Genomic DNA, 57,671 nt, shown 5'->3' with positions numbered 1-57,671 from the left:
GATCATCGGTACCAGCTGCTCTGCATGGCCACGCCCGAGTATCCGGTGTTCTCCAGCCAACAGAGCACCATCTTCGAAGAGCGCCACCGAGCAAGCTTCAGTCGCCGTTTCGATTGCCAGAATCCGCATTGGCGAGGGCGATGCCTTTTCGAACGCGCCGCTTCAAGTCAGACGATGACGTTGAACCGATCGAAGTCGGGCCGGGGGCTGCGATCGAAGATCGACGACGGATCGCCATATCCGATCGAACAGATGAAATTGGACGTTACGCGGGGATCGTCAGCAAAAAATTCCTTGTCGACTGCGGCATTGTCGAAGCCTGACATCGGGCCGGTGTCCAATCCAAGGGCGCGAGCAGCAAGTATGAAGTAGCCGCCTTGCAGCGAAGAGTTGCGAAATGCACCGACTTTGCGTCCCGTTTCATCGCCCTCGAACCAGCTTTTCGCGTCGGTATGGGGGAAGAGCCAGGGAAGTTCTTCGTGAAAATCGATGTCGTAACCGATGATTGCGGTGACCGGAGCAGTCAGAATTTTTTCGCGGTTTCCCTCTGAAGACAAGTCGGCCAGGCGCCGTTTCGCATCGTCCGATTTGCACCAGACAATCCGGCTAGGCTGCATATTGGCCGAAGTCGGCCCCATCTTCACCAGATCCCAGATCGCGCGCATCTGCTCGTCGCTGACGGATTTATCCAGCCATCCATTATAGGTTCGACCTTCAAAAAACAGTTGGTCGAGGACAGCGGAAGACAGGACGTTATCGTGATATTGCTTGGTCATTTAATGATCCTTACGCGGCGCGAACTTCACGAACTTCCGGCACGTAATGCTTGAGAAGCCCTTCGATGCCATGTTTCAGCGTTGCGGTGGAGCTGGGACAGCCTGAGCAGGCACCTTGCATTTGCAGGTGGACGATACCGTCCCGATACCCGCGGTAAACGATATCGCCGCCGTCACCGGCGACAGCCGGGCGCACGCGGGTTTCGAGCAGTTCGTTTATCTGAGCGACGATATCGACATCAGCCGGGTCTTCTTCGACGATCAGGTCGCTTTCGGCAGGAACAGCAAAGTCCGCTGCGCCGTTCGCTGTAAACAGAGGGGCGTTGGACACGAAATGGTCGAGCAGGATCGCCACGACCTGCGGTTTCAATTGCGACCAGTCCACACCCGGCGCGGCAGTGACAGCGATGAAATCGCCGCCGAAAAAGACATTCACCACTTCGCCGGTATCGAACAGCGCCTGTGCCAGCGGGCTGGCTTCGGCCGCTTCCGGGCTGGCAAATTCGCGGGTTCCGGCTGTCATGACAGGTTTGCCCGGAAGGAATTTGAGCGAAGCGGGGTTGGGCGTGGTTTCAGTCTCGATAAACATGCCCGCGATGTAGGAGCGCTATGGCAAGGCAGCAAGGGCATTGGGCGGCGAGACATTCTTTGTGCCTATTCACTATCCCTTCAGGCGCGGCCTCATTATAGGTAAATTCATGAATCTGCTTTCGCGTGCCGCACGGCCTCTCGCGCTTCTCCTCCCGTTTGCTCTCGTTGCCACGCCGCTTCCGGCGCAGGAGGCACCGGTTCCGGTGGTGCCCGCGCCGAAGTATCTCCAGACCGGGGATCAAACGCCGTGGATTTACCGGGGCAGCGATGTCCCGCGAGACAAGGAGTGGCTGTTCGGGGAGCTGCCGAATGGCGTGCGCTATGCAGTTCGCCACAATGGGGTGCCACCCGATCAGATTTCGATTCGCGTTCGGATCGATGCCGGTTCGCTTTACGAAACGGATGCCGAGCAGGGTTACGCCCACTTACTGGAACATATGACGTTCCGGCAGTCGAAGTATCTTGGCGATGGCGAGGCGATCCCCAAGTTCCAGAGCCTCGGCGCGACATTCGGCAGCGATACCAACGCACAGACCACGCCGACACAAACGGTGTACGAGCTGGATGTCCCCAACGCCGACAACGCCAAAATCGCAGAAGTGATGAAGCTGCTGTCGGGCATGATTCAGGAACCGACACTTTCCGCAAAAGGATTGAGCGAAGACTTGCCGATCGTGCTGGCGGAAAAGCGGGAGCGTGGGTCGCAAGCCGAACGCGTATCGCAGGCGACCCGCGAAACGCTGTTTCATGGACAACCTCTTGCCAATCGCTTGCCGATTGGAACGGAAAAGACGCTCAACGCCGCAACGCCGGCAACTATTCGCGCATTCCATGACCGGTGGTATCGCCCGGACAATACAGTGGTGGTGATCGCAGGCGATGCCGATCCGCAGATGCTGGCTGGTCTGGTGGAAAAGTGGTTCGGCAACTGGAAGGGTAAAGGGCCGAAAGTTCCAGCCCCCAGTTTTGGCGAGCCTGTGGCTCCATCGGGCGCCAACCCGGATCGTCCGGTGGGTGAAACCCGCGTACTGGTGGAACCCGATCTGCCGCGTACCCTGACTTATGCTGTGCTGCGCCCCTGGCATCAGGTGAACGATACGATCGTTTATAATCAGGGGATATTGCTGGATGCAGTTGCTCAGGCAATCATCAATCGGCGGTTGGAGGCGCGCGCGCGCGCCGGCGGATCGTATCTTTACGCGCAGGTTCAGGACGACAAGCCCAGTCGTTCGGCCGATGCGACTTTCGTCAGCTTTGCTCCGCTGACCGAAGACTGGCAGACCGCACTGACCGATGTGCGCGCGGTGATTGCCGATGCACTGGCAGAGCCGCCGACACAGGAAGAGATCGACCGCGAAGCAGCGGAACTCGACGTTGCATTTTCGAGCCAGGTCGAACAGCGCAGCGTGCTGGCAGGATCCAAGCTGGCGGACGATGTCGTCAACGCAGTCGATATTCGTGAAGCGGTCGCTGCACCGGAAACAGTGTTGCAGGTGTTTCGCGGAATGAAGGACCAGCTTACGCCATCCAATGTGCTGAAGCACACCCGCGAACTGTTCAAAGGCCGTGTGGAACGGGGGATTTACCTCACTCCGAAAGAGGGAGAGGCCACCGCGGAGGTATTGCGTGACGCTTTGCTCAAGCCGGTGCAGGCCGACAGCAGTTCGCGACTGGCCGCCAAGACGATTTCGTTTTCCGAACTACCGCCCGTGGGCAAGCCCGGTACTGTCACCGCGCAGGCCCCTATTGGTGTGCTGGATATCGAGAAGGTCAGTTTCGCCAACGGCGTGAATGCCTTGATGTGGGCTAACGATGCCGAACCGGGCCGCGTTACCGTGAAGGTGCGTTTCGGGTCGGGCTATCGCGCGTTCGACGCGAAAGATGCTGTCTATGCCTCGCTTGGGCAGAAGGCGCTGGTGCCATCGGGCGTAGGCCCGCTCGATATCGAAGACCTCGACCGGATCAGCAATGGCCGCAAGATGGGGTTCGATTTCAAAATCGACGACGCGGTATTCACTTTCACCGCGCAGACCCGTGAAGCCGATCTGGCCGATCAGCTTTACCTGTTTGCAGCGAAGCTGGCCAATCCGCGCTGGGATGCCAATCCGGTCAAACGCGCAATCGCAGCGGACAAGCTGGCATACGAAACATATTCGACCAGCCCGGAAGGAGTGATTCAGCGCGATCTGGCGTATTATCAGCGGAACAAGGACGCGCGCTTCGCTACGCCCACTCCGGCGCAGCTCGATGTCGCGACGCCCGAAGGGTTCCGCAAGACATGGGAACCGCTGCTGAAACAAGGGCCGGTCGAAATCCTGATCTTCGGCGATTACGACAAAGCCAAGGCAATCGAAGCGCTCACCAGAACATTCGGTGCCTTGCCTGCGCGCGAAGCGATCCCCGCTGCGGCGCTGGCCCGAACGGAAGAATTCCCTCCATCCAGCCAGCCTACCACTGTTCTGCATCATCGCGGCGATGCCGATCAGGCTGCGGCGGTGATTTCATGGTCGACGGGCGGCGGTGTTGCCAACTTGCCTGAATCGCGCCAGCTTCAGATTCTGGCGAACCTGTTCAACAACCGTCTGCTGGACGAAATGCGCGAACGGACCGGAGCGAGCTATTCCCCGCAAGTCGTGTCCGACTGGCCCGAAGATCTCAAACAGGGTGGTACGATCACCGCACTTGGTCAGTTGAAGCCGGGCGATGTGCCCACATTCTTCGCTGCTGCGGACAAGATCGTGCACGATCTGCAAACAACGCCCGCTTCGGCGGAGGAGCTGGAGCGCGTGACCGAACCGCTCAAGCAGATGATTACCCGCGCATCGACCGGAAACACGTTCTGGCTGTGGCAACTCGAAGGGGCCACGACCGATCCGCGCCGGATCGCCATGCTTCGTTCGCTGCTGACCGATTATTCGCGTACCACGCCGCAAGCGATGCAGGCGCTGGCACGGAAGTACTTCGGCGCAGAGCCGGGCTGGAAACTGGCAGTGATCCCCGAAGGGCAGAAACTGGCCACGCGTAAGGGCGGGGCGGACGACGACGGGAACGTCGCTTCGCGGTAAGCCCGATCGCTTGTCGCAGCCACCCTTGGGCAGCCACACTAGGGCTGCCTCAAGATTATCCTGCTTGCGGGGCAGCGTACTTTGCGTTCTTGAACCGGGGCGCGTAAAGCGCGCTTCCCTACAAACCGACGGATATAAATACAGTGGCACAAGAATGGACCCCCGATAGCTGGCAGTCGCACGAAGCGCGGCACTTGCCCGCCTACGAAGATGCGGCCGCACTGGCCGATGCCGAGGCGACGCTGGCCGGTTATCCGCCGCTGGTATTCGCCGGCGAAGCGCGTGCGCTGAAGGCCGATCTTGCCGATGTGGCGGAAGGCCGTGCATTTCTGTTGCAGGGCGGCGATTGCGCGGAAAGCTTCGCTGAATTCCACCCCAACAATATTCGCGACACGTTCCGGGTGCTGTTGCAGATGGCGGTCGTGCTGACATTCGCCAGCAAGCGCCCCGTGGTGAAGGTCGGCCGTATGGCCGGCCAGTTTGCCAAACCGCGCAGTTCGGATATCGAAACGCAGGGCGATACCTCTCTGCCCAGCTACTTCGGCGATATCGTCAACGGGATCGAATTCGATGGCGATACCCGCCGCAACGATCCGCAGCGGATGGTTCGCGCTTATTCGCAGGCAGCGGCGACGCTCAACCTGCTGCGCGCATTCGCGGGCGGTGGCTACGCCAATCTGCGGCAGGTTCACCAGTGGACGCTCGATTTCATGGGCCGCAGCCCGTGGGCCGACAAGTTCTCGCAAACGGCGGACCGGATCGGTGAAGCGCTCGATTTCATGGAAGCGTGCGGCATCGATCCGCAGACGGTGCCTCAGTTGCAGGGCACCAGCTTCTTCACCAGCCACGAAGCTTTGCTGCTGCCTTACGAACAGGCGCTGACCCGGCGGGATTCGCTGACGGGTGAATGGTATGACTGTTCGGCGCACATGGTGTGGATCGGGGATCGCACCCGCTTCCCCGGCAGCGCGCACATCGAATTCTGTCGCGGTATCGGCAATCCGCTGGGCATGAAGTGCGGCCCGAGCCTTGAGCCCGACGATCTGCTGCGGCTGCTCGATACGCTCAACCCTGCGCGCGAAGCGGGGCGGATCACGCTGATCAGCCGTTTCGGCCATGACAAGGTCGAGGCCGGTCTGCCGCGTCTGGTACGTGCCGTGAAGCAGGAAGGGCATCCGGTTGTCTGGAGCTGCGATCCGATGCATGGCAACGTCATCAAGTCCGACAGCGGATACAAGACCCGCCCGTTCGACCGTATCCTCAATGAAGTGAAGGGCTTCTTCGCAGTCCATCGGGCGGAGGGGACACATGCGGGCGGCATCCATATCGAAATGACCGGGCAGGATGTGACCGAATGCGTCGGCGGTGCTGTGGCGATTACCGATGCTGCTTTGGGCGATCGGTATCACACCCATTGCGACCCGCGCCTGAATGCGGCGCAGTCGCTCGAACTGGCTTTCCTGCTGGCAGAAATGCTCAACATGGAAGCGGGCGAGCGACAGGCGGACGCGGCCTGATCTGAGAGTGACCGGGGACGAGCTGTCTCTCCGGTCACTCTGCCCCCTTCAGTGGCGATAGAGAAGGTAAACCTCGGAATTTGCGCGAATTTGCGGAACCGGGGGTTTCGTTCTACGTTCGGGAGGCATGGGAGGAGAGCCTGCCCGCATTGTCACCGGGACCGGTAATACGCTGACGCAGCGCTTCGCTGCAACGCGCGCTTTGACCGAAGCGCTGGCTGCGCCGTTGAGCGAGGCGGATGCAACTATCCAGTCGATGGAAGATGCCTCCCCTGCCAAATGGCATCTGGCGCACACCACATGGTTCTGGGAAACGTTCCTCCTGCGCGACCACTTGCCCGGCTATCGATTGTGGAACGACGACTGGCCGTTCCTGTTCAATTCTTACTACGAGGCGGAAGGGGCGCGGATTGCTCGCGTGCGCCGAGGTATGCTTTCGCGACCGACCGTCTCTGAAATTGTCGAATGGCGCCGCGCAGTCACCGATGCGATGGCGCAGCTGATAGACGATCCTGCGCTGACGCCGTTGATCGAACTGGGCGTCGCGCATGAGCAGCAGCATCAGGAACTTCTGCTGACCGATGTCAAACACGCCCTGTTCCAGAACCCGCTTGGCCCGCCGATGTGGGAGAGAGGTGCAGCTGTTTCCACTTCCAGCGCCGCGGGGGACGTTGGCTGGCACAGCTTCCCCGGCGGCATCGCGATGATCGGGCATGACGGACGGGGCTTCGCGTTCGATAACGAAGGGCCGCGCCATCGGGTACTGATCGAACCGTTCGCGCTGGCGGACAGGCTTGTGACGAACGGCGAATGGCAGGCGTTCATTGCCGACGGTGGCTATCGGAACGCGGCTTTATGGCTGTCCGATGGCTGGGCGTGGGTAAACGCCGAGGGCATCGACGCGCCGCTGTATTGGCAGGGCGATCAGCACTTCACCCATTGCGGGTGGCAGGACCGCGACCCGGCGGCACCCGTTACGCATATTTCCTATTACGAGGCAGACGCTTACGCGACATGGGCTGGCCTGCGTCTGCCCACCGAATTCGAATGGGAGGCGATCGCGCGTGGCCAGCATACCGGCGCAGAGCTTGCACATGACCCGGCAGCAGGCAACCAGCTCGACCGCGCGGCCCCCCTGCTTCCGCGTGGCGGAACGGATCTGTTTGGCGATTGCTGGCAATTCACCCGTTCGGGCTATCTCCCCTATCCCCGTTTCGCGCCGGTGACGGGCGCGGTGGGGGAATACAACGGCAAATTCATGTCGGGGCAGGTCGTGCTCCGCGGCGCAAGTTGCGCCACCGTGCGGGGCCATTCGCGGGCGAGTTATCGCAACTTCTTCTATCCGCACCAACGCTGGCAATTCACTGGCCTGCGACTAGCGAAGGACATTTGATGCCGACGCAACAGGGACTTACCCTTGTCGATAAAGACGATAGCGGCGTGGATACCGCCTTCCGCGGGGATGTGCTGGCCGGGCTGGCGCAGCCGCAAAAGGCGATCCCTGCGCGATGGCTCTACGACGATGCGGGCTCTCGCCTGTTCGAAGAGATTACGCAGGTTCCCGAATACTATCCCACCCGTGCTGAGACGGAAATTCTGTCTGCCGAGGCGGGTGAATTTGCCCGGCTGATCGGGGAGGGCAGAGCCGTGGTCGAATTCGGTTCGGGCAGCTCAGTCAAAACGCCGCTACTACTTTCTGCTGTCGATCCGGCGGCTTACGTCCCGCTTGACATATCCGGCGACTTTCTGAGAGCTGCCGCCGAACGGCTCTCGGCGCAATTCCCCGACTTGCCGGTTTATCCGGTCGAGGCTGATTTCATGCGGCAGGTCGAATTGCCCGCCGAAGTATCCGTATTGCCGAAACTTGGATTTTTCCCTGGGTCGACAATCGGTAATATGGTGCCGCGCACCGCAGTCGACCTGTTGCGGGCCATGCGCGCGACACTGGGCAGCAACAGCCTGCTGTTGATCGGGATGGACCTGATCAAAGATATTGGTGTGCTGGAAGCAGCTTACGACGATGCGGCAGGGGTAACTGCCGCATTCAACCGTAATCTGGCACGCCGGATCAATAGCGAACTTGGCGGGACCATTCCAGTCGAACGCTTGCGGCACGAAGCGCGCTGGAACGATGAATTCGCGCGGATCGAAATGCATCTGGTGGCGCAGGAACCGCTGGAATTCATTGTGGCCGATCAGCCGTTCGCGATGGCGCGAGGTGAGACTATCCACACGGAAAACAGCCACAAATTCTCCCGCCGCAGCGCCAATGCGCTGTTGCTGGCTGGGGGATGGACGCCGGTGGCACGGTGGACTGACAGCGAGGATCTGTTCTCGCTCATCCTCGCGGAAGCCAGCGTGCCACGGAACGCGCCCTAGCGACGCCTAAACCATAGCGCAGCGTATTGGTTCGGTGTAAGCTGACTGCGATGGACCTTCACGCGCTCTGGACTGCATTTTCGCAAATCATCCTCGCTATCCCACGGTCGGGGCTACTTATTTTTACGCTGTGCGCGATTGTCGGCAGTGTGCTGGGCGGGATGCTGGCGCGGCGGGGCAGTGGGGTCGGCAGGCTGGTGAACACGCTCAGCTCGTTCGCGCTGGCGGGGGTGCTGGTCGTGGTGGTGTTGCAAGTGGCGCGGTTCGATCCCCGGCTGGATATCGCGGTGCCCGAACTTGGCCTTCCCCCTCAGACAGTTGCAGGCGGTGAGACGCGCATTCCGATGGCGCCTGACGGGCATTTCTGGGTGCGGGCGACGGTGAACGGGGTGACGGCTCCGTTTCTCGTGGACACCGGCGCGACACTGACCGCGGTGTCGGACACGGTGGCGGAAAAGGCGGGGATTTCAGCGCGTAAGGGTAGCTTGCCGGTGCGGATCGAAACCGCCAACGGATCGGTCACCGCGCAACTGGCCACTGTCGACACGATTGGCTTCGGCAATGTCGAGGCTCGCGGCTTAGATGCTGTAATTGCGCCCAATTTTGGCGAAACCAACGTGATCGGGATGAACCTTCTCTCGCGCCTCGCATCGTGGCGGGTGGAAGGGAACACGCTGATTATGGTCCCGAAAAACCCACGCCCGATAGCAGAGTGAACCAGCGGGTTTGACCGTTATGCTGCACTTGCTAAGAAAGGGGTAATGACGTCACCTTTCACCTCCTTATCTCCGCCCGCAATTGACGCTATCGCCGGGGGTAAGCCATTGGCATTGTTTCTCGATTTTGACGGAACACTGGTCGAACTGGCGGCGACTCCCGATGGAATAGAGGTCGAAAGCGGCCTTTTTGACAGACTGCACGCATTATTTGACAGGTTGGACGGCAAATTGGCGCTCATAAGCGGTCGCGCGCTCGATAACCTCGAAATGCACCTCGGGCCGATGACGATCTGGCGCGCCGGATCGCATGGCAGCGATTGCCGCGATCCCACCGGGGCCGCGATGGGAAGCGCCGCACAGGCGTTGCCGCCAGCAGCGATTGCAGAACTGGGCGCTTATGCCGAACAGGCCGGTATCGATTACGAACCCAAGCAACATGGCGGCGCACTGCATTTCCGCGCGCATCCCGATGCCGGCGCGGATGCGCTGGCCTTTGCCGAGACGCTGGCGGCCGAACATGGCCTGGCTGTGAAGACCGGCAAGGCAGTAGTGGAGGTGGTGCGACCCGGCGCAGACAAGGGCGCTGCTGTGCGAACATTTATGGCCCGGCCCGAATTCGCTGGGGCCTGCCCGGTTTTCATCGGCGATGACGTGACCGACGAAGACGGGTTCGCCGCCGCGCAGGAACTGGGCGGCCATGCAATCATTGTCGGCACTCGCAGCGATACGCTTGCCGAATATCGCCTGCCCGGTGTCAAGGAGGTCCATGAATGGCTGAACCTGTGAAGTCTTCCCCTTCGCTCAATCTCTGGCCGATTGGCAATTGTCAGGTCAGTGCGCTGGTGGACGAGCAGGGCAGCTTTGTCTGGGGCTGCGTGCCGCGAGTCGATGGCGATCCGGTGTTCTGCGCCTTGCTCAACGGCGACAGCCAGGATGTCGGCGTGTGGCGGTTCGAGCTGGAGGGGCAGGTCCGCTCCAGCCAGGAATATATCCGCAACACGCCCAACCTTGTCACCCGGCTGGAGGCGGAAGATGGCAGTGTGGTCGAAGTGCTCGACTTCTGCCCGCGCTTCGAACGCGATGGGCGGATGTACCGTCCGGTCGCGTTCACCCGCATCGTGCGCCCGATTGCCGGAAATCCCCGGATCAGGGTCGTGCTCAAACCGATGACCGGATATGGTGCCAGCACGGTCGAAACGACCAATGGCACCAACCATATCCGCTATCTCACCGGGCGACAGGCGCTGCGCCTCTCCACCGATGCGCCGGTCGGATATATCCTTGAAGGGCGGACGTTCCGAATAGAGGACGATACCCATTTCTTCCTCGGCCCGGACGAGCCGTTTTCGGGCAATCTGCGCGAAGAAGTGCGGCACATGGAACAGATGACCCGCAAGTACTGGCAACTGTGGGTACGCGGGCTGCACACCCCGCTGGAATGGCAGGACGAAGTGATCCGCTGCGCGATCACGTTGAAGCTGTGCCAGCATGAAGAAACCGGTGCGATCGTTGCTGCGCTGACCACTTCGATACCTGAAGCACCGGGAAGCCAGCGCAACTGGGATTATCGATACTGCTGGCTGCGCGATTCCTATTACACAGTGCAGGCGCTCAATCGGCTGGGCGCGCTCGATGTGCTGGAGAAGTATCTCGGATACCTCCGCAATATCGTCGATCAGGCGAAAGGCGGGCAGATACAGCCGCTCTATTCGGTGATGGGCGAGGGCGAGCTGGACGAAACCACCGCCGGCTGGCTGGCCGGGTATCGCGGGATGGGCCCGGTGCGGGTGGGCAATGCCGCCTACAAGCAAGTGCAATACGACTGCTTTGGCCAGATCGTGCTGCCCACGGTCCACGGTTTTTTCGACCGGCGTATGTTGCGCGAAGCGGACGTGCGCGATTTCGAAAATCTGGAAGAAGTGGGCGAAATGGCGTGGCGGATGCACGATCAGCCCGATGCCGGGTTGTGGGAATTTCGCACCCGACAGGAAGTGCACACTTATTCGGTGGTGATGAACTGGGCCGCATGCGACCGGCTGGCCAATGTCGCCGCGCATCTGGGGCTGGAAGATCGCCACCAGTACTGGCGCGAGCGGGCCGACGCGATCCGCGACAAGATCGAAGCCGAGGCATGGGTCGAAAATGGCGATGGCGGGCATTACAAGGCCAGTTTCGAAAGCGATTATCTCGACGCCAGCCTGCTGCAACTGGTCGAGCTGCGCTATATCCAGCCTGACGATCCCCGCTTCGTGGCGACGTTCGAACAGATCGAGCGCGATCTGCGGCGCGGCGAACACATGCTGCGCTATGCCGCGGAGGACGATTTTGGAACCCCGGAAACCGCCTTCAACGTCTGCACATTCTGGCTGATTGAAGCCCTGCAGATGGTGGGCCGCAAGGAAGAGGCGCGTGACCTGTTCGAAGCGATGCTGGGCCATACCACTCCATCGGGCCTGTTATCGGAAGATCTCGACTTCGAATCCGGTGAGCTGTGGGGGAACTTTCCTCAGACATATTCGCTAGTTGGAGTAATCAACTGTGCGGGGCTGCTATCCAGAAACTGGAACACCATAAGATAGGGGAATCATGGCGCGACTGGTCGTAATCTCGAACCGGGTCGCAGTGCCCAAGGCCCGCGGCGCTGCCGGGGCGCAAGGCGGACTGGCAGGCGCGCTGAATGCCGCGCTCAAGAAACACAACGGTATCTGGTTCGGCTGGTCCGGGCAGGAATGCGCCAGCTTCACCGGCGATATTTCGATGCAAACCAGCGACGGCGTCACCACTGCCACGGTGGACCTGCCGCATCAGGATGTTGAAGAGTATTACAACGGTTATGCCAATGCGACGTTGTGGCCGCTGTTCCACTATCGCCTCGACCTGACCGAATACGAACGGACGACGGCCAAGGGATACGAACGGGTCAACGAACAGTTCGCGGAAAGTGTCGCGCCGCTGATCGAGAAAGACGATCTGGTGTGGGTGCACGATTACCACCTGATGCCACTGGGCGACCGGCTGCGTCAGCGGGGGCTGAAAAACCGGATCGGCTTTTTCCTGCACATTCCTTGGCCACCGACGCGGCTGTTCGTTTCGCTGCCTTATCACGAACGGCTGGTGAAAACGTTGTTGTCGTATGACCTGATCGGTTTCCAGACCGAAGAATGGCTCGACAGCTTTATGCATTACTGCCGCAAGGAACTGGGCGCCGATGTGGACGAGGCGACGGGCCGGATCGCCTACGACGGCACCGAGACTGTCGCGCGGGCCTATCCCATCGGCGTCGATTTCGATCACCTGATGGATCAGCTCGATACCGGCGAGGCGCGTCAGGCGGCGCAGCGGCTGTCATCGAGCACCCGGCACCGTACAGCGATGATTGGCGTCGACCGGCTCGATTATTCGAAAGGTCTGCCCGAGAGGATCGACGGCATCGGGCGTTTCTTCGACCGCAATCCCGATGCGGTGCGTCAACTGGTCTATATCCAGATCGCACCGCCCAGCCGCGAAGATGTGGAAAGCTATCAGCAGATTCGCACAGTGCTGGAACAGAAGACCGGGCAGATCAACGGCGCGCGTTCGGAAGTGGACATCGTGCCAATCCGTTATGTAAACCGGGGGCATTCTCTGGCCGAGCTGTGCGGTTTCTATCGCGTGTCGAAGATCGGGCTGGTCACTCCCTTGCGCGACGGGATGAACCTCGTGGCCAAGGAATACGTCGCGGTGCAGGATCCGGACGATCCCGGTGTGCTGGTGCTGTCCCGCTTTGCCGGGGCGGCGCAGCAGCTCGACGGGGCGGTGATGGTCAACCCGCACAGCCCGGACGACCTGGCCCATGCCATCGAGACGGCGCTGGACATGCCGCTGGCCGAACGCAAGGCGCGGTGGGAAAGCATGATCGGCACTGTGCGCGACGACAATGTTCATCAATGGACCGAACGCTTCACTCACGATCTCGAACGGGTGCCTTGCCCCTGACACCTGCCGATGGCAGGGCAGGGGGCATGAGCGACGAAACCACTGAAATGCCCGGCGAAGCGAGCAATTCTGCCGATGATCGTGTCATGATTTTCGATGGGATCCACAATTTCCGCGATTATGGCGGCTATGCCGCCGATGGCGGGCGTTTGCGGCGCGGCGTGTTGTGGCGCTCAGGGCACCACCGCGACGCGACCGAAGGCGATCTGGCGCGGCTCGACGAAATCGGCCTGAAGACGGTGTTCGATCTGCGCGGCAATTCCGAGCGGGAGAAACATCCTTGCCGCCGGTCGCCTTCTTTCGATGCGGAAGTGATCCTGTTCGACGGGGAAACCGCATCGGGTGTCGCACCGCATGAAGAGGCTGCCCAGGGGGAAGGGCCGGAGGAGAACGCGCACCGCCGGATGCGCTGGGTCTATCGCTCGATCCCGTTCCGCCCGACGCTCAACACCGTGCTGCGCCAGTATTACGATGTCCTCGCCACGCGCGATGCGCCCAGTCTGGTACACTGCTTCGCGGGGAAGGATCGCACGGGGATCGCTGTGTGGGTGCTCCACCGCCTGCTGGGCGTGCACCCCGACGATGCGATGGAAGATTACCTGCTGACTAACACCGCCGGAAACAACGAAGCGCGCATCAATGCCGCCATCGCCGCGATGCGGGCCACCGGACAGGAGGTCGACGAGAGACGAATGCGCGTGGTGATGGGCGTTGCGCCCGAATACCTCGACGTGGCGACAGGCCTCCTGATCGAACGCTATGGCTCTGTCGAAGCCTATGCCGAGGCGGAATTGGGTGTGGACAAGGCCAAGGTCGAACGCTTGCGCGCCATGCTGGTGGCGTGACAACGGGCGTTCCGCCCCCCATATGCGCCAGACACCGGCCCAATAGCTGAGAGAAGACCTGCGATGACCGTTCACAAAACCCGTATGCTGATTATCGGTTCCGGCCCGGCGGGCCTGTCTGCCGCGATATACGGGGCGCGGGCGATGATGGAGCCGATCGTGGTGCAGGGGCTGCAACCCGGCGGGCAGCTAACCATCACTACCGATGTCGAAAACTATCCCGGATTCAAGGATGTGATTCAGGGCCCGTGGCTGATGCAGGAAATGCAGGCACAGGCCGAACACGTCGGCACGCGGATGATGTGGGACACCATCGTCGATATCGACCTCGCCAACGGTTCGCCTTTCCGTGCAACGGGCGACAGCGGCGATATCTACGAAGGCGAAACGCTGGTGATCGCGACCGGCGCGCAGGCCCGCTGGCTGGGTGTTCCGGGCGAACAGGAACTGGGCGGCAAAGGCGTGAGCGCCTGCGCCACGTGCGACGGGTTCTTCTATCGCGGCAAGAAAGTCGCTGTGATCGGCGGCGGCAATACCGCTGTGGAAGAGGCGCTGTACCTCACCAATCATTCGGACGATGTCACGCTGATCCATCGGCGCGACGAACTGCGTTCGGAACGCATCCTGCAGGAACGCCTGTTCAAGAATCCCAAGATCAAGGTTCTGTGGAACAAGGTTGTCGAGAGCTTCGAAGGCGATCCGCTGGCAGGCGGGCTGACGCATCTGTCGCTGAAGGATACCGTCACCGGCGAAACCAGCGACTTCGCGGCCGACGGGGCGTTTGTCGCCATCGGCCATGCGCCTTCGACCGAACTGTTCAAGGGCAAGCTGGAACTCGATGCCGGTGGTTATATCGTGGTCGAACCGGGAACGCCCAAGACCGCGATCCCCGGCGTGTTCGCGTGCGGCGATGTGATGGACCACACGTATCGTCAGGCAGTGACGGCGGCGGGCACAGGCTGTATGGCTGCGCTCGACGCGGAACGGTTCCTCGCCACGCTGGAATTCGCCAAGGGTGAAACGCAAGCGGCGGAATAGGCCCGCTTGTCAGGCGATTGCGCTACGTCGCTCTGTGGCAAATGAAAGGCGCGGTCCGCACGGGGCCGCGCCTTTCGCTTGTCGGTGTCAGGTGCAGGACTTCGCCTCTACCTTGACGTCTTCCGAGAGGTTGGAAATACCCTGTTCGACAATGTCCTTGGCGGGCACGGGAATTGTCTGTGTGGCCACTTCACTGCCGTCTGCGCGCCGGATGACAAGCTCCACCAGCTTCTGTTCGTCGGTGGTGTTGGTGACTTTCACGCCGGAGAACAGCCCGTATTTCGGCTCTACACTTATTCCAGAACATCCGCCGGACGATCCACATCCTGCCAGCATTGCGAAAGGTACGATACCGGCTGCGATCAATGCGAGTTTCTTCAATTGATTACTCCATGCTGTGTTGAAACCGTCAGGGCCGGGCACACACGGTGGCCGGGAAACAATGGCTGGTGGTGGGGGAAAACGCGGCCAGAGCGGAAACAGTCCGGCGGTATTCGCGCAGGGTCTTTGCAATCGCCCGTATGGCAGTCGGATTGCCGGTCATGCCTGCAAGCGCATTGTTTGCAGGCATCAGCGTAGCAGGCGCGAGCTTCGCGCGAAGCGGTTTACGCATAGTCCCCCCGTTTCGTCTGGCCCGATACCCCGGACAGGGTTTGGGCGTGGTTGACGTCGGTTAGCTCAGCTTATCGGCTGAGAGACACAATTCAACCGTTTCTTCCTACGGGGCGCGTTCCGCCATCGTCAGACGAGGCCGAACACCGCTATCCCGGCGTGCAGGATCAGCGCGATCAGCGCCAGCGTCGACAGCGTGAACAGAGCGAAGCGCACCATCACGCGATTGACCGTCGCCTGCCAGATCGAATGCGCCACCCGCAGCCCGACATAGGTCCAAGCGATCGTGGCGTTCACGCCCGACCCCTGACCGATCACCGCCAGCACCAGACAGACAGCGTAAAACAGCGTCGGCGCTTCGTGCAGATGGTTGTAGTTGTGCGCTTTCCATTGAACAGAGGGCGGCAGCGCGCCTTCCAGTTTCGCCCCGGTCCAGCCCACATCGGCACCGGGGGCGTTCTGCCCTTCCATCTTACCGATGGCCGGGATGCGGGTGACATACATCCACACCCACATGACCATCGTCCACGCCATCAGCGCGACCATCGGCTTGAGAATATCCATTCCGATCATACAGCAACTCCCGACTGAGCAAATAGAGTCAGCATCACCGCGCGGATCGCAAGAGTGAGCAGAACGAGGGTAGAGGCGAAGAAGATCACGAACCGCACCGCCACGACATTGACCATCGCCTGCCACAGCGAGTGTGCGATACGCAGTGCGACGTAGATCCACGCCAGCGTCACATCCAGCCCGGTGGCACCCATCATCGCCAGGATCACGACCGTGGGATAGAACACTGTCGGCTGTTCCACGAGGTGGCTGTAGTTATGCGATTTCCAGTTGATCTTCGGGTCGAGCACCCCTTCCAGATCCTGGCCCCGGCCACCGGGCGGCGCCTTGGCCAGTCCGCCGATTTTCTTCAGCGCCGGTATCCGCAACATCGCGGCCCATCCGAGCATTATCAGCGTCCACACCACCAGTACGGCGGCGGGCGCGAGCATCTGTGCCTGCATATCACTCCCCCCTTTATCGATCCCCGTAGTGGAGACTGCGCGAGGGTAATGCCGTTGTCAATTGCAACCGAACCGTCTGGCCGGGGGCAGGACGAGGGGACGATCAGCGCGGCTGGAGGCGCACTGTCCGGTAATAGCCCAGCGGCCCGTCGCCAATCGTGCATTCGAGGCCGTTGCGCTGCGCGATGGCTTGCGCGACTTCGGGCAGTTCTTCCCGCGGCGCGACATGGAACCGCTTCAGCCATCCGCGCAGGCCTGCCGCAGCAATCGCAGGCATCCGCTCCAGACTGCCGAAATCGACGATGTGAAGCGATCCTGTCGGGGAAAGCGCTGCCGCAGCCTGCGCCAGCGCGCCTTGCCAGTCAGGGATCATCGATAACGAGTAAGACACGATCACCCGCTCGAACCCATCCTGCCCGAACAGCGCCATCGGGGTGAAGTGGCAGGCGTCGCCTTGCGCCAGTTGCACATGGTGGGGCAGGCGGGCCGATGCGTTCTTGAGCATTTCGCCAGAAATATCGAACCCGTGCAGCCGCACACCGGGCCATCGCCGCTGGATCAGCGCCAGATTGCGTCCGGTGCCGCAGGCCACCTCCAGCACACGATCGCCCAGCGCGCAGTCCAGCCCGTCGATCAGTCGGTCGCGCCCGAACAGGTAGTACTTGCGGGTGAGGTCGTAGATATGCCGTTGCCCGCGATAGACCGAGTCCATCAGCGCCGCGTGGTCGCCCCCGTGTGGCTGTGCCGATGCCATCAGTCGCGCAACACGTAGAGATGCACCCCGCCATAGATGGAGGAGCGATCACGGCGGGTGAGGTCGGCGGACTGGTCTGCGCGGTAATCCCACTGCGACAGCAACGCCTCATCCACCCGACCCGGCAGCAGGTCCGGCTCGGCAGAGGTGCGGAACAGCACCCGCGCGCCGGGGCGGGCTGTCCGGGTGATTTCGCGCCACAGCTCGGTCAGTTGCGCCGGGTTCATCCAGTCCTGCGCGTCGAGCAGGATATAACGGTCGAGGCTGCTGTCCGGCTCCCCCTTCAGGAAATCGGTGTAACTGGTGCGGCGCAGGCTGACCCGGTCGGCCCGGTCGCGCACCGCGGCATAGTTCCGCCGTTCGAGATAGGGCGGCACCGGCGCATCTTCGCCTTTGCCGTATCCGCGCCCGAACGCTTGCCATGCGAAGTAGTTGTCCGACACCGCGAAGTCGCAGGCCAGCTTTTCCAACCGCCGCCGCAGCACTTCGGCCATGCGTTCGTCGCCTGCCAGGTGCGTGAACTGCGCGGGCGGAATGCCCAGGCCGAACAGCGATGCGGGCTGATCGGTCAGCCAGCGGATGAACTTGCGGTCGAACACCGGGGCCAGTGTGGCCTCGAACGCGGACCGCTGATCTTCCAGCGTGGGCGCATCGAGGATCGCCTCCAGATCGATGCGATAGAGCTTCGCCATCAGGTGCGACAGGCCGATGAACCGGCCCAGCAAACCTTGCCGGTAAATCCCCCGGCTGAAATGCGCGATCCGCTTGCGGCCCGAAATGTCGCGCCGTTCCCAGTATTTGCGGCTCTCGCTATCGAGATGCGGCGCGATATGCGCGTGATAGAGGGCGACGTTTTCCTTGTGATCGGCATCGCCGCAGAACCGGCGGAACCGGTCGTAGCCGGGCAGATGCTTCGCCGCAGCCAGCTTCAGATGCCCCAGCGCGATATGCCCGCGGTTGAGATCGAGCGCGACGATCTGCGCCGGGTTCGCCGTGAGGTAGGACAGCACATTGCAACTGCCGCTGGCGATGGTTACCACCCGGCTGTCGGGCCGGATGTCCAGCCCCTCCATATCGACCACCGGGTCTTCCCAGATCTGGGCATAGACCAACCCTTTGAATGCGAAGGCAAATGCCCGGTCGAGCAGTTTGTCCTTCGCGCCCGCTTCATGGCGGACGACGGCTTCGTCGATGACCCGTTTCGGCTTGCTTGCCATATCGTGTTCCCGTTGGTTGACGGTCTCGTCGATACGGCGCTCAGGTGACTGGCGTGTGACGGTTCGCGCGTGATCAGTCGCTCTCGCCCTCCTGCAACACTCTGGCGAAGGCGGCGCGGTCGGTGTTGCCGCCGCTCAGCAGGATCACGGTGTCTTCATCGACCGGCACCGTTCCCGCCAGCGCCGCCGCCAGCGCCACCGCGCCGCCGGGTTCGATCACCAGCCGCAGCCGTTCGAAAGCGAAACGCTGTGCCGCGCGCACTTGCGCCGGGGTGGCGACAGAGCCGGGTTGCGCGCGCTGTTGCAGGATCGCGAAGTTGATCGGGGCGGTCCACGGGGTTTGCAGCGCGTCGCAGGCAGTCGGCGGGGCATCCGCAGGCACCCGCACGATCTCGCCCGCGGCAAGGCTGAGGCGGACATCGTCCCACCCCTCCGGCTCCACCGGGTAGATTTCTGCATCGAGACATGCCAGCGCCAGCCCGGCAGTCAGCCCGCCACCGCCGCACGGCATAATGAGGCGCGACGGCGCGCGGCCCAGTTGGGCGGCGATTTCGATCCCGGCGCTGCCTTGCCCTTCGATCACCCACGGATCGGCATAGGCGTGCACCAGCACACAGCCACGCTCTGCCGCCAGTGCCCCGGCAATCGCATCGCGATCTTCCCCGCCGGGGCGGTCGTAAAGCACCACTTCGGCGCCCAGCGCGCGGGTTGCGTCCAGCTTGGTTTGCGGGGCATCGACCGGCATCACGATAGTTGCGGCCATGCCCAGCTCGCGCGCGGCCCATGCTACGCCTTGCGCGTGATTGCCGCTCGACAGAGCGATAACCCCACGCGCCCGTTCTTCCGCGCTCAGATCGCTGAGCCGGTGCCAGGCACCGCGAATCTTGAACGCGCCCACCGGTTGCAGGCTTTCCGCCTTCACGTGCAGCCGGACACCGTTGATTTCCACCGGAAGCAACGGAGTGGCCGGCAGGATCTGCGCGATTTTCGCGGCGGCGCGCAGGACACCCGAACGGTTAGGTGCACGGTCGGCATCGCGATTCGGCACGGGGGTGGCAAGTGTCGATTGCTGGTCTGGCCGGTCGGTCAATTCATCGCTCCTGAGTGAGACATGGACCACATGTTACACAGTCCTGACTCAAAAAAATCGCACCTCTCCCAATGCCGAAACAGGCCCGTGCGATCGGGCGTATGCAGGAGGCGGTGGAGGAGGGCAGGCGGCTCATCTGCCGCATGGATACCGATGGCGGCGCTGTAGGAAAGCGTTTTCGGATCATATTGTCTCTCTCCTGCATTCCACTATGGAGCGGATCATTCGAAAGAGCGGGGCAAATGCTACCGCCACACCGGTAAAGAGATTGGAGCATTCATGTCGAAAGTCCTGGTAATCGGCGCGGGCGGGGTCAGCTCGGTCTGCGTGCACAAAATGGCGATGAACGCCGGTATTTTCACTGAGATACATCTGGCCAGCCGGACAAAGGCGAAATGCGATGCCATCGCCGCCAGCGTGAAGGAACGCACGGGGCAGGATATCGCGACTTATGAAATCGACGCCGAAGAAGTCCCGGCGATGACCAACCTGATCCACCAGATCGAACCGAGTCTGGTGATCAATCTGGCGCTGCCGTATCAGGATCTGCCGATCATGGACGCCTGCCTCGCCGCCGGGGTCAGCTATCTCGACACCGCGAACTACGAACCGAAGGACGAAGCGAAGTTCGAATACAAGTGGCAGTGGGCCTACCACGACCGGTTCAGGGATGCCGGGCTGATGGCGCTGCTGGGTAGCGGGTTCGATCCGGGCGTGACCAGCGTGTTCACCATGTGGCTGAAGAAGCATAAGCTGAAAACCATACGCCAGCTCGACATTCTCGATTGCAACGGTGGCGATCATGGTCAGGCCTTTGCCACCAACTTCAACCCGGAAATCAACATCCGCGAAGTGACCGCACCTGCTCGCCACTGGGAAAACGGCGAATTCGTCGAGACTCCGGCGATGGGCAAGAAGGTCGAATTCGACTTTGAGGCCGTCGGCCCCAAGAACATGTACATGATGTACCATGAAGAACTGGAGAGCCTCGCCCGCTTCAACCCGGAGCTGGAGCGTGCGCGCTTCTGGATGACTTTCGGGGACGAATACATCAAACACCTCACGGTGTTGCAGAATGTCGGGATGACCCGGATCGATCCGGTGAAATATCAGGGCAAGGATATCATCCCGCTGCAATTCCTCGCTGCTGTGCTGCCCAAACCCGAAACGCTGGGCGAGACGACCAAGGGCAACACCAACATCGGTGTGATCGCCACTGGTGAGGCGCTTGACGGATCGGGTGAAAAGACGTTCTACATCAAGAATATCTGCAGCCACGAGGCCGCTTATGAGGAAACCGGCAATCAGGCTGTCAGCTACACCACCGGCGTGCCGGCGATGATCGGCAGTGCAATGGTGGTGCAGGGCAAGTGGAGCGGGCAGGGCGTGTTCAACATGGAACAGATGGACCCCGATCCCTTCATGGATATGCTCAACACGCAGGGCCTGCCCTGGACGGTCGAGGAACTGGACGGGCCGGTTTCCTTTTAAGGGTGGTTCTGCTTTTGGTGCGTGGAAAGGGCAACAATGGAAACCAGGGCAGGCGATCCCGGCGCATTCGCGCAGTTTGACCTCAATCGGGTGGATACCCCGGCGTTTGTGGTCGATGCGGCAAAACTGCGCGCCAATCTGCAAATACTGGCCGATATTCGCGATGCCGCCGATATCAAGGTGTTGTCTGCGCTCAAGGCATTCAGCATGTGGTCGGTTGCGCCTATCATCGGGGAATATCTCGATGGGGTGTGCGCCAGCGGCCTGTGGGAAGCGCGGCTCGCCAGCGAGTTCTACGATGGCGAAATCACTACTTATTCGCCTGCGTATAAGCCCAATGAGCTGGAAGAAATCTGCCGCCTGTCGGACCACGTGCTCTTCAACAACCCGGCTCAGATAGAGCGGGCACGGCTGATTCTGGAGCAGGCACGGCTCACTTCCGGGGATTTCGAAATCGGTCTGCGGGTCAATCCCAGGGTGCCGACCGGCGAAGTGCCGCGTTACGATCCCTCCAGCCCCGGCAGTCGGCTTGGCTTTCCTATCGATCAATTGACGCCGGAGATGATGGAAGGGATTGACGGCATCCATTTCCACAATCTGTGCGAACAGGATTTGCAGCCGTTGCAGGCCACGTGGGACAAAGTGTTCGACGCGATAGAGCCGTGGTTCGGGCAGCTCAAATGGATCAACATGGGCGGCGGGCATCATATCACCCGCGCCGATTATCAGCGTGAAGAACTGATCGAATTCCTGCGCGATGCGAAGGAAGACACCGGCGCGGAAATCTATCTCGAACCGGGCGAAGCCGTAGCGCTGGACGCAGGGATACTGGTTGGGACGATCCTCGATTCAGGGGTGAACGATGTGCCCTTCGCGATCACCGACATATCCGCCACCTGCCACATGCCCGATGTGATCGAAGCACCCTATCGCCCGGCGATGCTGCACGAACGCGCCGGGGAAGGGGAACCGATCCGGCTGGGCGGGCCCTCGTGCCTGGCGGGGGACGTGATTGGCGATTATTCGCTGCCGGTTCCGGCAGAGCCGGGGCAGAGGATCGCATTCCTCGATCAGGCGCATTATTCGATGGTAAAGACCAACACTTTCAATGGTGTGCAATTACCGTCGATATGGCTGTGGGACAGCGAGAGCGATCAGCTCGATCTGGTGAAAAGCTTCGATTACGAGGATTTCCGCAACCGGCTGAGCTGATTGCCGTCAGGCCGCGGCGCGGGGGCGGGGGAAGATCGTCGCCATCGTATGGCTGCCGACATCGTAACATAGCCGGTCGCGGCCGCTGGCCTTGGCGTGGTACAATGCGGCATCGGCTGTGCGATAGGCCTGCCGCATCCCTTCCTTGCCGATAGAGGCCATTCCTGCGCTGGCGGTGATGGTTTCCTGCACTTGCGGAACGGCGGATCGCGCCTCCGCAGCGATCCGTTCGCGCACAACGTTGAGCGCGATCGCAGCGGCATCGATGGATGCCGCATCGATCGCGACAGCGAATTCTTCGCCTCCCAGACGCCAGGCGCGCAGAATCTGACCTGCTGAGACGCAATCCGCCAGTGCCTTGCCCACTGCGCGCAATACTTCGTCACCCACCAGGTGGCCGTGGCGGTCGTTGATCGTCTTGAACCGATCCAGATCGACGATGGCCAGCACATCCGATTTGCGCCAGCGCCGCGAATCGAAATCGCGGCGGTTGAACAGGCCGGTCAGCGAATCTCTTGACGCGACTTCGGCCAGTTCGGAGCCCCTTCGCAACGCCTCGTCGCGTTCGTGTTTCACGCTGTTGAAACGCCACGCAATCGCTATCGACATGGCGATTCCTTCGCCGGCCATTGCGATATAGAACGCGGTATCGGCGGTATAATCGAGCGGCGAGAGATTGAAGGCGCGGGCAATGCGTTCGACAGCGACAAGGGTCGGCACGATCCACGCATATGTGAATGCCCGCGCCATCACACTGCCTTTGCGCCACGCCTCGCGGATAGCGATAGTGCCGATTACTATGCCCGGTACGAACAACAGGTGATAAATTCCGCGCAGCGACCAGCCGGTCAGCCACGCAAGCGGTGCGATCAGACTGGCGGCAAAGGCGATAGAAGCCGTCAACACGATCAGGCGCCGCATGCTGGGGGTAATCATTCCCGGTTCGAGAAAGTTCAGCAGGAACGGTCCCAGCATACTGATCGAAATGGCCACCGCAGCGTATGAAATTGTCGTGCGGGGCCATAATTCCAGATTGGGAAATATAAGAAATATCAATGAGCTGGACGAGATCGTGTAGATCATCAGCATGCCCAGTCCGGTAAAGTTGTAGAATGCAAATCTGCTCTGCATGGCAATCGACATCACCAGGCTGTGAATCGCGACGATTGCTAGCATGCCAGTCAGAAAAGCCAGCATGACCGACAGCACAAGCCGTTCCGGTGCGACACTGTCGTGGGGGGCAACGGACATACTGGTGGCCACTTGCGGACCGATGGGATTGTCGATTCGCATGTAAATCGAATCGATATCTTTCGTTTCCAGCGGCAGGGGGATCGAAAACCGGGTTCCCGCAGTCCAGTGGTGAGCGATTGCAGTGGGGGTGTAATGGGTTGCGTGAACTTTGCCGTCGCGCCCGATTGTGGCGATGGTCATCCCGTCCGACGCCATCGAATCGCTTTGTAAATCGACCGTGCCAGGCGGCATTTCGGCTGGTGGAATACGTACCCAAGCATGCCGGGTTTTCATGTCGCTACGCTGCGCCGGACAATGCCAATCGCCGCTGGCACGCGCTTCTGCGAGGGTAAGGGGCGTGTCGGATGCCAGACTGCACGATTGATCGAACAGCGAATGCGCGCTGGCTGGCGAGACGACAGCCAGTGTGGCGAGAAACGCCAGTATGACTGCTGTCAGGGTTGCTATGCGTCTCACCATGGCGGCCTGATACGCCCAAACTATTGAATAGTCTTTAATGTCAGTGGCCTCCACACCGCCCAGGCTGATGCACGCTTCGTCTCATCGCGGGTTGTGCAATTCAATCTCCATTTTCACTTGCGATTCATCGCTGGCCGATTATATGCGCCCTCCGCTGCCCCAAGGGGACTTCCTAACCGCAAGGCAGCCTCGTTCAAACTTACCGTTTGGGGGTCCCTTGAATTGCACATCTATCCTGACGCTCGGTCTGTAGTTCGCGACATCTCGCCGGACGAGCCGGTTATCCTTAACCGTCCGCACGCTGCTGCGCGCGCTGCCCACTTCTTTGCGGAGAAGTTTCCGGGCAAGTCGCTCTATGCGGTGAAGGCGAATCCTTCGCCCGATCTGCTGCGCGTGCTGTGGGCCAACGGTATCAGCCATTTCGACGTCGCTTCTATCGCTGAAGTGCGGTTGGTGCGGCAGACTCTGCCCGATGCGACTCTGTGCTTCATGCACCCGGTCAAAACGGCGAAGGCGATTGCCGAAGCATACAATGTGCACGGTGTTCGCACTTTCAGCCTCGATACGGTCGAGGAACTGGAGAAGATCGTTTCGGCCTGTTCCGATGCCGATGGCATTCCGCCAAGCGACCTGCGTCTGCTGGTCCGTTTGCGTGTGTCGAGCGAATATTCGGAACTGAGCCTGGCTTCGAAATTCGGAGTGGATCTGGCCGATGCCGCGGCGCTGTTGCAGCAGACCCGCCAGCACTGCGACTGGCTGGGCGTGTGTTTCCATGTCGGCAGTCAGGCGATGACCCCGTTCGCCTATGTGCAGGCGCTGGAACGTGTGCGTGCTGCAGTGGCCGAAGCATCGGTGGTAATCGACGTGGTCGATGTCGGCGGCGGTTTTCCCAGCGAATATCCGGGCATGGAACCGCCTCCGCTGGAAGATTTCTTCTCGGTGATTTTCCGCCACTTCGAAGCGTTGCCGATTGCTTATAACGCAGAGCTGTGGTGCGAACCCGGCCGCGCGCTGTGCGCCGAATATTCATCGCTGGTCGTCCGCGTGGAAAAACGCCGGGGCGAAGAGCTGTTCATCAACGACGGTGCCTATGGCGCGTTGTTCGATGCCGCGCATATCGAGTGGCGTTTCCCGGTCAATGCGCTGGAAGACGACCTGACTCAGCCGGTCTCCGAATTCTCGTTCTATGGCCCGACCTGCGACGATGCCGATTTCATGAAGGGCCCCTTCATGTTGCCGGAAGATATTCAGGCGGGCGACTATATCGAAATCGGTATGCTCGGTGCCTATGGCGCTGCGATGAAGACCGGGTTCAACGGTTTCGGCAATGCCGAGCAATATGTTGTCGAAGACGAGCCGATGAGCAGCCTCTATCGCGGCGACCGCGTCGACCCGCGCGCGAGCGACAACGTTGTGAGCTTGCGATAAGGGAAAGCGCCCCGGCTAACTGCCGGGGCTCTCTTCCTGCATCGCGAGTTGGTCAGAAACCGATGAACCGCGCGGCTTCCTCCACGCTCTTGCGTTCGCTGACCACCGCGTTGGCGGGGAAGCTTTCGTCGGGCCAGCCAAGCGCGACCGCTTTCATAATGACCTGATCGTCGGGGATGGCGGCGTGTTCGCGCACCACCGGGCTTTGCATGATACCCTGACTGTTGATGACGCAGCCGAGCCCGCGGCTCCACGCTGCGTTGACCAGCGCTGTGGTGACGGCACCGCAATCGAAGGCACTGTCGTCGCTGTCAGCCAGTTCGCGATCATAAGCGACGATTATGCACACCGGCGCGTCGAACTGGCGGAAACCGCGCAGAACCCAGTCCTGCCGTTGTTCCTTGTTGTCGCGTTCGATCCCCATTGCGCTGAATAACTGTTTGGCAACGCCCACCTGTCGCTCACGGTGAACTCCGGTGAAAGGCTGGCCACGGCGGAATTCGCGGCTGTCGGGCACCCCGGCAAGAATGTTGTCGGTATTGCCCTTGCGAATGCGATCGAGCGGTTCGCCGGTGATGACATGGAAGTGCCAGGGTTGCGAATTCATCGACGATGGCGAACGCATCGCCAGCGCCAATATCTCCGCGATCAGTTCGCGGGGAACGGGTTTATCGAGGTATCCACGGATAGAGCGACGGCCGAGTACGACATCGTCGTAGGGCGGAGACTGGGGTATTTCTGGCATGGGGCGCACAGTTAGCGCGCTTTACGTGCAAGTAAAGTGTGCAGGTAAGACAGGTGGTTGCCGGCACTCTCCGAATTGCGGCGAACGCGCGCCATTAGCATTCGACCGCGCCGATCGGTCAGAAGATTGTCTTGCCGACCTGGACCTGCATGAACTGCGGTTGCCCTTTGGGTGCCCCATGCAACTGTTCCAATGGATAGCTGCCTTGCGGCAACGCACCCAGCGGCATCCCGGCGGCGGCAAGTGCGTAGGGGCTGGCGCGGTGCCGAGTACACAAGCCACCGGCACCATCGTTGACCAGCGGGGTTTCGAATTCCACCCCGATCTGCGCCCCTTCGGACCGCGCTACTTCGCAAACCACCAGTTGCCCGGCACCGAGATCGAGCACCAGAGGGGTGCCGACGGGCACACCGACCAGTCCTTCGATGAAGGCACCCGTCGCGGACAAGTCGCGGATGACCGCTTCGTAGCGATAGTCTTCATGGATCAGACCGATCCGGCGGAACATTGCGCGCCGATCCGGGCGGTGCTTGTCCGGCCCGCTCGGTTCGATCCTGAATTCGCCCGAATTGATATGATCCAGCACAACCGCCTGCGGCATCGCCCTGGCATAGAGCCAGCCCTGAACCAGCGTGGCGCCTTTCTGTTTCACCACATTGAGCTGATCGAACGCCTCTACCCCTTCGACAGTGGTTTCCATACCCAGCGCTTTCGACAGGCCGATGATCGCCGTGATGATCTTGGCGCTGTTCTGATCGTTCATCGTGCACGAATCGACGAAGCTCTTATCGACCTTGAGCTTGTCGAACGGGGCAGAGCGCAGGTAGCTGAGCGAGGAATAGCCGGTTCCGAAATCGTCGAGCGCCAGACGCACTCCGATTTCTTTCAACTGGTTGAAAGTGGCTTCGGTTGCGTCGTTGTCGCCCATGAAAACGCTTTCGGTCAGTTCCAGCTCCAGCCGATCCGGTGCGATCCCGCTGGCGGCGATGGCACCGGCAACCTGCTCAACGAAGCCGTTGGCGACGAACTGGCGGGGCGAGACGTTTACTGCGACGCGCACCGTCTCGGGCCACTCCATCGCGTCGCGGCAGGCCTGATGCAGCGCCCATTCGCCCAACGATGAAATCAGGCTTGTCTCCTCTGCCACGGGAATGAACGTTGCCGGGCTGACCCAGCCGCGTTCCTCGTGTTCCCAGCGCATCAGCGCTTCCATGCCGACTACATGGCTGTCTGCGATCCGTACGACAGGCTGATAGTGCAGTTGCAATTCGTCCGCGTCGAGCGCCTCGCGCAGATCGTCGAGCAAGAGCTGTCGTTCCTGTTCCTCGTCGTGCAAATCGGCGGAGTAGAACCGGAACTGCCCGCGTCCGCCATTCTTGGCAGCATAGAGCGCCAGATCCGATGCACGAACCAGCTCTTCGGTTTCAAGCCCGTCATAAGGGGCGATGGCGATGCCGACCGATGTTCCAATGATCGCGCGCTTGTCGTCGATGGTATAAGGCTGCGAAACGATCTGGATGATCTTGTCCGCCAGCTCGCCCAGCTTACCCCGATCGTCCAGATCGGGCAGGATAATCTGGAACTCATCGCCACCCAGTCGACCGATCTCGCCCCGATTTCCGATCGCACTGTGCAGCCGTGCCGCGACTTCCTGCAACAAAGCGTCGCCCGCAGGGTGGCCCATTGTGTCGTTGACCTGTTTGAACCGGTCGAGATCGAGCATTATCAGCGCACAACTGCGCTTTGCTGCTTTGTATGCTGCCAGAACGCTGTCGAGCCGCCGTGTCATCCGGTGGCGATTGTACAGGCCGGTCAGGGAATCGAATTCCGCCAGACGCGTGTCTTCTATCTTGCGCTGGTATTCCACCGACACGTCGGTCGCCATCCCGCGATAGCCGTGGAAATTGCCCTCTGCGTCGATCCTGGGCTGGGCCGAAAGCGAGAGCCATACGGTGCGGGATGTTTCTTTCGCCTGAGGCAGAGCGCAGCGCACGACGAAGGCTGACAGCTTGTTGCGGGCATTGAGCTGGAAGCCGAGCGGACGGCCCGCACGGTCGTCCGGGTCTTGCGGGTCGGTTTCGAATAACGCCGTCAGCGGCTGACCCAGCAGCGAGGGCAACGGGATGCCCAGCTTGTCCGCTGCGCCGGGCGAGAGATAGCTGAGGGCGTTATCGCTATCCGAAGACCAGATCCACGCGATGTCGGTCTGTTCAAAATCGTCGAGCACAGCGAGGCGCAGGCCATCGGCGGTAACCGGACGGTCATCGACAAGGGGTTGCGCCCCGGAAAATCCCTTCAGCAGCTTTCGCACGGTTTCCGAATATCCAGCCTGTCGTTCCGGGACATTCCGGAAACGCCTGGAATTCAGTGCATTATAATGGTTTATATCTGCCTAAATCGTCGTCGATAGCTGTCGATTTATAGGCTGCCATTTCAGGCAGCTTCGCGCAGTTCCATGTCGAGCCGATCCCAGATTTCCACCAGCGCAGACACCAGTTCGCGCATCATCTCTTCCGAGTGAGCCGGGCCGGGGGTGAAGCGCAAACGCTCTGTCCCGCGCGGTACGGTAGGGAAATTGATCGGCTGAACATAGACGCCATATTCCGCCAGCAGGATGTCGCTGATCCGTTTGGCCTTCACCGGATCGCCTACCATCAGCGGCACGATATGCGTGGTGCTGTCCATCACAGGCAGCCCGGATTCGCGCATCAGGTCTTTCAGCCGCTGCGCCGCTGCCTGCTGCCCGTCACGCTCCGCGCTCGACGATTTGAGGTGGCGCACCGATGCCAGCACCCCGGCCACCAGCACAGGGCTGAGCGAAGTGGTGAAGATAAAGCCCGGCGCATAGGAACGGATCACGTCGATGATCTTGCGATCCGCCGCGATATAGCCGCCCATAACGCCGAACGCCTTGCCCAGCGTGCCTTCGATAATATCGATCCGGTGAGCGGCTTCGTCACGTTCGGTGATCCCGCCGCCACGTTCGCCATACATGCCCACGGCGTGCACTTCGTCGATATAGGTCAGCGCGTTGTACTTGTCCGCCAGATCGCAGATCGCGTGAACTGGCGCGATATCGGCATCCATCGAATAGACGCTTTCGAACGCGATCAGCTTGGGCGTTTCGGGATCTTCCGCGGCCAGCAATTCTTCCAGATGGGCGACATCGTTGTGCCGCCACACGCGCTTTTCACAGCCCGAATTGCGAATGCCCGCGATCATGCTGGCGTGATTGAGTTCGTCGGAAAAAATTACGCAGCCCGGCAACAGCTTGGCCAGCGTGGACAGCGTTGCATCGTTGGAGACATAGCCGCTGGTGAAGAGCAGGGCGGCTTCCTTGCCGTGCAGGTCGGCCAGCTCGTTTTCCAGATCGACGTGGTAATGGGTGTTGCCGCCGATATTGCGGGTGCCGCCCGATCCGGCGCCGACGTCGTGCAGTGCCTCTTCCATCGCGGCGATCACTTTGGGATGCTGACCCATCGCGAGATAGTCGTTGGAACACCAGACGGTTACCGGTTTCGGCCCGTTATGTCCGTGGAAACAGCGCGCATTGGGAAATGCACCCTTGTTTCGCAGGATGTCGATGAAAACGCGGTAACGACCTTCGGAATGGAGGCGGTCGATCGCCTGATCGAAGATCTGATTGTAATTCACTTGCCCGATAGTCACTGACACTGTCCAAGCCTGCGCCGGTCCCGTCACCGGCCGAATGCGATCAGCCGGTTACGCTTCTTGGCGCGATTATGCCACAGCGATCTTTGCGAACCGTTCGCGATTAGAACAGGGCGGCGTTTTCTATTCCGTAACGGGACAGAGCAGGGGCCAGTGCAGGGTCGGGCGCGGCAGTGAATACCGCGTGATCGGCGGTGTCGCGGCTAAAATCCTGCCCTTGCGTGAGGCTGGCGATGCGGCGGGCAATTCCGGCAGCCCCGTCGATAAAGCGCACCTGCGGCCCGAATGCTGCCGCCAGTTCTTCCGTCAGCAGCGGGAAATGGGTGCAGGCGAGCACCACGGTGTCGATCTCTGCCCCGCCGGGTTGGCTGCGAAGGCCGCTGACTGCCTCGGAAATGGCACCCGGATCGACCGCCTGACCGCGCAATTTTGCCTCCGCTGCGGCCACCAGCCCCGGCGCGCCGAAGCGCAGCAGCCGCTTGTCGGCGGCAAATTCCGCTTCGAGTCGGTCGACGTACCCTTGTCGGATGGTGGCATGCGTGCCGAGCAGGCCGATCGTTCCGCTGCGCGTCATCGCGGCGGCGGGCTTGATCGCTGGGACCGTGCCGACGATGGGAATGTTGAGCACTTCGCGCACCATACCCAGCGCAATCGTGCTGGCGGTGTTGCAGGCGATAGTAGCAAGGCGTGGGCGATACCGCTCGCTCATCCGCCCAAGCAGACCCGCCACCCGCGCGGCAATCTGCGCTTCTGTCTTCTCGCCATAGGGCAGGCCAGCCGTATCGGCGGCATAGATCACCGGGGCCTGCGGCAGAACCTTCCGCAGTTCAGCCAGCACAGTCAGCCCGCCGACACCGGAATCGAACAGCAGGATCGGGGCGGCGGGATCGACGATCAAGAAAAGAAACTCCGTATCAGCGAGACTTGCTGCTTGCGAACCTGTGCGAAGCGACAATCCCTGTTGTGGCGAGCGATTGAGCGTTTAAGTACACTGTGCGTCGACCACAAGCGCGGGGCGACACATAAGGGGCACGGCCAGGGGGCAGATATGACTATCGAAACGATCTACGCGGCGGTGCTGGGCTATGTGCTGGGTTCGATCCCGTTCGGCCTGTTGCTGGCGCGGATGGCCGGGCTGGGCGATGTGCGGAATATCGGCAGCGGCAATATCGGCGCAACCAATGTCCTGCGGACCGGCAATAAAGGCGTGGCCGCTGCGACACTATTGATGGATCTGGCCAAGGGGCTGGCGCCTGTTTTGATCGCCAAGGCGATATGGCCCGGCAGCGAAGGCGTTGCGGCGGTGGCGGCGGTGCTGGGGCACTGTTTTCCCGTCTGGCTGGGCTTCAGGGGCGGCAAGGGCGTGGCCACCAATGCGGGTGTCAGCTTCGGGCTGGGCTGGCCCATCGGGCTGGCCTATGCGCTGGTCTGGCTGGGCATGCTCGGTGTGCTACGGATCAGCTCTGTCGCCGGGATGAGCGCGGTGGTCGCCGCTGTGATTGCCGCGGCGTTGCTCGGATATCCGCAATACGTGGTGCCGCTGGCGCTGATCGCTGTGGTTGTCCTGTGGCTGCACCGCGCCAATATCGCCCGCCTGATGCGCGGCGAAGAACCGAAAGTCGGCAGCAAAAAGTGAGCGACAGCGCGCTGTCGCAGGCGGAGGCATTTGCCCGTATCCGCCTGCTGCGATCCCCCAATATCGGCCCGGTCAGTTACGCACAGTTGCTGCGCCGCTATGGCTCTGGCGAAGCGGCGGTGGCGGCTTTGCCCGAACTGGGTACGCGCGGCGGGCGTGCTTATCAGGCGGTATCGGCCGAACGGATCGCGGATGAAGTCGCCGCTGTCCGCAAGGCAGGGGCGCGGTATCTGTTTCACGATCAGTCGGGGTATCCCGCACTGCTGGCCGAAACGCCGGGTGCGCCACCAATCCTGACCTGTCGGGGCGATGTGTCGCTAGCGTCGCGCCCGTGCGTTGCGATGGTCGGTGCGCGCAACGCCTCTGCCGCTGCGGTCAAACTGGCGCGCGAGTTCGCCGCTGCGCTGGCCGAAAGCGGGTTTGTGATCGTATCGGGTCTGGCGCGGGGGATCGACGGGGCTGCACATGAAGGGGCTTTCCCCGCGACCATTGGTGTGATCGCCAGTGGGATCGATATCGCTTACCCGCCACAGCATAGCGACTTGCAGGAACGGATCGCCAGCGATGGCCTGCTGCTGGCCGAACAGCCGCCGGGGACAGAGCCGCGCGGCAGCCATTTTCCCAGCCGCAATCGCATCATCGCCGGGCTCGCCGCCGGTACGCTGGTGGTGGAGGCGGCGCCCAAGTCGGGCAGTCTCATCACGGCGCGTCTGGCGGGCGAGGCCGGGCGCGAAGTGATGGCGATCCCCGGCAGCCCGCTCGATGCGCGCAGTCAGGGGTGCAATCGGCTGATCCGCGACGGTGCGGTGCTGGTGCAATCGCCGGACGATGTGATCGAGCTGTTGAGCGGATTCGATGGTCTGCCGCATTCCTCTTTCCGCGATACCGCTACTGTGTTTCGCTTCGACGATAGCGACGATTTGGCGGTCGCAGAACCGGCGGATATTGTCACGCTGCTCACCAGCGCACCGGTAGCGGTGGACGAATTGATCCGCCAAACAGGGGAAAGCGGCGCGGCGGTGCAGCTTGCATTGCTGGAACTGGAAATCGCCGGTCGGCTGGAGCGACATGCAGGCGGGCGGGTATCGATTAGTGACTGAATGGAAACGGGGGTATTGATGAGCGTAGATAGACAAATCGGTTTTGCCGATATTCTCAGCCAAACGATGGAAACACTGTCGGCAGGCGTCAGGGCGGCTGCGATATATGTCGTGGTCGTCGGGGCGCTGGGGGCCGCGGGGGTGCTCACTGATTTGAATGGGGCGGAAACGGATGTGTTCTTCGGTTTCCGAAGTGGTTTCATCTATTCCGCCGATGATGGGATTGTGTCTGCTCTGTTGCAGTTTGCCGCCTGGATTGCATCGGTCATCGGCGGATATCTGCTTGTAAAGACGTTCCTGCTGGAGCGAGGTGCTGCCGTCGATTCTCGCAACCGTTTCTGGGCCTATATCGGGATGAGCATTGTTTCGACGATCGGAACGGTGCTGGGATTTCTTCTTTTCATCGTGCCTGGCATTATCATCGCAGTACGCTGGATCGCATCCAGCGGTTTCTTGGTGGGTTCGAACGAAGGCCCGATCGATAGCCTGCGCGCAAGCTGGGAAGCTACACGAGGGCACAGTTGGCCGATCTTTTTTGCCGGAGTCTTGTTGATGATTGGCTATGCCGTCGTGATAGCTTTCTTTGCTGGCATCTTCGGTCAGACCGGTATGGATCGAGGTGTCGAGATGATTACGAAGTTCGTCGAACCACTTGCCTCGGTGCTAACGACTGCACTGGGCGTTTCGGTGTATCTGCTGGTCAGCGACCGCAGCAAGGAAGTCAGCGATGTCTTTACCTGATGCAACCCGCTTGACGAACAGCGAAAACTGCCGCCACCCTCGCGCGTACATACACGTACACACGTAAGGACCGACTGCTTTCCCTATGCAACTCGTTATCGTCGAATCGCCGGCCAAGGCGAAAACCATCGAGAAATACCTCGGCAAGGACTACAAGGTTCTCGCCTCATACGGCCACGTCCGCGATCTGCCGCCCAAAGATGGCAGCGTGCGGCCGGATGAAGAGTTCGCGATGGACTGGGAAGTCTATGCCGACAAGCGCAACCGCGATCAGGTGAAGGCCATTGCCGATGCGGCAAAGCAGGCCGACCGCCTGATCCTCGCGACCGACCCCGATCGCGAGGGGGAGGCGATCAGCTGGCACGTGATGGACCTGCTGAAGAAGCGCAAGGCATTGCCCGCCGATGTCGAACGGGTCACGTTCAACGCGATTACCAAGGCGGCAGTGACCGGGGCGATGGAGAAACCGCGCGCGCTCGATCAGGATCTGATCGACGCCTATCTCGCCCGTCGCGCGCTCGATTACCTGTTCGGCTTCACGCTCAGCCCGGTGCTGTGGCGCAAGCTGCCCGGTGCCAAGAGCGCGGGGCGTGTGCAATCGGTGGCGCTGCGCCTGATCGTAGAGCGCGAGCGCGAAATCGAAGCGTTCGTGCCGCAGGAGTACTGGTCGGTCGTCGCGCATATGCAGCACGATGGAACTGCGTTCGATGCGCGGTTGGTGGCGTTCGACGGCAAGAAGCTCGACCGCCTGAGCATTGGTGAGGAAGGTACTGCCAGAGCCGCGCAGAAAGCGGTCGAAGAAGGCCGTTTCACGGTTGAGGATGTCGAGACGAAGCCGCTCAAGCGCAATCCGGCACCGCCGTTCACCACCTCGACGCTTCAGCAGGAAGCTGCCCGCAAGCTGGGCTTTTCCGCCAGCCACACGATGCGCTGCGCCCAGTCGCTCTACGAAGCGGGTGCGATCACTTATATGCGTACCGATGGTGTGCAGATGGATGGCAGCGCCATTTCTGCCGCACGCAAAGCGATAAGCGATCGTTATTCCGGGCACTATCTGCCTGAAAAACCGCGTATCTATCAGACCAAGGCCAAGAACGCGCAGGAAGCGCACGAGGCAATTCGTCCCACCGATTTCAGCCGCGACCGCGCTGGTTCGGGGGACGAAGGCAAGCTGTACGATCTGATCTTCAAACGCGCGATGGCCAGCCAGATGGCGGCGGCCAATCTCGAACGCACGACCGTGACGATGCGTGACGGCACCGGGCGTCACGAACTGCGCGCGACCGGGCAGGTGGTGAAATTCCCCGGCTTTTTGGCGGTTTACGAGGAAGGGCGCGATCAGAAGTCCGAAGATGACGACGATGGCCTGCTGCCGATGATGCGGCAGGGCGATGTGCCGCACAAGAACGGCGTCGATGCCACGCAGCACTTCACGCAACCACCGCCGCGCTTTTCCGAAGCGAGTCTGGTCAAGCGCCTTGAAGAACTGGGCATCGGGCGCCCTTCGACATATGCCTCCACCATTCAGACGCTGCGTGATCGCGATTACGTTCGGATGGAGAAAAACCGTTTCTTTGCAGAGGAATCGGGCCGGTTGTTGACGGCATTCCTCGAGCGATTCTTCGAACGCTACGTCGCCTACGACTTTACCGCCGGGATGGAAGACGAGCTGGATGAGGTGTCCGGCGGACGTGAGGAATGGAAGACGCTGCTGGAGGGGTTCTGGCGCGATTTCAAACCGAAAACCGATGAAGTGATGGAGCGTAAGCCTTCGGAAGTGACCGAAGTGCTCGACGAATATCTCTCCGACTATCTGTTTCCCCCCCGCGGCGACGGGAAAGACCCGCGCACCTGCCCGCTATGCGAACAGGAAGGGCGCGATGGGGGGCGGCTGGCTCTGCGTGGCGGGCGCTATGGCGCGTTCGTCGCCTGCGCCAACTATCCCGAATGCAAGTTCACTCGCCGCTTCGCGCAGCCGGGCGGCGATGGCGACAGTGGCGAGGAAGACGGTATCCTCGGCAAGCACCCTGAAACGGGCGAGGAAATCCACCGCAAGACCGGTCGGTTCGGCCCCTATATCCAGATGGGCGAGGGCAAGGAGGCCAAGCGCTCTTCCATCCCCAAGGACTTGCCCGATTTCGATCTGGAATGGGCGATCAAGCTGCTGGAATTGCCGCGCATCGTCGGGCAGCATCCCGAAACGGGCAAGGATATCGAAGCGAATATCGGGCGTTACGGGCCATACCTGCGCCACGATGGCAAATATGCCAAGCTGTCGGGCACGCGCGACGTGTTCGATACGGGCATGAATGCGGCGGTGACGCTGCTGGCCGAAGCAGCCAACCGCAAGGGCGGCACGCGCGCCAAGGCGGAGCCGATCAAGACGCTCGGCACCCACCCCACCAGCGGCGGGGAAATCAAGGTGATGCCGGGACGCTATGGCCCCTATGTCACCGATGGCACGACCAACGCGACCATCCCCAAAGATGTGAAGCCGGAGGACGTCACCGAAGCGCAGGCCATCGAACTGATCGATGCCCGCGCGGCAAAGGGGACTACCAAGAAGAAGGCCGCGAAGAAGAAAGCGCCTGCGAAAAAGAAGGCACCGGCCAAGAAGAAGGCACCTGCTAAGAAAGCGAAAGCGGAAGAGTAGTCGACGCGTGAATGGCGCGCCCGGCCGTTATAGCCGGAACCAACCCACTACAAGGCTGCCCGCAAGCACCGCCATGCTGGCTGACAGTGCCAGCACGGCGGGCTTTGCCTGACGCCCGCCGTAGGCGACGGTCGCACCCAGCTTCACCGCCATATTGGCAAGGATCGTCCCGGCCAGCGCCAGCGCGGCGAGGGCTGGGGTAATCGCACCCGGTTCCAGCCCGCCAGCGGTGACGATAGCCGCGTCGACATCCATTGCGCCCATCAGCAGCAGCAGAACGGCAATTCCCTGTTCCCCGAACTGGCTTTCTCCCCACCGGGCGACGACAGCGGCAATCGCTACGAATGCCACAAACGTAAATGCAGGCAGCATCGCAATCGGATTGCCAGGCATAACCGGTTGGCTGTCCGGCTGCGCCCGGCGATAGAGCAGCAGGCTGATCGCCAGCGTTGCCAGCATTGGCGGAATGACGAGCATTGTGAAGGGCACCAACAGCGGCGTTGCGATTACACCGACCAGGATCAGAACGCGCAGATACATCACTGTGCTGGCAAGCACGATCCCGGCATTCTCGGCCCCGCCGCCATTGCCCGCGCCAAGCCTCTGAGCGAATGAGTAAGTGACCGCTGTCGAACTGTAAGCGCCCCCGATAATCGCCGTCGCGATGGTCCCGCGTCTGGCGCCGAACATGCGGTTGGCGACATAGCCGACGAAAGAAAATCCGGTGACGGCAATGACGACCAGCCACAACGTATGCGGATCCCACGCATCGTAAGGTCCATAATGCCCCTCCGGCAAAAACGGATAAACTGCACCGGCAATGACGGCGTAGCGGGCCAGAGCCTTGATATCCGCTTCGTCCAGTCGCTGGAGGAAGCCGTGCAATTCCGCGCGCAGGGCCAGCGTAAGCGTCATGATTGTGGACCCGGCGATGGCCAGCGCCGGATATCCCGCCCCGGCCGCAAAGCCGAGAGCGATAGTGACCAGCGCCGCGACCGACGTGGTGGCATCGGGTTTGCCGTCGCGGTCCACAGCACGGGCATATCCGATCAGCACGATGCCGATGGCCCCGATGAGCAGAGCGCCCCCGGCAAGGGCAAGGCTGCCTTGCGTCATCAGGCCCGCGATGCCGGTGAGAAGGCCGAGCAGCGTGAATGTGCGTATTCCCGCAACGCGCATCCCATCGGGCTCGTCGCGCAGTTTCCACCCGCGCTCTATTCCGATCAGCAGGCCCGCTGCGAAGGCTGCACCGACATTCAGGATTTGCTGATCGAAGTTCATGTCAGATTCGGAATTCGGTTTTAGCCTGCAAGCAAGCGATTACCTGCGGCATTGCCGCTATCGCACAGTGATCTACTTCACCCAATCCAGCCCGATCTCTTCGTAAATCTCGCGGCTTTCAGCCCAGTTTTCTTCCACTTTCACGTGGAGGAACAGGTGCACCTTCTGCCCCAGCACTTCGCTCAGTTCCTTGCGCGCCGCTTCGCCAATGGCCTTGATCTTCGATCCACCTTTACCCAGCACGATAGCCCGCTGATTGTCGCGGGTGACGACGATCTGCTGATGGATTTCCACGCTGCCATCTTTGCGGTGAGCATAGCTTTCGGGACGAACGGCGCTGTCGTAGGGCAGTTCTTCGTGCAATTGGCGGTAGAGTTGCTCGCGGGTGATTTCGGTGGCGAGCAGTCGTTCGCTGGCGTCGGACACCTGATCTTCGGGATAGTGCCACGGGCCTACGGGCATCGCAGCGGCAAGCGCGGCTTTCATCTCCGTCACGCCATCTCCGGTAAGCGCGGAGACGAAGAACACTTCGGCAAAATCCGCCTTCGCGGTCAGCTCCTGCGCCAGAGCCAGCAGCGGTTCCTTCTTGGCCGCATCGACTTTGTTGAGCACGAGGATTTTACGTTCGGGCCGGTTGGCGAGCGCCTCCAGCAGCGGTTCGAGTTCATGCCGACGCTGCTTGATCGGATCGACCACCAGCAACACGGCATCGGCGGCCTCCGCACCTTCCCATGCCGCGCTGACCATTGCCCGATCGAGCCGCCGCTTGGGTGCGAAGATGCCGGGGGTGTCGACCAGAATCATCTGCGTGGGCGCGCCATCGGGGGCATCGGCCAGTGCGATGCCCAGCATTCGCGCGCGGGTAGTCTGCGCTTTGGCCGAAACGATGGCGACTTTCTGCCCCACCAGCGCGTTGACCAGCGTGGACTTGCCCGCGTTGGGCGCGCCGATCACGGCCACAAGGCCGCAACGGGTGTCGCTGCCGGATGGGGTGGGGGAAAGGGCGGTGTCGCTCATCCGAATTGCTCCATAAAGGCTTGTGCGGCGGATGTTTCCGCATCCTGCTTGCTAGTGGCGGTGCCTTCCGCGCTGCCAACGCCGCCTACGGTCACGCGAACGGTGAATTTTGCCCGATGGTCGGGGCCCGACCGGTCGACCAGTTCGTAAGTCGGCGGTTTGCGCCGGTTGCCCGCGGCCCATTCCTGCAAGGCCGACTTGGGATGTTTGGAACGCCCGCTGGCACCATCGACCGACTTCTTCCACAATTTGCGAACAAGCTGGCGCGATGCTTCGAATCCGGCCTCGCGATGATTGGCGCCCAGCAGCGATTCCATCACATCGCACAGCACGTTATCGCTTTCGTGTGCGCCATCGTCGCGCGCTTGTTTGCCCAATCGCACATGTTTGGGCACGCCGATTTCGCGGGCTATGCGGGCGCAGGTGTCGCGGCTGACCAGAGCATTGAACCGCTGCGCCAGTTGCCCTTCGTTGCCGTTGCTGTTTTCAAACAGCCATTCGGCCATCGAGAGGCCCAGTACGCGATCGCCAAGGAATTCGAGCCGTTCGTAATTGGGGCGCACATTGAGGCTGCCGTGAGTCAGCGCCTCCAGCCATATGTCTTCGCTTTGCACGGAAAAGCCGATCTGTTCGAGCCAGACGCGGGTTTGCGGCCAGAGATCGCTCACATCGTGTCTCCGATACGGTTCCAGCGGGCGGCGGTGAACCATGTCCACGGCTTCAGCCAGCGCGCCGAACCGTCGGTGGACCACATCATCACCGTGGCCCGGCCGACCAGCATTTCCTGCGGCACCATGCCGACCCCGCCGCCAGAGCGCGCCGCGAACCGGCTGTCTTCCGAGTTGTCGCGGTTATCGCCCATCACGAATATGTGCCCGGCGGGGACAGTGACCGGTCCGAAATTGTCTTGCGGGGTTGGCCCGAAATCGAGCGTATCGTAGCTGCGCCCGCCGGGCAGGGTTTCGCGGTATTGCGTATAGACGCAGGCCGCGCCTTCGCCGGCAGGGACGGTCTGCCCGCCCCACGCGCAGCTTGTATTATCCGACAGCGGAATGGCGAAATCGTTTTCCCGCACCCGCTGCACCGGCTTGCCGTTGAGGATCACCTGACCGTTCCGCATTGCCACAGTGTCGCCCGGCAGGCCGATCACGCGCTTGATATAATCGACCTTGTCGATCGGGTGCTTGAAGATCACCACGTCGCCCCGTTCCGGCTGACCGGCCAAAATCCGGCCCGGAATCAGCGGGGCATCGAGCGGGAGCGAATAGCGCGAATAGCCATAAGGCCACTTGGCAGCGATCAGATAATCGCCTTTCCAAAGGCCCGGTAGCATCGATTCACTGGGAATCGAGAACGGCGAAAACACGAAACTACGAAACGCCAGAACGATTATCGCCAGTTTGAAGACGAACCACAGGAACGAACCGATCGTTTCCTTCTCCGGTTCCTGCTTTTTGCCGGGCTGGTTTTGAGCAACCTGGGCGGCAGTTTCGCTGCCGGGCGAAGTGGCGGTCTGGTCGGTCATGCGGCGGCCGCGATGCAGTTCATGAATTATCGTCCTGAAAATCTGTGCTAACGATTGCCCCTGCAGTGCAGGTTACTACCGTTGCATTCGTATTGCCGAGGTAGTCGAGGGCGCACGCGCTTGCAAACATCGCTGCAGTCCCTAGTCGTGACCATGCGAAACAGGAAAGGAATTTTCACGTGACCGACTCCGCCGCCATCTGGACTGCGATCGAAAACGCTCCGCGCCCCACGCTGGAGGATTTGTTCGCCGCCGATGCGGATCGGGTTGCGTGCCTTTCGGCCCGGATCGAGTGGGGCGAAGATGAATTCGCGGGCGGAATGCTGCTCGACTGGTCGAAAACCCATCTGAATGACACGCTTCTGTCCGCGTTCGAAGAACTGGCCGATACCTGCGGTTTTGCGAGCAAGCGCGCTGCGCTGCTCGACGGGGAACGGGTGAATGTGACCGAAGGGCGGGCCGCCGAACACACCGCGCAGCGAGGCGTCGGTTCGGATGCCTCGGTGGAAGAGGCGGCGGCGCTCCATGCGCGGATGCAAATGCTGGTGGAGGCGATCCACGGCGGCGCGCTGGGTGAAATCAGCCACCTGATCCATATCGGCATCGGCGGCTCGGCGCTGGGGCCGAAGCTGGCGATTTCGGCGCTGTCACGCGATCTGTCGCTGGTCGATGTCCATGTGGTGTCGAATATCGATGGCGTTGCGCTGGAAGATGCCTTTGCCGCATGCGACCCGGCGACCACGCTGATCGCTGTCGCCAGCAAGACTTTCACGACTATCGAAACGATGACCAACGCCGAAAGCGCGCTGAAATGGCTGCGCGACAATGGCGTGGACGATCCCTCTGGCCGGGTTATCGCGCTGACCGCATCGCCGGAGAAGGCGGTGGAATGGGGCGTGGATGAAACGCGCGTGTTGCCGTTCCCGGAAAGCGTGGGCGGGCGGTACTCGCTGTGGTCCAGCATCGGCTTCCCGGTCGCGCTTGGCGTGGGTTGGGACGATTTCGAAGCGATGTTGGCCGGTGCACAGGCGGTGGACGAACATTTCCGCGATACCGACGGGCGCGCCAACCTGTGCCTGCGCGCGGCCTTTGCCGATCAGTTCTACACCCGCGTGCTTGGCTGCCAGACGCGCGCTGTGTTTGCCTATGACGAGCGGCTGGCGCTGTTCCCCGACTATCTCCAGCAGCTCGAAATGGAATCGAATGGCAAGCGGGTGACTGCGGAAGGCAAGCCGGTGTCCGGCCCGACCGCCCCGATCACGTGGGGCGGGGTGGGCACCGATGCCCAGCATGCGGTGTTCCAGTTGCTGCATCAGGGCACCGTGACTGTGCCGATCGACTTTATCGCCAGCATCGCGCCCGGCGACCAACTCGATCCCGCGCATCATTCCATTCTGCTGACCAACTGCTTCGCACAAGGGGCGGCGCTGATGGCGGGTGGCAACATGGCGGCGGATGGCAAAGACCCGGCGCGCGCCTTCCCCGGCAACCGCCCCAGCGCGACGATCCTGTGCGACGATCTGGATGCAGTCACGCTCGGCGCGCTGATCGCATTCCACGAACACCGCACCTTCGCCAACGCCGTGCTGATGGGGATCAACCCGTTCGATCAGTTCGGGGTCGAACTGGGCAAGAAAATGGCCAGGGATATCGAAGCGGGCGGCGGCGATTTCGACGCCAGTACAAAGGCATTGCTGGATGCGGCGGGATTGGGGTAGTAGTAGGTCGAACGACAGTATTCAGGATGGGCCTGTTAAGTGATGCAGCGCATATATAACCTATTTATTTTTACAGTTATAACATGCATTGTTTCTGTTCCTGTCCATGCGGAAAATCGCCGGTCCGAACATCAGTGGTCGCTAATCCCATCCGATAGATCGTGTTTGATTGAATACAATGAATCAGCAAGAGGTGCTCGCTTTTCTTATGAGGTTTACCCTGACGGAGAAGTGCTCGTCGGCGTACTTTTTCCTGAATGGGATCCCGATGCCTATACGGAGAGCGAAGAACTAGCGCCAATGATCATAAGCTATGGCGCAAAGTCGTTTGTCGTGGGTGATGAAATTGATTCGTTAGTTGGTAGAAAGATCGGCTGGCATGAAAAGCTGGAGCCGAGCGATTTTGCCATCTTTCAGGACTATGATGCAATAGAAATAAAAGATGGGCGTTATCGCATGACGATATCGACTGTAGGCGTGAATGATATTCGCACTGATTTTGCGAAATGTCTCGTGGAATTAACAAAAATGCCGACGCTACCGGGTTTCGATCACAGTAGTGAGTACGCTCAAAAGGCACTGGATGCGACAGTGATCGCTATGAGTAAGCCGCGCAATAAAGAGCTTGTCATCAACGTGAATGAGGCAGGAAAGGTCGTGGGGTGCCGAGCGATTCCTGATTTGTCTGAGAGCCAAGAACTCGAGGCTGCGTGTACTGCGTTCAGGAATGTCCGTTTCAGGCCTTCTCTTGATAGTGCAGGGAAGCCTACAAGCGGTGAATGGATCGCGTTCGCGAACTACAGCCACCGACCTGATTGATGGCAAGATCTATAACTACCTATCTCGGCACCTTTCATCCAGTTTGGCAATTTGATTGACTTTTGTGCTGCACTGCACCACATGGCGTTTCATCGAAGCGCCTTGCAGCGTGAACAGGCGGTTTCCGCCCCGGCAGTGCTTCGGTTCCAATTGACTGACTACCCTTTTCACGCGGGTCGTTGACGGAACCTTCCCGGTTCCACCACCCGCTGCTCCGCGCACCCGCAATGGGTCGGCGCGTCGCCGCATATATGTGCGAGTAAACACACAATGACATTCGAAGAACTCGGGCTGTCGCAGCCCGTCCTTCAGGCGCTGGACGAACAGAATTATACCACGCCGACTCCGATTCAGGCGCAGGCCATTCCGCTGGTGCGGGAAGGGCGCGACCTGTTTGGTATCGCGCAGACCGGCACCGGCAAGACTGCCGCTTTCATGCTGCCCAGTATCGACAACCTGCGCGACGCTGACAAGCAAACGCCGTTCAAATCCTGCCGTATGCTGGTACTGGCCCCGACCCGCGAACTGGCCGGGCAGATTGCCAAATCCGCACTCGATTACGGCGGCTTTACCGGCCTGCGTGTGCAGTGCGTCGTCGGCGGCACCTCGGTCGGCAAGGACCGTAACAAGCTGCATCGCGGCACCGATATTCTGGTGGCGACGCCGGGCCGTCTGCTCGATCTGATCGACCAGAAGGCATTCCGTCTCGACGGAGTGGAAATCCTCGTGCTCGACGAAGCGGACCAGATGCTTGATCTGGGCTTCATCCATGCGCTGAAGAAGATCGTCGCGTTGCTGCCGGCCAAACGGCAAACCCTGCTGTTCTCAGCTACGATGCCGCAATCGATTCGCGATCTGGCGGGCCGCTATCTGCATGAACCGGAACACGTTTCAGTCGCGCCGCAGTCCTCCACCGCCGAACGGGTCGAACAGTTTGTGACCCGTATCAATCAGGATGAGAAGCAGGCGCTGCTCAACCTGATGTTGCAAGGGCGCTATCACCAGTGCGAGAATATGGACCGGGTGCTGGTATTCACCCGCACCAAACACGGCGCCGACCGTGTCGTGAAGAAGCTGGCGCAGGAAGGCGTCGAAGCCAACGCGATCCACGGCAACAAGAGCCAGCCGCAGCGTGAGCGTGCACTGTCGCTGTTCCGTTCGGGCAAAGTGCCGGTTCTGGTCGCGACCGACATTGCTGCACGCGGGATCGATATTCCGGGCGTGAGCCATGTCATCAACTACGAACTGCCCAACGTGTCGGAGCAATATGTCCACCGCATCGGCCGCACCGCGCGTGCCGGGGCCGACGGCATTGCGCTGACACTGTGCAGCGATGACGAGCGGGCATACCTGCGCGACATTCAGAAGCTGACCGGTGTGACGCTCGAGCGTCTGCCGTTGCCCGATGATTTCCGTGCCGTGATAGAAAATGCCCCTATCGTGAAGCCGAAAGGTAATCCCGGTCAGGCGCAGCAGGGCCGTTCGAAGAAAGTTCAACCGCGCCCGCTGGGCGGCAAGCCGGGGCAGCGGCAGGGCGGTGGCCGTAAAGACGGCAATCGTGGCGATGCCGGCCGTGGCGACGCCGGTCGTGCCGAGGGTGCACCCCGTCAGGGTAAGCCCGGCGGTGGCAACCGGCGGCGGCGCAATCGCAATGGCGGCGGTGGTCAGGGCGGCTCGCGTCGTTCGAGCAGTGGCCAGTCTCACGGCTGATAGAGTCTTTCATGCCGGTCGGCCATTGAGTTAGCCGACCGGCCCCACCATATGCGCCCCCTTATCAAAGGAGACGCACATGCCCGACATCTACGATTACGACCTGTTTGTTATTGGCGCGGGGTCGGGGGGTGTCCGGGCGAGCCGGGTGGCGGCAAGTCATGGTGCGAAAGTCGCAGTGGCGGAGGAGCACCGGGTCGGCGGCACTTGCGTGATCCGTGGCTGTGTCCCTAAGAAAATGCTTATCTACGGCGCGCATTTTGCCGAAGATCTGGAAGATGCGAAGAACTTTGGGTGGACCATTGAGAACCCGAAGTTCGACTGGCCGACCTTGCGCGACAATGTGCTGAACGATGTCGACCGGCTCAACGGGTTATATACCAACACGCTCGATAATCACGGGGTCGAAGTCATCCTTGAACGGGCGGAGCTGACCGGGCCGCATGAAATCACGCTGTCGGGTGGCCGGACCGTAACTGCGAAATATATCCTGATTGCCACCGGTGCACGGCCCCATCTGCCCGATTGTGCAGGCAACGAACTGGGCATCACCAGTAACGAAGCGTTCCACCTCGATAAACTGCCCAAGCGTATTCTGATCGCTGGCGGCGGTTATATCGCCAACGAATTCGCAGGCATTTTCAACGAATTCGGGGTGAAGGTCACGATCATGACCCGTTCCGATCAGATGCTGCGTCAGTACGATGAAAGTCTGCGCGAACGGCTGTTGCATATTTCAATGCTCAAAGGGATCGATTTCCGTTTCAATGCCGAATTCAGAGGCATTGAGAAGAAAGGCGACTGTCTGGTCGTTTCGATGACAAATCATGAGGATATCGAAACCGATTGCGTGATGTATGCCACTGGCCGCGTCCCCAATACAGAGGGGTTGGGGCTGGACGTTGCCGGTGTCGAATTGGGGGACGCGGGCGAAATCGTCGTCGATCGCTTTAGCAAAACCAACGTCGATCATATTTATGCCGTGGGCGATGTCACCAACCGGGTGCAGCTTACCCCGGTGGCGATCCGCGAAGGGCAGGCATTTGCCGATACCGTGTTTGGCGGCACGCCAACGGCGGTCGATCATAACTGCGTGCCCAGTGCCGTATTCAGTCATCCGCCGCTGGCCGGTGTGGGGCTGACGGAGAAAGAAGCGCGCACCCAATACGGTTCGGTGAAAGTGTACGAAAGCGATTTTCGCGCGATGAAAAACGTGCTTGCCGGGCGCGACGAACGCTCGCTTTACAAGATGGTGTGCGAAGAAAACTCGGGCAAAATTTTGGGGATTCACATGATCGGGCCCGACGCAGCAGAGATCATGCAGGCGGCTGCTGTCGCAGTGAAAGCCGGACTGACGAAAGCCGATTTCGATGCAACAGTGGCCATCCATCCGACGATGGCGGAGGAGCTTGTGCTACTGAAATAGCATGACCGCTTCGGTCGAACAAAATTGGGATCGATACGAAGTAAAGGAAATACCGAAATGACTCGAACCGCACTAGTGACCGGAGGAACCGGCTATATCGGCGGTGAGGTGATCGCTCAGTTGCTGGATGCAGGCTGGCGCGTGCACACCACAGTTCGCAACGTAGCCAAGAGCGAACCGCGCCTGCGCGCCCGCTGGCCGGACGCAGGCGATCGACTGGCAGTGTTTCAGGCCGATCTGCTGTCGGACGACGGCTGGGCGGAAGCCAATGCCGGATGCGACGCGGTTGCACACGTGGCATCTCCGTTTCCGCTGAGTGTGCCCAAACATGCCGACGAACTGGTGATACCTGCGCGTGAAGGCACTTTACGGGCGCTGCGGTTTGCGGTGGATGCGGGGATCGACCGGTTTGTGCAGACCAGCTCTGCGGCAGCTATCGCCTATGGTCAACCGGGCAAAGATCGCTTCGACCATACCGACTGGACCGACCTGACTGCCGGGGTTCCACCATATATCGAATCCAAGACCGTGGCCGAACGGGCTGCGCGCGATTGGGTGGCGGTGCACAAGCCGGATCTCACGTTTTGTTCGATCAACCCGGTTCCTGTATTGGGGCCTGTGGCGAGCGGCGATCTGTCCACCTCTGTCGAAATGCTCAAGCGGCTTGTCGATGGGGCGGTGCCGCTGATACCCAATATTGGCCTGAGCGTGGTCGATGTGCGCGATGTCGCGAAGATGCACGTGCTGGCGATGCAAGCACCCGCCGAAACGGTGCGGGGGGAGCGCTTTCCTGCGGCGGAAAGTTTCCTCTGGTTTGCCGATATGGTCGCAATCGTCCGTCAGGAAACCCCCGAATTTGCAGATAAGTTGCCCACCCGGCGGATGCCCGATTGGCTAGTGAAGCTGCTCCGCCCGTTCAGTGCCGATTTCAAACAATTGGCGAGCGAGCTGGGGGCCAGGCGCGATGTTTCGGGGCAACATGCGGTGGACCTGTTGGGGATGCAATATATTCCCGCAAGGCAATCGATTGCCGATACCGTACGCAGTTTGGCGGCACAGGGTATCGTGAAAAGCTGACCGCTCGGCGGGACGTTTTCTGTAGGCGACGAGCCGTTTGGTTTGCCGGTTGTGTTGCATCCGGCACAGGCGCAGCAAGGCGGTGTGAAAATTCGCCACGTATTTCCGCTCGCTCTGCTTGCCGCCTGGCCGGCCCCTGCCTTTGCCCATGGCGACGTCGTATCCGAAAATACTTCGCCATGGGCAATGTGGCAGATTTCGCCGGAGATCATCATCGCGCTGCTGCTGGCCGGATTGGTTTATTGGCGCGGTAGCCGCCACGGGCTAGTGCACGAGAAATGGCGAATCGCAGCCTTTTTCGGCGGATTGCTGGCATTGTTCGTTGCGCTCGTTTCGCCCGTAGAAGAACTGGCGGACCACATCTTCGCGGTGCATCAGGTCGAGCATATGCTGCTGCGGACCATTGCGCCGATGCTGCTGTTCCTCTCGCGTCCGCAGGCAGCGTTCGTGCGCGGACTGCCGCCGGGTGTTTCCCGGTTCTTTGCCGGGCGGGGCTGGCTGCGTGGGATCATCGATGCGCTGCGTTTTCCGCCGGTTGCCACCACGCTGTTTCTCGCGGCCAGCTATTTCTGGATGTACCCGGCATTCCACGACATGGCGATCCTCGACAAGCCTATCCATTATCTGTGGCATGTCAGCCTGCTGGTCACTGGCTTGCTGTTTTTCTCGGTCGTGTTCGACCGTCGTCCCGCACCGCACGGGGCGGGGCTGGGAATGCGGATTTCGATGGTCGTGGTCGCGGCGCTGGGGAACATTATCCTTGGTTCGATCCTGACGTTCAAAGGGATGCCGCTCTACTCCGCCTATCTCGAACTCGGCCATATGTGGCACGTCTCGATGCTCAGTGACGAACAGACCGGCGGGCTTATCATGTGGATTCCCGGCACGATGATGTTTGCGGTGTCCGCATTGATCGTGATCCATCGCTGGGCAAGCGAGGAAACTCGCATTGCCGATCGGCGCGAGCGCACCGGGCGGGGCGGAGCCGTGGCGAAAACGAGCAACGGCGCACTGGCTCTGGGGTTGGCGTTGTTTTCTTTGCTGATGCTGTTGCTGGCGGTGAGCGTTGTGGCCGTTATCGATCACCCGCATTCGCAGCAGCGCGATTTCGGCATGGCAGGCGCGATCCCCGGCTAGCCAATCCGGTAAGGCACCACTCCGCGCCGGTCGGGATCGACTGCTATGGGGCGGTCGCTGGGGGGGAAGGCGCGCTGATCGCAATCGTCGCGTGGGCAGATGCGACACGATGCGCCGATACGGGTCGCTGCCTGATCGGATGTCAGATCGAGCCCATCGGCATAGATGAATTCGCGCGCATGTTCGGTCTCGCAGCCAAGTGCCACGGCATAACGGCGCGGGATACGGTCGAACCGGCCGGAAGGCTTCACCAGCCCCTTCGCCATTGAGACATAGCGCAGGCCATCGGGCGTTTCGGTAAGCTGCACCAGTATCCGGTCGGGGATCGCTACCGCTTCGTGGACGATCCACAGCGGGCAGGCACCGCCGAAGCGGGCGAATTGCAACCGGGTGGCGCTGTGCCGCTTGGTAATGTTGCCCGCCATATCGACGCGGCAGAAGAAGAATGGCACGCCGCGCGCTCCGTCACGCTGCAATGTCGACAGCCGGTGGCAGGTCTGTTCGAAGCTGGTTCCGAACTGTTGCGCCAGGCGGTCGATATCGTGGCGCAAAGCACGGGCATCGTGGCGAAACCTCTCGTAAGGCATCAACAAAGCACCCGCCGCATAATTGCTCAGCCCCACGAACAGCAATTGCCGTGCAGCGGCAGTGCGGAGATGAGCGGTTTCCACCACTGCTGCGATTTCGTCTCTCAGGGCGAGCGAAACGAGCTGGTGGGCGAGCTGAAACCGGCGGCTTTCAACGGGCAGGCCGGGGTCGATCACCAGATGGCGCATCGAATCGTCGAATTCGCGCAATCCCCGGTTGTGGGCATAGAGCAGCGATACCGACAGAGCACCACGCAAGTGATCTTCAATCGCGTCGATACCCGGCGAAGGTGCGTCGCGCGCCAGTTTCCGTGCCAGCGCCTCTGCCGCCCGGTCCACCGGATCGATATAGTTATTGGCGAAGTGAAACCAGTCGCGCACTTCTTCCCACGGCAGGCGGGTGGCGCTCTGATCGTTGGTCAGTGCTTCGTCGATCATCTCAAGCCTTTGCCCGGTGCGCCGATATGCCTCGTGCAAGGCGATAAATCGCTGGGCGAGGGCGGGCTGTTGCTCGGCAATGCGGGTTAGTGTTTCGGCGGGCAGCGGTTCGTCGAACAACGGATCGGCAGTCGCTTCGCCGAGGGCTGCCGCCAAAGTGCCGCGCGCGTCGCTGGCCGGTTCGCTCCAGTCGAGCGGAAATTCGCTCGCCAGCCGTGCCAGCAGGCGCGGCGTGAGCGGGCGGTCGTCGTTTTCGAGTTGCGAGAGATAGCTGGCGCTGATCCCCAGCCGTGTCGCCATTTCGCCTTGCCGCAAATGCGAGGTGCGCCGCAAATCACGCAATGCAGGTCCGGCGAAGATACGACGTGCAGACATAGTCCCTCCAGGAGACGGGCCGGATAGTTTGCAAAGTCAGACTTTGCAACTTTGCAACTTCACATTGGACTCATGCTCGTCCGGTCGGCATGGCGAATGCTCGTCATTTTCTGGAGAGACCATGTCCGCCAATATCGCCGAAATGGAACGTCGCCGCGAAGCCGCTCACCTTGGCGGTGGGCAGAAGCGGATCGACGCGCAACATGCCAGGGGTAAGCTGACCGCGCGTGAGAGGCTCGATATCCTGCTTGACGAAGGTAGCTTCGAGGAACTCGATACTTACGTTGTCCACGACTGCATCGATTTCGGGATGGCGGAAAAGCAGATTCAGGGCGACGGTGTCGTCACCGGCAGCGGCACGATCAACGGTCGCCTTGTGTATGTATTCAGTCAGGATTTCACTGTCTTCGGTGGATCGCTGTCGAAGCGCCATGCGGAGAAAATCTGCAAGGTGATGGATACCGCGATGAAGGTCGGCGCCCCCGTCATCGGCCTGAACGACAGCGGCGGTGCGCGTATTCAGGAAGGCGTCGCCAGTCTGGGCGGCTATGCCGAAGTGTTTCAACGCAACGTGCTGGCGAGCGGCGTTGTCCCGCAGATCAGCCTTATCATGGGGCCGTGTGCCGGCGGGGCGGTCTACTCGCCGGCGATGACCGACTTCATCTTCATGGTGGAAGACAGCAGTTATATGTTCGTCACCGGGCCGGACGTGGTCAAAACGGTGACCAATGAAGTCGTGACGCAGGAAGAACTGGGTGGGGCGAAAACCCACACCACCAAGACCAGCGTGGCAGACAACAGCTTCGAAAACGATATCGAAACCCTGCTGGCTACGCGCAACTTCTTCGATTACCTGCCGCTTTCCAACCGTGAGGCAGTGCCTGAACGGCCGACCAACGATCCGTGGGACCGGCAGGAAGATAGCCTCGATACGGTGGTTCCGGCCAATGCCAACCAGCCTTACGATATGCACGAAGTGATCCGTAAGACGCTGGATGAAGGCGACTTCTTCGAAATTCAGCCGGGCCATGCGGGTAATATCCTGTGCGGTTTCGGGCGGATAGAGGGGCGCACAGTGGGGGTCGTCGCCAATCAGCCGATGGTGCTGGCCGGGGTGCTCGATATCAATTCATCGAAGAAGGCGGCGCGGTTCGTGCGGTTCTGCGATGCGTTCGATATTCCGATCCTGACATTTGTCGACGTGCCCGGCTTCCTGCCCGGCACCGCGCAGGAGCATAACGGGATCATCAAACACGGTGCCAAGCTGCTGTTCGCCTATGCCGAAGCGACCGTGCCCAAGATCACCATCATTACCCGCAAGGCCTATGGCGGCGCATACGACGTGATGGCCTCCAAGCATTTGCGCGGCGATCTCAACTACGCATGGCCGACCGCTGAAATCGCAGTGATGGGCGCGAAAGGCGCGGTGGAGATTATCTTCCGGCAAGACATGGGCGATCCCGACAAGATTGCTGAGCGGACCAAAGAATATGAAGACCGCTTCGCCAATCCCTTCATCGCGGCCCAGCGCGGCTATATCGACGAAGTCATCCACCCGCACTCCACCCGCCGTCGTGTCGCCCTCGGATTGAGGAAGCTACGCGGGAAGCAGTTGGAGAACCCGTGGAAGAAGCATGACAATATTCCGTTGTGAGGTGATGAAATGAAACTCGGACGTATGAACCACCTCGGCTACGCGGTGCCCGATCTCTCCGCTGCTATCGTGCATTATCGCGATGTTATGGGCGCGGAAGTCGTTACCGAGCCCTTCGATATGGAGGAGCAGGGGGTGAAGGTTTGCTTCGTCAATACCCCTGGCCATGACGGGACCGAGGGGACGCAGGTCGAACTGTTGGCTCCGCTCAGCGATGCCAGCCCGGTGGCAAATTTCATCGCCAAGAACCCGCTTGGCGGCCAGCACCACGTTTGTTTCGAAGTGCCCGATATCGAAGCCGCTCGCGCTGAGTTCGAGGGAATGGGTAAGCGTATTCTCGGTCCTACGCGGATCGGCGCGCATGGCACCCCGATCTTTTTCGTCCATCCCAAGGATATGCTGGGAATGCTGACTGAGATCATGGAAACCCCGAAAGAGGGCGCGCACTGGTCGAACTGATGAAATGCTCCTTCCTTCACATGGGAGGGAGCCGAGGCGGCGCATCGCTGCTCTGTAAAGATACAGCCTCTCCTGTTCACGGAGAGGGATAGAGGACACAATGACCGACAAGCAAAGCTCTGGCCCCACCTACGCCGACTGGAAAACGCTGGCGGACAAGGAGGTGAAGGGCCGGGATCTCATCTGGCACACTCCCGAAGGGGTTGACGTCAAGCCGCTCTATACCAGCGAAGATACGCAAGGGATCGACCCCGGCGTTCCGGGCATCGCGCCGTTCACGCGCGGGCCGTATGCCAGCATGTATACCGGTCGCCCGTGGACCATTCGCCAATATGCCGGGTTCTCGACGGCTGAGGAATCCAACGCGTTCTATCGCCGCAATCTGGCGATGGGGCAGAAGGGGCTGTCTGTCGCGTTCGATCTCGCGACGCACCGCGGGTACGACAGCGATCATCCGCGCGTAGTGGGCGATGTCGGTAAGGCAGGCGTCGCGATCGACACCGTGCGCGACATGGAAATTCTGTTCGATCAGATTCCGCTCGACCAGATGAGCGTTTCCATGACGATGAACGGTGCAGTGATCCCGGTGATGGCGTTCTACATCGTCGCGGCGGAGCGGCAGGGCGTGTCGCAGGACAAGCTATCGGGCACGATCCAGAACGACATTCTCAAAGAGTTCATGGTTCGCAACACTTATATCTACCCGCCCGAACCATCGATGCGGATTATCTCCGACATTATCGGATATACTTCGGCCAACATGCCGAAATTCAACAGCATTTCGATTTCCGGCTATCACATGCACGAAGCTGGTGCGACGGCGGTGCAGGAACTGGCCTTCACCATTGCCGATGGCAAGGAATACGCCAAACGCGCGATGGCCGCAGGTCTGGATATCGATGCCTTTGCACCGCGCCTCAGCTTCTTCTGGGGCATCGGCATGAACTTCTTCATGGAAGTGGCCAAGATGCGCGCCGCCCGCGCTCTGTGGCACGAAGTGATGGAAGGGCTGGGCGCCCGGAACGAAAAGTCCAAGATGCTCCGCACCCACTGCCAGACCAGCGGTGTGAGTTTGCAGGAGCAGGATCCGTACAACAACGTCATCCGCACGACGATAGAGGCGATGGCCGCGGTGCTGGGCGGAACGCAATCGCTCCATACCAATGCTCTCGACGAAGCGATTGCTTTGCCGACTGATTTCTCGGCTCGGATCGCGCGCAATACGCAGTTGGTGATTCAGGAAGAAAGCGGCATCTGCAACGTGGCCGATCCGCTGGGCGGTAGTTATTACGTCGAAAGCCTGACGGCCGCGCTGGTCGAGGAAGCGCGCAAGCTGCTGGTCGATGTCGATGCGGAAGGCGGGATGACCGCTTACGTCGCCACCGGAAAACCCAAGGCGCAGATCGAAGAAGCGGCTGCGGCGAAGCAGGCGCATATCGATCGCGGTGAAACGGTGATCGTCGGGGTCAACAAATACCGCAAGGCAGAAGAAGACCCGATCGAGACGCTCGATATCGATAACCACAAAGTCCGCGCCAGCCAGATCGCGCGTCTCGAACAGGTCCGCGCCAAGCGGGACGAGAAGGCATGTCAGGCGGCTCTGCAGGCGCTGACGGCCGGTGCCAAGGGCGGTGGGAATGTGTTGGCGCTGGCGGTCGAGGCGGCGCGCCACGATGCCACGCTGGGCGAAATCTCGTCCGCGATGGAGGCGGTGTTCGGCCGCTACGATACAGTGCCAAAGCCGGTGCGTGGGGTCTATGCCGCCGCCTATGAAGGCGATACGCGCTATGGCCAGGTGGTCGATGGTGTGAAGGCAGTGGAGCGTCGCCTTGGTCGCAAGCCCAGAGTGATGGTCGCCAAGATGGGGCAGGACGGGCACGATCGCGGCGCGAATGTCATCGCCAGTGCGTTCACCGATATGGGCTTCGATGTAGTGTCCGGCCCGCTGTTCCAGACCCCGGCGGAAACGCGCGATATGGCGCTGGAAAACGATGTCGACGCTATCGGCGCCAGCAGTCTGGCGGCTGGGCACAAGACGCTGATCCCCGAACTGATCGGCCTGCTGAAAGAGGCGGGGCGTAGCGATATCAAGGTGGTGGCCGGTGGAGTGATACCGGCGCAGGATTATGAATTTCTGCGTGAAGCCGGGGTGCAGGGCATCTATGGACCGGGCAGCAATGTCGTCGAATGCGCCGCCGACATGCTGCGCCTGCTGGGTCATAATATGCCGCCCGCCGGTGATGAGCTGGACGAGGCGGCGGAGTGATCCGGAATATTAGGAATAGTTATCTGATGCCAGCCTCGGTCAGCGGGGAAATCTGGCTAATTATCAAAGGGCGATCGCTTGACCCAATCTAGTACTTCCGTCCGCACCGACTGGACTCGCGAGGAAATTGCGGACCTGTTCGAACTTCCGTTTACCGAGCTTCTGTTTCGGGCAGCCAGCGTTCATCGGGAAAACCATCCGCCCGATCAGGTGCAGTTATGCACGCTGTTGTCGATCAAGACCGGCGGTTGCCCGGAAGATTGCGGCTATTGCTCGCAGTCGGTCAAGGCGGACAGCGGGGTTGCGGCGAGCAAGCTGATGGATGTGCAGGCCGTGCTGCAGTCGGCGGCGCAGGCGAAGGATCACGGCAGCCAGCGGTTCTGCATGGGTGCCGCCTGGCGCAACCCGAAAGACCGCGACATGCCCGCGATTATCGAGATCGTGAAAGGTGTGCGGGCGATGGGGCTGGAAACCTGCATGACGCTGGGGATGCTGACCGCGGATCAGGCCGCTCAGCTGAAAGAAGCGGGCCTCGATTACTACAACCACAATATCGACAGCAGCCCCGAATATTACGAGCGCGTGATTACCACCCGAACGATGGAGGACCGGCTCGACACCCTCGGCAACGTGCGTGAGGCGGGGATCAATGTCTGCAGTGGCGGGATCGTGGGCATGGGCGAAACACGCGATGATCGCGTGGGCTTCGTCCATACACTGGCGACGCTGCCTCAGCATCCCGAAAGCGTGCCGGTCAACGCACTGGTGCCGGTGAAGGGCACGGTGCTGGGCGATATGCTGGCCGATACCCCGCTGGCGAAGATCGACGATATCGAATTCGTTCGTACAGTGGCGGTGGCGCGGATCACGATGCCTCTCAGCATGGTGCGCCTCTCCGCCGGTCGCGAGAGCATGAGCGATGCGACACAGGCGCTATGCTTTCTCGCCGGGGCTAACTCGATCTTCACTGGCGACAAGCTGCTGACCGCGCCCAATGCAGGCGACGATAGCGACGCGGCGTTGTTCGCACGTCTTGGCATGACTGCGCTGGAAGGCGAAGAACCGATGCGTGCCGCACAAGCCCGGCCATGCGGTGCACTGGAGGCGGCTGAGTGATTGGCACCATTGTTATTTTCGCCGCTGCGGCGGTGCAAAACTGTGAAACTCTGCGCGGCGCTTCGGAGCAGGACAAGTGCGAGCTGGCCCAGTCTATGAGAATATCGCCGCCGCCCGAATGCAAAGACCCTATCACGCAGTCAGATATGAATATCTGTTCCTACCGCGACTATTTGCGGGCCGATATTGCTCTGAATGAGGCATGGCAGGAACTTACGCGCAGTACGGCCGGGGACCAGAGGAAACGCCATCTCGATGCCCAACGCAAATGGCTGGCTTTCCGCGATGCACAATGTCTGGCGGAAAATGGACCGCGCAGTGAAAGCGGTACGATCTGGCCGCTATTGCAGAACACCTGCCTTACAAGTCTGACCGAAGCGCGCACGAAGCAATTGCGTGATCACGTGGAGATAGAACACTGATGTTCAAGAAAATTCTCATCGCCAACCGCGGCGAAATCGCTTGCCGGGTCATCAAGACCGCGCGCCGGATGGGCATCCAGACTGTTGCAGTCTATTCCGATGCCGATGCGCGCGCGCCATTTGTGCAAATGGCGGACGAGGCGGTGCATCTTGGCCCGCCGCCCGCTGCGGAAAGCTATCTGCTGGCGGAAAAAATCATTCAGGCGTGCAAGGATACGGGCGCAGAGGCGGTTCATCCTGGCTACGGTTTCCTGTCCGAACGGGCGAGCTTCGTAGAGGCACTGGATGCTGCCGGCATCGCCTTCATCGGCCCTCCGGCCAGTGCCATCGCGGCGATGGGCGACAAGATCGAATCCAAAAAACTCGCGAAAGAAGCGGGTGTTAACGTCGTTCCCGGCTTTGTCGGAGAGATCCGCGACACCGATCATGCGGTCGAGATCAGCGACGAAATTGGCTATCCGGTGATGATGAAGGCCAGCGCGGGCGGCGGGGGCAAAGGGATGCGCCTTGCCTACAGCGAAAAGGACGTGCGCGAAGGGTTCGAAAGCGTAAAGCGCGAAGGGCTCAACTCCTTCGGCGATGACCGTGTTTTTATTGAGAAATTCATCGAAGACCCGCGCCATATCGAAATCCAGATTCTGGGCGATAAGCACGGCAATATCGTCTACCTCAACGAACGCGAATGCTCCATTCAACGACGTCATCAGAAAGTTGTTGAGGAAGCGCCAAGTCCTTTTGTTACCGACAAAATGCGTCGGGCAATGGGGGAACAGTGCGTCAATTTGTCACACAAGGTCGGCTATTTTAGTGCTGGCACCGTCGAATTGATCGTTTCGGGCGCGGATTCGACAGGTGAGAGTTTCTACTTCCTCGAAATGAACACCCGGCTCCAGGTGGAACATCCGGTGACCGAAGCGATCACCGGAATCGATCTGGTCGAACAGATGATCCGTGTCGCTGCGGGTGAGGCCCTGCCGTTCAGGCAGGATGATATCGGGATCGATGGCTGGGCGATCGAAAACCGCGTCTATGCCGAAGATCCCTATCGCGGGTTCCTGCCGAGCATTGGCCGTCTGGTGAAATATCAGCCGCCGGTCGAAGGGTGGACCGACGATGGCAGCGCCAATGGCCGCCGCGGTATCGATGGCGTGCGAGTGGACGATGGCGTGTTCGAAGGTGGCGAGGTGTCGATGTTCTACGACCCGATGATCGCCAAGCTCATTACATGGGGCAAAACGCGCGACGAGGCAGCGGACAAGCAGATCGATGCACTGGATGCGTTCCGCCTTCAGGGGCCGGGTCATAACGTCGATTTCCTGTCCGCGATCATGCAGCACCCGCGCTTTCGCGAAGGGGCGCTGACGACCGGCTTCATTGCAGAGGAATATCCCGATGGCTTCGAAGGTGCGCCGCTGACCGATCAGCGCCGCCGGGTGCTGGCGGCTGTGGGCGGCGTAATCGCGACGCTCGATGCCGACCGGGCGCGGCGGATCGATGGCCAGCTCGACGGATCGATGCCGCCTCCCGGTGACTGGGTGGTCACTGTCGGTGGCACCGATCATCAGGTCAGCCTGGAAGAAGACGCGATCACGGTGGACGGAGATCCGGTCGTGCTCGAAATGGCGTATACCCCCGGCGAACGGTTCGTGGAAGTGAAGCTCTATGCCGATGCGGACGACGAGGATGCCGCGCTGATCGGGCAATATGGGCTGCAGCTCGAACCGACTCGCACCGGCTATGCCGTCACCACCCACGGGGCAAAGCACGTGCTGCGTATCCTGCCCGCGCATGTCGCGCCGCTGGCATCGCATATGATCGAAAAGGTGCCGCCCGATCTGTCGAAGCTGCTGATCTGCCCGATGCCGGGCCTGCTGGTCGCGCTGCACGTGGCCGAAGGGGACGAGGTTCAGCCGGGCCAGCCGCTCGCCACAGTGGAAGCGATGAAGATGGAAAATATCCTCCGCGCGGAAAAGACTGCAAAGGTAGCCAAAATCAACGCCGCGCAGGGCGATAGTCTGGCTGTCGATGAGGTAATTCTGGAACTCGAATAATGCACCTGAACCACGCCTCCGATGCTCCCCGGTGCGAGGAAATCGCGTTCGACGATTTCCTTAAAACCGATATCCGTATCGGCACGATTATCTAAGCGGAGGAATATCCCGAAGCGCGCAAGCCTGCCTACAAGCTGCGGATCGATTTCGGGCCGGCCATCGGGGTGAAGAAAACCAGCGCGCAGATCACTGCGAACTATACATTGGACGAATTGCCCGGCCGCCAGGTGGCCGCCGTGGTCAATTTCCCGCCGCGCCAGATCGGCAAATTCATGTCCGAAGTGCTGACACTGGGCTTTGCCGACGAAGCAGGCGAAGTCGTTCTGTTCGCGCCCGATGTGACAGTGCCGAACGGATCGCGGTTGTTCTGATTGGGAGGAGGGGGAGCGCTTCGTTGGCTTCGGGGTAGTCAGGGAGGATGCGTCGCTTCAGCGGTGCAACACCGGCCATGACACTGGCTGCTTTGCGTCATGGTTCCGGTCGTTGAGCCAATCGCCCCCAAATCTCGAAGGCCACGGCTCTCTCTATTGCGCTACCAGTGCCAGCAGAGTTCCAGGCTTCATCTGTCGCAATGGCGAGGTGCGATTTCGGCCGCCCGTGATATAGGC

49 protein-coding genes and 1 pseudogene (1 of these 50 cut by a window edge) are annotated in these 57,671 nt (G+C 60.9%); 30 read left to right on the top strand and 20 right to left on the bottom strand.

Features of this window, described 5'->3' with window-relative positions:
* The 3 genes in view from tsaB to CV013_RS13505 are tightly spaced (at most 38 nt apart) and all read right to left on the bottom strand, a layout consistent with a single transcriptional unit that may run on beyond the window.
* Positions 1 to 129, bottom strand: the 5' end (the start) of a protein-coding gene (tsaB, locus tag CV013_RS13515) for a tRNA (adenosine(37)-N6)-threonylcarbamoyltransferase complex dimerization subunit type 1 TsaB (protein WP_102156212.1). It extends 483 nt beyond the left edge of the window; only the first 129 of its 612 coding nucleotides appear in the window; the start codon lies at positions 127 to 129; its stop codon lies off the left edge, out of view.
* A gap of 38 nt (positions 130 to 167) precedes the next feature.
* On the bottom strand, positions 168 to 776 hold the full coding sequence (locus CV013_RS13510) for a malonic semialdehyde reductase (protein ID WP_102156211.1): 609 nt from the start codon (positions 774 to 776) through the stop codon (positions 168 to 170).
* A 10-nt stretch (positions 777 to 786) separates the two neighbouring features.
* Positions 787 to 1,365: a NifU family protein gene (locus tag CV013_RS13505; RefSeq protein WP_102156210.1), complete on the bottom strand. Its 579-nt coding sequence runs from the start codon at positions 1,363 to 1,365 to the stop codon at positions 787 to 789.
* A 109-nt stretch (positions 1,366 to 1,474) separates the two neighbouring features.
* On the opposite strand from CV013_RS13505, the gene CV013_RS13500 reads away from it, so the two are divergent.
* The 10 genes from CV013_RS13500 (at position 1,475) to trxB (ending at position 14,905) form a co-directional block, all read left to right on the top strand.
* The gene (locus CV013_RS13500; protein WP_102156209.1) at positions 1,475 to 4,432 is read left to right on the top strand and encodes a M16 family metallopeptidase; all 2,958 of its coding nucleotides are present in this window, start codon (positions 1,475 to 1,477) and stop codon (positions 4,430 to 4,432) included.
* A 143-nt stretch (positions 4,433 to 4,575) separates the two neighbouring features.
* A complete protein-coding gene (locus CV013_RS13495) occupies positions 4,576 to 5,949 on the top strand; it encodes a class II 3-deoxy-7-phosphoheptulonate synthase (RefSeq protein WP_102156208.1) in 1,374 nt (457 codons plus the stop codon).
* 127 nt (positions 5,950 to 6,076) lie between these two features.
* Entirely contained in the window at positions 6,077 to 7,342 is a 1,266-nt protein-coding gene (gene egtB / locus CV013_RS13490; protein ID WP_102156207.1) for an ergothioneine biosynthesis protein EgtB, read from the top strand.
* Positions 7,342 to 8,328: an L-histidine N(alpha)-methyltransferase gene (egtD, locus tag CV013_RS13485; protein WP_102156206.1), complete on the top strand. Its 987-nt coding sequence runs from the start codon at positions 7,342 to 7,344 to the stop codon at positions 8,326 to 8,328. Before egtB ends, egtD begins: the two co-directional genes overlap by 1 nt.
* Before the next feature lie 50 nt (positions 8,329 to 8,378).
* A complete protein-coding gene (locus tag CV013_RS13480) occupies positions 8,379 to 9,044 on the top strand; it encodes a retropepsin-like aspartic protease family protein (protein ID WP_102156205.1) in 666 nt (221 codons plus the stop codon).
* Positions 9,045 to 9,089: 45 nt separating this feature from the next.
* Positions 9,090 to 9,833, top strand: a complete 744-nt coding sequence (otsB, locus tag CV013_RS13475) for a trehalose-phosphatase (protein ID WP_102156204.1) — start codon at positions 9,090 to 9,092, stop codon at positions 9,831 to 9,833.
* A complete protein-coding gene (locus CV013_RS13470) occupies positions 9,818 to 11,626 on the top strand; it encodes a glycoside hydrolase family 15 protein (RefSeq protein ID WP_102156203.1) in 1,809 nt (602 codons plus the stop codon). The genes otsB and CV013_RS13470 overlap by 16 nt, the downstream gene beginning before the upstream one ends.
* Before the next feature lie 7 nt (positions 11,627 to 11,633).
* Positions 11,634 to 13,022, top strand: a complete 1,389-nt coding sequence (locus CV013_RS13465; RefSeq protein ID WP_102156202.1) for an alpha,alpha-trehalose-phosphate synthase (UDP-forming) — start codon at positions 11,634 to 11,636, stop codon at positions 13,020 to 13,022.
* A gap of 26 nt (positions 13,023 to 13,048) precedes the next feature.
* Positions 13,049 to 13,867: a tyrosine-protein phosphatase gene (locus CV013_RS13460; RefSeq protein WP_223805318.1), complete on the top strand. Its 819-nt coding sequence runs from the start codon at positions 13,049 to 13,051 to the stop codon at positions 13,865 to 13,867.
* Between the two features lie 63 nt (positions 13,868 to 13,930).
* Positions 13,931 to 14,905 (top strand): thioredoxin-disulfide reductase, encoded by a 975-nt coding sequence (gene trxB, locus CV013_RS13455; RefSeq protein ID WP_102156201.1) that lies wholly within the window; start codon positions 13,931 to 13,933, stop codon positions 14,903 to 14,905.
* Positions 14,906 to 14,992: 87 nt separating this feature from the next.
* Here the strand turns inward: trxB and CV013_RS13450 are convergent, their stop codons facing one another.
* The 7 genes from CV013_RS13450 to CV013_RS13420 form a co-directional block, all read right to left on the bottom strand.
* Positions 14,993 to 15,286, bottom strand: a complete 294-nt coding sequence (locus CV013_RS13450; protein WP_102156200.1) for a hypothetical protein — start codon at positions 15,284 to 15,286, stop codon at positions 14,993 to 14,995.
* Positions 15,287 to 15,314: 28 nt separating this feature from the next.
* On the bottom strand, positions 15,315 to 15,518 hold the full coding sequence (locus tag CV013_RS13445; RefSeq protein ID WP_102156199.1) for a hypothetical protein: 204 nt from the start codon (positions 15,516 to 15,518) through the stop codon (positions 15,315 to 15,317).
* A 128-nt stretch (positions 15,519 to 15,646) separates the two neighbouring features.
* Complete coding sequence (locus tag CV013_RS13440; protein ID WP_190276540.1) at positions 15,647 to 16,090, bottom strand: MAPEG family protein; 444 nt, start codon at positions 16,088 to 16,090, stop codon at positions 15,647 to 15,649.
* Positions 16,087 to 16,533, bottom strand: coding sequence for an MAPEG family protein (locus CV013_RS13435; RefSeq protein WP_102156198.1), 447 nt, complete (start codon positions 16,531 to 16,533; stop codon positions 16,087 to 16,089). The genes CV013_RS13440 and CV013_RS13435 overlap by 4 nt, the downstream gene beginning before the upstream one ends.
* A 103-nt stretch (positions 16,534 to 16,636) precedes the next feature.
* Positions 16,637 to 17,287 carry a class I SAM-dependent methyltransferase gene (locus CV013_RS13430; protein WP_102156197.1) on the bottom strand — a complete coding sequence of 217 codons (651 nt, stop codon included), beginning with the start codon at positions 17,285 to 17,287 and terminating at the stop codon, positions 16,637 to 16,639.
* Entirely contained in the window at positions 17,287 to 18,504 is a 1,218-nt protein-coding gene (locus tag CV013_RS13425) for a DUF3419 family protein (RefSeq protein ID WP_102156196.1), read from the bottom strand. Before CV013_RS13425 ends, CV013_RS13430 begins: the two co-directional genes overlap by 1 nt.
* Before the next feature lie 73 nt (positions 18,505 to 18,577).
* On the bottom strand, positions 18,578 to 19,552 hold the full coding sequence (locus CV013_RS13420; protein WP_102156251.1) for a threonine ammonia-lyase: 975 nt from the start codon (positions 19,550 to 19,552) through the stop codon (positions 18,578 to 18,580).
* Between the two features lie 321 nt (positions 19,553 to 19,873).
* Between CV013_RS13420 and CV013_RS13415 the strand changes: the two genes are divergently transcribed.
* Positions 19,874 to 21,085: a saccharopine dehydrogenase family protein gene (locus CV013_RS13415; RefSeq protein ID WP_102156195.1), complete on the top strand. Its 1,212-nt coding sequence runs from the start codon at positions 19,874 to 19,876 to the stop codon at positions 21,083 to 21,085.
* Positions 21,086 to 21,121: 36 nt separating this feature from the next.
* Positions 21,122 to 22,297 carry a carboxynorspermidine decarboxylase gene (locus CV013_RS13410; RefSeq protein ID WP_102156194.1) on the top strand — a complete coding sequence of 392 codons (1,176 nt, stop codon included), beginning with the start codon at positions 21,122 to 21,124 and terminating at the stop codon, positions 22,295 to 22,297.
* A gap of 6 nt (positions 22,298 to 22,303) precedes the next feature.
* On the opposite strand, the gene CV013_RS13405 is transcribed toward CV013_RS13410, so the two are convergent.
* Positions 22,304 to 24,007 (bottom strand): GGDEF domain-containing protein, encoded by a 1,704-nt coding sequence (locus CV013_RS13405; protein WP_198591879.1) that lies wholly within the window; start codon positions 24,005 to 24,007, stop codon positions 22,304 to 22,306.
* Between the two features lie 225 nt (positions 24,008 to 24,232).
* On the opposite strand from CV013_RS13405, the gene CV013_RS13400 reads away from it, so the two are divergent.
* A complete protein-coding gene (locus tag CV013_RS13400) occupies positions 24,233 to 25,438 on the top strand; it encodes an alanine racemase (RefSeq protein ID WP_102156192.1) in 1,206 nt (401 codons plus the stop codon).
* Between the two features lie 52 nt (positions 25,439 to 25,490).
* Here the strand turns inward: CV013_RS13400 and CV013_RS13395 are convergent, their stop codons facing one another.
* The 4 genes from CV013_RS13395 to murI form a co-directional block, all read right to left on the bottom strand.
* Entirely contained in the window at positions 25,491 to 26,183 is a 693-nt protein-coding gene (locus CV013_RS13395) for a nitroreductase (RefSeq protein ID WP_102156191.1), read from the bottom strand.
* Between the two features lie 118 nt (positions 26,184 to 26,301).
* Positions 26,302 to 28,494 carry an EAL domain-containing protein gene (locus tag CV013_RS13390; RefSeq protein ID WP_102156190.1) on the bottom strand — a complete coding sequence of 731 codons (2,193 nt, stop codon included), beginning with the start codon at positions 28,492 to 28,494 and terminating at the stop codon, positions 26,302 to 26,304.
* A gap of 122 nt (positions 28,495 to 28,616) precedes the next feature.
* Positions 28,617 to 29,837 carry a 5-aminolevulinate synthase gene (gene hemA, locus CV013_RS13385; RefSeq protein ID WP_102156250.1) on the bottom strand — a complete coding sequence of 407 codons (1,221 nt, stop codon included), beginning with the start codon at positions 29,835 to 29,837 and terminating at the stop codon, positions 28,617 to 28,619.
* A gap of 121 nt (positions 29,838 to 29,958) precedes the next feature.
* Positions 29,959 to 30,753, bottom strand: coding sequence for a glutamate racemase (gene murI / locus CV013_RS13380; protein WP_102156189.1), 795 nt, complete (start codon positions 30,751 to 30,753; stop codon positions 29,959 to 29,961).
* A 150-nt stretch (positions 30,754 to 30,903) separates the two neighbouring features.
* Here murI and plsY point away from each other — a divergent pair, with 150 nt between their 5' ends.
* The 4 genes from plsY to topA all read left to right on the top strand — a co-directional run bounded on the left by plsY (position 30,904) and on the right by topA (position 35,985).
* The gene (plsY, locus tag CV013_RS13375) at positions 30,904 to 31,491 is read left to right on the top strand and encodes a glycerol-3-phosphate 1-O-acyltransferase PlsY (RefSeq protein ID WP_102156188.1); all 588 of its coding nucleotides are present in this window, start codon (positions 30,904 to 30,906) and stop codon (positions 31,489 to 31,491) included.
* Positions 31,488 to 32,591, top strand: coding sequence for a DNA-processing protein DprA (dprA, locus tag CV013_RS13370; protein WP_102156187.1), 1,104 nt, complete (start codon positions 31,488 to 31,490; stop codon positions 32,589 to 32,591). Before plsY ends, dprA begins: the two co-directional genes overlap by 4 nt.
* 18 nt (positions 32,592 to 32,609) lie before the next feature.
* Entirely contained in the window at positions 32,610 to 33,332 is a 723-nt protein-coding gene (locus CV013_RS13365) for a glycerophosphoryl diester phosphodiesterase membrane domain-containing protein (RefSeq protein ID WP_157935782.1), read from the top strand.
* Between the two features lie 85 nt (positions 33,333 to 33,417).
* Complete coding sequence (gene topA, locus CV013_RS13360; protein WP_102156185.1) at positions 33,418 to 35,985, top strand: type I DNA topoisomerase; 2,568 nt, start codon at positions 33,418 to 33,420, stop codon at positions 35,983 to 35,985.
* Between the two features lie 27 nt (positions 35,986 to 36,012).
* On the opposite strand, the gene CV013_RS13355 is transcribed toward topA, so the two are convergent.
* From CV013_RS13355 to lepB, 4 genes are all read right to left on the bottom strand, one after another.
* Positions 36,013 to 37,266, bottom strand: coding sequence for an MgtC/SapB family protein (locus CV013_RS13355; protein WP_102156184.1), 1,254 nt, complete (start codon positions 37,264 to 37,266; stop codon positions 36,013 to 36,015).
* Between the two features lie 72 nt (positions 37,267 to 37,338).
* Positions 37,339 to 38,283, bottom strand: coding sequence for a GTPase Era (era, locus tag CV013_RS13350; RefSeq protein ID WP_102156183.1), 945 nt, complete (start codon positions 38,281 to 38,283; stop codon positions 37,339 to 37,341).
* A complete protein-coding gene (rnc, locus tag CV013_RS13345; RefSeq protein WP_223805317.1) occupies positions 38,280 to 38,951 on the bottom strand; it encodes a ribonuclease III in 672 nt (223 codons plus the stop codon). The genes era and rnc overlap by 4 nt, the downstream gene beginning before the upstream one ends.
* Complete coding sequence (gene lepB, locus CV013_RS13340) at positions 38,948 to 39,808, bottom strand: signal peptidase I (protein ID WP_102156181.1); 861 nt, start codon at positions 39,806 to 39,808, stop codon at positions 38,948 to 38,950. Before lepB ends, rnc begins: the two co-directional genes overlap by 4 nt.
* Before the next feature lie 179 nt (positions 39,809 to 39,987).
* Between lepB and pgi the strand changes: the two genes are divergently transcribed.
* The 6 genes from pgi (at position 39,988) to CV013_RS13310 (ending at position 47,695) form a co-directional block, all read left to right on the top strand.
* Entirely contained in the window at positions 39,988 to 41,526 is a 1,539-nt protein-coding gene (gene pgi, locus CV013_RS13335) for a glucose-6-phosphate isomerase (protein ID WP_102156180.1), read from the top strand.
* A gap of 165 nt (positions 41,527 to 41,691) precedes the next feature.
* The gene (locus CV013_RS13330; RefSeq protein WP_123639976.1) at positions 41,692 to 42,345 is read left to right on the top strand and encodes a hypothetical protein; all 654 of its coding nucleotides are present in this window, start codon (positions 41,692 to 41,694) and stop codon (positions 42,343 to 42,345) included.
* A 270-nt stretch (positions 42,346 to 42,615) separates the two neighbouring features.
* On the top strand, positions 42,616 to 44,055 hold the full coding sequence (locus tag CV013_RS13325; RefSeq protein WP_102156178.1) for a DEAD/DEAH box helicase: 1,440 nt from the start codon (positions 42,616 to 42,618) through the stop codon (positions 44,053 to 44,055).
* Positions 44,056 to 44,134: 79 nt separating this feature from the next.
* Positions 44,135 to 45,481: a glutathione-disulfide reductase gene (gor, locus tag CV013_RS13320; RefSeq protein ID WP_102156177.1), complete on the top strand. Its 1,347-nt coding sequence runs from the start codon at positions 44,135 to 44,137 to the stop codon at positions 45,479 to 45,481.
* A 57-nt stretch (positions 45,482 to 45,538) separates the two neighbouring features.
* Positions 45,539 to 46,558, top strand: a complete 1,020-nt coding sequence (locus CV013_RS13315; RefSeq protein WP_102156176.1) for an NAD-dependent epimerase/dehydratase family protein — start codon at positions 45,539 to 45,541, stop codon at positions 46,556 to 46,558.
* A gap of 51 nt (positions 46,559 to 46,609) precedes the next feature.
* Positions 46,610 to 47,695, top strand: coding sequence for a cytochrome c oxidase assembly protein (locus CV013_RS13310; RefSeq protein WP_223805330.1), 1,086 nt, complete (start codon positions 46,610 to 46,612; stop codon positions 47,693 to 47,695).
* Here the strand turns inward: CV013_RS13310 and CV013_RS13305 are convergent.
* Entirely contained in the window at positions 47,692 to 49,095 is a 1,404-nt protein-coding gene (locus CV013_RS13305) for a helix-turn-helix domain-containing protein (protein WP_102156175.1), read from the bottom strand. The genes CV013_RS13310 and CV013_RS13305 overlap by 4 nt on opposite strands.
* A gap of 121 nt (positions 49,096 to 49,216) precedes the next feature.
* Here CV013_RS13305 and CV013_RS13300 point away from each other — a divergent pair, with 121 nt between their 5' ends.
* The 7 genes and pseudogenes from CV013_RS13300 to CV013_RS13270 all read left to right on the top strand — a co-directional run bounded on the left by CV013_RS13300 (position 49,217) and on the right by CV013_RS13270 (position 57,434).
* Positions 49,217 to 50,749 (top strand): acyl-CoA carboxylase subunit beta, encoded by a 1,533-nt coding sequence (locus tag CV013_RS13300; protein ID WP_102156174.1) that lies wholly within the window; start codon positions 49,217 to 49,219, stop codon positions 50,747 to 50,749.
* A 9-nt stretch (positions 50,750 to 50,758) separates the two neighbouring features.
* A complete protein-coding gene (gene mce, locus CV013_RS13295) occupies positions 50,759 to 51,208 on the top strand; it encodes a methylmalonyl-CoA epimerase (protein ID WP_102156173.1) in 450 nt (149 codons plus the stop codon).
* A 100-nt stretch (positions 51,209 to 51,308) separates the two neighbouring features.
* Positions 51,309 to 53,474 (top strand): methylmalonyl-CoA mutase, encoded by a 2,166-nt coding sequence (gene scpA / locus CV013_RS13290; protein WP_102156172.1) that lies wholly within the window; start codon positions 51,309 to 51,311, stop codon positions 53,472 to 53,474.
* A 78-nt stretch (positions 53,475 to 53,552) separates the two neighbouring features.
* The gene (bioB, locus tag CV013_RS13285; protein WP_102156171.1) at positions 53,553 to 54,590 is read left to right on the top strand and encodes a biotin synthase BioB; all 1,038 of its coding nucleotides are present in this window, start codon (positions 53,553 to 53,555) and stop codon (positions 54,588 to 54,590) included.
* On the top strand, positions 54,587 to 55,012 hold the full coding sequence (locus CV013_RS13280; protein WP_223805316.1) for a lysozyme inhibitor LprI family protein: 426 nt from the start codon (positions 54,587 to 54,589) through the stop codon (positions 55,010 to 55,012). Before bioB ends, CV013_RS13280 begins: the two co-directional genes overlap by 4 nt.
* A complete protein-coding gene (locus tag CV013_RS13275) occupies positions 55,012 to 57,063 on the top strand; it encodes an acetyl-CoA carboxylase biotin carboxylase subunit (RefSeq protein WP_102156170.1) in 2,052 nt (683 codons plus the stop codon). Before CV013_RS13280 ends, CV013_RS13275 begins: the two co-directional genes overlap by 1 nt.
* A pseudogene (locus tag CV013_RS13270) lies at positions 57,063 to 57,434 on the top strand (tRNA-binding protein). The gene CV013_RS13275 and the pseudogene CV013_RS13270 overlap by 1 nt, the downstream one beginning before the upstream one ends.
* The last annotated feature ends 237 nt before the right edge of the window (positions 57,435 to 57,671 follow it).

Origin of the sequence: Tsuneonella flava (assembly GCF_002870965.1) — a bacterium.
GTDB lineage: Bacteria > Pseudomonadota > Alphaproteobacteria > Sphingomonadales > Sphingomonadaceae > Tsuneonella > Tsuneonella flava.
The sequence above is the reverse complement of the archived record's forward strand: the minus strand, read 5'-3'. Positions and strand labels throughout refer to the sequence as shown.

Excerpts from the sequence above, each read along its gene's own strand:
- CV013_RS13510 (WP_102156211.1), bottom strand. The coding sequence starts at position 776 with ATGACCAAGCAATATCACGATAACGTCCTGTCTTCCGCTGTCCTCGAC.
- CV013_RS13505 (WP_102156210.1), bottom strand. The coding sequence starts at position 1,365 with ATGTTTATCGAGACTGAAACCACGCCCAACCCCGCTTCGCTCAAATTC.
- CV013_RS13500 (WP_102156209.1), top strand. The coding sequence starts at position 1,475 with ATGAATCTGCTTTCGCGTGCCGCACGGCCTCTCGCGCTTCTCCTCCCG.
- egtB (WP_102156207.1), top strand. The coding sequence starts at position 6,077 with ATGGGAGGAGAGCCTGCCCGCATTGTCACCGGGACCGGTAATACGCTG.
- egtD (WP_102156206.1), top strand. The coding sequence starts at position 7,342 with ATGCCGACGCAACAGGGACTTACCCTTGTCGATAAAGACGATAGCGGC.
- CV013_RS13480 (WP_102156205.1), top strand. The coding sequence starts at position 8,379 with ATGGACCTTCACGCGCTCTGGACTGCATTTTCGCAAATCATCCTCGCT.
- otsB (WP_102156204.1), top strand. The coding sequence starts at position 9,090 with ATGACGTCACCTTTCACCTCCTTATCTCCGCCCGCAATTGACGCTATC.
- CV013_RS13470 (WP_102156203.1), top strand. The coding sequence starts at position 9,818 with ATGGCTGAACCTGTGAAGTCTTCCCCTTCGCTCAATCTCTGGCCGATT.
- CV013_RS13465 (WP_102156202.1), top strand. The coding sequence starts at position 11,634 with ATGGCGCGACTGGTCGTAATCTCGAACCGGGTCGCAGTGCCCAAGGCC.
- CV013_RS13460 (WP_223805318.1), top strand. The coding sequence starts at position 13,049 with ATGAGCGACGAAACCACTGAAATGCCCGGCGAAGCGAGCAATTCTGCC.
- trxB (WP_102156201.1), top strand. The coding sequence starts at position 13,931 with ATGACCGTTCACAAAACCCGTATGCTGATTATCGGTTCCGGCCCGGCG.
- CV013_RS13445 (WP_102156199.1), bottom strand. The coding sequence starts at position 15,518 with ATGCGTAAACCGCTTCGCGCGAAGCTCGCGCCTGCTACGCTGATGCCT.
- CV013_RS13440 (WP_190276540.1), bottom strand. The coding sequence starts at position 16,090 with ATGATCGGAATGGATATTCTCAAGCCGATGGTCGCGCTGATGGCGTGG.
- CV013_RS13435 (WP_102156198.1), bottom strand. The coding sequence starts at position 16,533 with ATGCAGGCACAGATGCTCGCGCCCGCCGCCGTACTGGTGGTGTGGACG.
- CV013_RS13430 (WP_102156197.1), bottom strand. The coding sequence starts at position 17,287 with ATGGCATCGGCACAGCCACACGGGGGCGACCACGCGGCGCTGATGGAC.
- CV013_RS13425 (WP_102156196.1), bottom strand. The coding sequence starts at position 18,504 with ATGGCAAGCAAGCCGAAACGGGTCATCGACGAAGCCGTCGTCCGCCAT.
- CV013_RS13415 (WP_102156195.1), top strand. The coding sequence starts at position 19,874 with ATGTCGAAAGTCCTGGTAATCGGCGCGGGCGGGGTCAGCTCGGTCTGC.
- CV013_RS13410 (WP_102156194.1), top strand. The coding sequence starts at position 21,122 with ATGGAAACCAGGGCAGGCGATCCCGGCGCATTCGCGCAGTTTGACCTC.
- CV013_RS13395 (WP_102156191.1), bottom strand. The coding sequence starts at position 26,183 with ATGCCAGAAATACCCCAGTCTCCGCCCTACGACGATGTCGTACTCGGC.
- plsY (WP_102156188.1), top strand. The coding sequence starts at position 30,904 with ATGACTATCGAAACGATCTACGCGGCGGTGCTGGGCTATGTGCTGGGT.
- CV013_RS13365 (WP_157935782.1), top strand. The coding sequence starts at position 32,610 with ATGAGCGTAGATAGACAAATCGGTTTTGCCGATATTCTCAGCCAAACG.
- topA (WP_102156185.1), top strand. The coding sequence starts at position 33,418 with ATGCAACTCGTTATCGTCGAATCGCCGGCCAAGGCGAAAACCATCGAG.
- CV013_RS13355 (WP_102156184.1), bottom strand. The coding sequence starts at position 37,266 with ATGAACTTCGATCAGCAAATCCTGAATGTCGGTGCAGCCTTCGCAGCG.
- era (WP_102156183.1), bottom strand. The coding sequence starts at position 38,283 with ATGAGCGACACCGCCCTTTCCCCCACCCCATCCGGCAGCGACACCCGT.
- lepB (WP_102156181.1), bottom strand. The coding sequence starts at position 39,808 with ATGACCGACCAGACCGCCACTTCGCCCGGCAGCGAAACTGCCGCCCAG.
- CV013_RS13325 (WP_102156178.1), top strand. The coding sequence starts at position 42,616 with ATGACATTCGAAGAACTCGGGCTGTCGCAGCCCGTCCTTCAGGCGCTG.
- gor (WP_102156177.1), top strand. The coding sequence starts at position 44,135 with ATGCCCGACATCTACGATTACGACCTGTTTGTTATTGGCGCGGGGTCG.
- CV013_RS13315 (WP_102156176.1), top strand. The coding sequence starts at position 45,539 with ATGACTCGAACCGCACTAGTGACCGGAGGAACCGGCTATATCGGCGGT.
- CV013_RS13305 (WP_102156175.1), bottom strand. The coding sequence starts at position 49,095 with ATGTCTGCACGTCGTATCTTCGCCGGACCTGCATTGCGTGATTTGCGG.
- CV013_RS13300 (WP_102156174.1), top strand. The coding sequence starts at position 49,217 with ATGTCCGCCAATATCGCCGAAATGGAACGTCGCCGCGAAGCCGCTCAC.
- mce (WP_102156173.1), top strand. The coding sequence starts at position 50,759 with ATGAAACTCGGACGTATGAACCACCTCGGCTACGCGGTGCCCGATCTC.
- scpA (WP_102156172.1), top strand. The coding sequence starts at position 51,309 with ATGACCGACAAGCAAAGCTCTGGCCCCACCTACGCCGACTGGAAAACG.
- CV013_RS13275 (WP_102156170.1), top strand. The coding sequence starts at position 55,012 with ATGTTCAAGAAAATTCTCATCGCCAACCGCGGCGAAATCGCTTGCCGG.